We start from the raw sequence: 57,248 nt of genomic DNA, 5'->3' as shown, positions 1-57,248 counted from the left end.
GCCCATGTAGTAGACGGCATAGGCTTCGAAGCTGGCGAACTGGCGCTGTCCCGGCGCATGGTCCATCAGCGAGGCCAGCCGCACGCGCTCGTCGCCGCGGAACAGCTCGAAGCCGCTCTGGCAGTCGGGCGCCGAAACCTCGCAGCGCAGGTGGATGTAATGGTCGGCGCGCAGGCGGTCGTTGCGCACGCTGTCCTCGATGGCGTCGGCCAGCTTGCGCATGTCGACGGCCGTGATGTCCGAATCGATGTCCAGCCCCACGCGCAGCGCGTCGAGCACCGTGGTGATGCCAGCGGTGGCAACTTGTGCGTCATGCGCCAGCACCGAGGCGATCGGGTTCCAGCGCACTTTCGGGCGCGGCGCATAGTGGCCTTCAAGGTGGTCGGTGTGCAGCTCAACCAGGCCGGGGATGACGTAGTCGCCTTCCATATCGTCGCCCGTCCGGACGTTGCCGGCGGAGACATCGGCGATCTTGCCGTCGCGGATCAGCACCGAGCCGTCGACGATCTCGTCGGCAAGCACGATGCGGGCATTGGTCAATGTCGTTTCGGTCGTCATCTCAGGCGGTCTTTCTTTGGGTCTGGCGGCCGAGCGCATGGTGGGAGTGTACCATGAAGGGGGCACCGGGCTCGCGCTCGACAAATAGGGCTAGCCCGTTCACGGCGAAGGGGCGGTCGAGTTCTTCGGCGAACATCGCGTCGATGCTCGCGCGCAGTTTCGTGCTGTCCTCGCCATTCACGCGGCCGGTCAGCGTCATGTGGAAGCGGAAAGTGTCGAAGACGTAGGGGTAGCCCCACTGGCAGAGATTTTGGAACTCGGCCTGGGTGAGGGAATCGGGGTTGCGGCGCTCGATCTCCCTTTCGGTCAGCGGCGCGCGGAAGCGGTCGAAGGCCGAAACGACGTCGCCGGCGAACAGGTTGAGCGCGGGCGAGAATTCGCCCGGCACCAGCGCGAAGAAGCCGTCGATCTGGCCCACGACGAGGCGCGGCAGCACCACCGGCTCCACGGTTGCGGCATAGTCGGCCAGCGCCTGGTCGAGCGAGGCTTCGGTTTCGCCCTCGGCCAGCCGGAACGGTGCCTTCAGCGTGGCGTGGAAGCCGTAGCGGCGCGGCGCGGCAGTGTGGAAGGCAACTTCGTTTGCCGACAACTGTTCGGTCGCCGGCGCCTCGTGGATCACACCGGTAAAGGGGTCACGGCCAAGCCAGTTCGCTGCGATGCGGGTCAGCGCATCGTCGGGGCCGGGGGTGAAATAAATCGCATAACGCATGGTGTTTTCCTCGCCTGCGCCGATGCCATAGGCGATTTGCATGACGGATTGACGAATGTCTGAATAATTTGTCGGTATTATCAGACAAGTCATGGCAAGTCATCCGCCGCCGAGGGCAGGGCGCAATGCAGAACGTAGCGCCTTTGCCACATTTCTCACGCCGAAGTGAGCACGGGCGGGGACGTCGCGCATTGACCGGATTTCGCGCAAAATGCTCAATCTTGCGGGCAGGGGACGCCATTTCGAAGGGGGAATTCGATGAAACGACTGCTTCTGGCTGCGATATCCGTATGTGCGCTGACGCTTCAGGCGCTGGCCGGCAATCCCGATCCGGCGAAATGGGACGAGGTGTTGGCAGAGGCCAAGGGGGAGACCGTCTATTTCAACGCCTGGGGCGGGTCGGAAAACATCAACGCCTATCTCGAATGGGCGGGCGGCGAGCTGCAGAAACGCTATGGCGTCAAGCTCGTCCATGTGAAGCTCGACGACACCGCCAATGCGGTCGCCAAGGTGGTGGCCGAGAAGGCCGCCGGCCGCAACGAGAACGGCACCGTCGACCTCATCTGGATCAATGGCGAGAACTTTGCCGCCATGAAACAACAGGGCCTGTTGATGTCGCCCGGCTGGGCCGAAAAACTGCCCAACTGGAAATATGTCGACGTCGAGAACAAGCCGACCATTCGCACCGATTTCACCGTCCCGGTCGAGGGGCTGGAGAGCCCCTGGGGCATGGCCAAGCTGGTCTTCTTCTACGACACGGCGCGCACCGATCCCGCCAGTCTGCCGAAATCAGCCAAGGAATTGCTCGCCTGGGCGAAGGCGCATCAGGGGCGCTTCTCCTATCCGCAGCCGCCGGATTTCATGGGCCTGTCCTTCCTAAAGCAGGTGCTGTCCGAGCTGGTGGCCGACCGCTCGGTGCTGCAAAAGCCGGTCGATGAGGCGTCGTTCGATCAGGTCACGGCGCCGCTCTTTGCCTATCTCGACGAGCTGAAGCCTGTGCTCTGGCGCGCGGGCCGCGCCTATCCGCAAAACTACCCGGCGATGAAGCAGCTTCTGGCCGATGGCGAGCTCGACATCATCTTCGCCTTCAATCCGTCGGAGGCTTCGAGCGGTATCGCCAATGGCGAGCTGCCCGGCACTGTGCGCTCCTTCACCTTCCCGGCCGGCACGCTGGCCAACACCCATTTCCTCGCGGTTCCCTACAACGCCTCGGCCAAGGCCGGCGCGCTGGTGGCGGCCGATTTCCTGCTGTCGCCCGAGGCGCAGGCGCGCAAGCAGGACCCGAAAGTGTGGGGCGACCCGACCGTGCTTTCGATGGCCAAGCTCGACGCCGCCGACCGCGCCCGCTTCGACGCGCTCGATCTCGGCATTGCCACGCTGAAGCCGGACGAGCTCGGCCCGGCCATTGACGAGCCGCATCCGAGCTGGATGGTGCGCCTGGAGGCGGAATGGAAACGCCGCTACGGGGTGGGGGATTAGGGGCCGGCGAGGTGGTTGATCGGTTGGCGGGACTGCGATTTCTGTTGGCGGGACGGCGCCCCCCTCTGGCCTGCCGGCCATCTCCCCCACAAGGGGGGAGACTGGCAGCTTTGGCGACACCGCCCGTTCTCCACCACCGGAGATTGGCGAAAGCCGCGATGACAGCTGATCTCCCCCCTTGTGGGGGAGATGGCCGGCAGGCCAGATGGGGGCAACGTAGAGCGCCTCCATCTTCTGGCTCATCGCCATGCTAGCCCGGCTCGGCCCGCCGCTGGCGATCCTGCTCTTGGCCGGTCCGATCCTCGCCGGGCTTGCCGGCACGCTGCTGCCGGCGTTCGGCTACCTGCCGGCGCTGGGCGGCGAGGCTTTTACGCTCGCGCATGTCATGCAACTTCTCTCTCAGCCCGGCCTTACCGCCTCGGTTCTGCTCAGCCTCATCCCCGGTCTGATCACCGCCGCCATCTCGCTCGCCACGGTCGCGCTGTTCATCGCCGCCTTTGCCGGGTCCAAAACCTTCTCGCGCATCCAGCATCTGGTCTCGCCGCTCCTGTCGGTGCCGCATGCCGCGGCCGCATTCGGGCTGGCTTTCCTCATCGCACCGTCGGGGATGCTCGCACGACTGGTCTCGCCCGGCCTCACCGGCTGGCAACAGCCCCCCGACCTGCTGATCGTCAACGACCCGCTTGCGATCTCGATGATGGCGGGGCTGGTGATGAAGGAAATCCCCTTCCTGCTGCTTATCGCGCTCGCCGCGCTGCCGCAGGTCGATCTTTTCCGCACACGCCGCCTCGCTGCCTCGCTCGGCTATGGCCGCATCGCCGGTTTTGCCTACGGCATCTGGCCGCCGCTCTATCGCCAGATCAGGCTGGCGGTCTTTGCCGTCATCGCCTTCTCGAGCTCGGTCGTCGATGTCGCCATCATCCTCGGCCCCACCACGCCCGCGCCGCTCGCCGTGCGGCTGCTGCACTGGATGAACGATCCCGAACTGTCGATGCGCTTCTTCGCTTCCGCCGGCGCGTTGCTGCAGCTTGCCGTGACCGCCGCAGCCATCCTCCTCTGGATCGGGCTCGAGCGGCTTGGTGCATGGCTGCGCGACCACGCCTGCGCGCGTGGCCTGCGCTTTCGCAGCGATGCGTGGGCAGGGCGCGCCGCCTTTGCCGGCATGTTCCTGGCCGCGCTCTTCACCTTCGCGGGCCTGGCCACGCTGGCGCTGTGGTCGGTCGCCGGGCTGTGGCAATTCCCCAATGCGCTGCCCGACAGTTTTGTCCTCAAAAGCTGGATCGCCGCAGCACCCCGCATAGCCGGCCCGCTTGGCGTCACGCTGCTGGTCGCCACGCTCTCGACGCTGATTGCGGTGGCGCTGACCCTGCTTTGCCTCGTCAACGAAAACCGTACCGGCCGCATCGCCGGCCGCCGCGCGATGTGGCTCATATATCTGCCGCTGATCGTGCCGCAGGTCGCCTTCCTGTTCGGGCTACAGCTTCTCTTCGTCGTCACCGGCACGGTCGCCAGCCTGCCCGCGTTGGTGCTGGTGCATCTCGTCTTCGTCATGCCCTATGTGTTCCTGTCGCTCGCCGATCCCTGGCGCGCCTTCGACCCGCGCTTCGAGGCGGTCGCTGCAGGGCTCGGCAAATCGCGCTTGCAAACGCTCGTCTCCGTCCGGCTGCCGATGCTGCTGCGCGCGATACTGGTCGCGGCTGCTGTCGGCTTCGCGGTCTCCATCGGGCTCTATCTGCCCACCGTGCTTATCGGCGCCGGCCGGCTGGAGACGATCACCACTGAGGCGGTGGCGCTGGCCTCGGGCGGCAACCGCCGCATCATCGGTGTCTATGCCTTCGTGCAGATGGTGCTGCCGGCGATAGGCTTTGCGGTTGCAACGATCCTGCCCGCGCTGATATTCCGGCACCGCCGCGCCATGCGGGTGTGACAACCTCCGCCAGCGCGGCAGGCAGCAAAAAAAACCGGTTGGGGTGATGGCCGAAAACGGGCTCTTTCTGGACGATGTGACGATCGCGCTGAACGGGCACAGGCTCGTTTCGGTCACGCATAGCGTCGCGCCCGGCAAAGTGCTTACCGTCATGGGGCCGTCCGGCTCGGGAAAGTCCTCGCTGCTCGCCTATATCGGCGGGTTTTTGCCCCCGGCCTTCCAGGCGTCCGGCCGCGTCTTCTCCGGCGACATTGAGCTCACCGCCCTGCCGGCCGAGGATCGCCACGCCGGCATCCTGTTCCAGGATCCGCTGCTGTTTCCGCACATGTCGGTCGGCGGCAATCTCGTCTTCGCCATTCCTGAAACCGTGAAGGGCAAGGCCGCGCGCACAGCGCTCGCCGAGGCGGCGCTCGAAGGCGTCGGCCTCGGCGGCATGGCCGCGCGCGATCCCGACACGCTGTCGGGCGGGCAGAAGGCGCGCGTGGCGCTGGCGCGGGCGCTGCTGTCCTCGCCGCGCATGCTGCTGCTGGACGAACCCTTTTCCAAGCTGGACGCCAACCTGCGCGGCCAGATCCGCGAGCTGGTGTTTTCGAAGGCGCGGGCCGGTGGCCTGCCGGTTTTGCTGGTGACGCATGACGAGGCCGACGCCGAAGCTGCCGGCGGCGCCGTCATCCGGATCGGGACCGAGTAATGCCGAAAAACCTGCCCGAGCTTCCCGTCACCGTCGTCCTGCCGGCGCTTGCCGATGCGCTCGCCACCAAATCGAGCGCGGTGCTGGTAGCGCCGCCAGGTGCTGGCAAGACCACGCTGGTGCCACTGGCGCTGCTCGAAGCGCCCTGGCTGGGCGGTGGCAAGATCCTGCTCTTGGAGCCGCGCCGCCTGGCCGCCCGGGCCGCCGCGCGCCGCATGGCGCAGCTTTTGGGCGAGGAGCCCGGCGGCACGGTCGGCTATGCCATGCGCATGGAGAGCAAGCAGTCGGCGCGGACAAAAATCCTTGTCGTCACCGAAGGCATTTTGGCGCGCATGATCCTCGACGATCCCGAGCTCAAGGGCATCTCGGCGGTCATCTTCGACGAGTTCCACGAGCGCTCGCTGGACGGCGATTTCGGCCTTGCGCTGGCGCTCGATGTGCAGGGCGCATTGCGCCCCGAGCTGCGGCTGCTGGTCATGTCGGCGACGCTCGACGGCGCGCGCGTGGCGAGCCTGCTCGGCGAGGTGCCGGTCATCGAAAGCGAAGGCCGCAGTTTTCCCATTGATGTCCGTTATCAGGAGCGGCCGGCCGGCACGCCCGTCGAGGATGCCATGGCCAAGGCCGTGCGCGAGGCGCTGGCCGACGAACCCGGGAGCGTGCTTGCCTTCCTGCCCGGCCAGCGCGAGATCGAGCGCACGCGCGAGCGCCTGGAGGGCCGCATCGGTGCCGATACAGACATCGTGCCGCTCTACGGCATGCTGGATGCCAAGACGCAGGATGCCGCGATCAAGCCCGCACCGGCGGGCCGCCGCAAGGTGGTGCTGGCGACCGCGATCGCCGAAACCTCCATCACCATCGATGGCGTGCGGGTGGTCATCGATTCCGGCCTGTCGCGCCTGCCGCGCTACGAGCCGGCCAGCGGTCTCACCCGGCTGGAAACCGTGCGCGTCTCCCGCGCCTCGGCCGACCAGCGCGCCGGCCGCGCCGGCCGCACCGAGCCGGGCGTTGCCGTCCGCCTCTGGCGCGCCGAGCAGACCGCAGCGCTTCCCGCCTTCACGCCGCCGGAAATTCTGGAAGCCGACCTCTCGGGCCTGATGCTCGATTGCGCTGCCTTCGGCGTCGCCGATCCGGCAACTCTTTCCTTCCTCGACCCGCCGCCCGGGCCCGCGCTTTCAGAGGCGCGGACGCTGCTCACCGAGCTCGACGCCATCGATGCGAATGGGCGGCTGACGGACGCCGGCGCCGCGATGCGCAAGCTCGCTTTGCCGGTGCGGCTCGCGCACATGGTGGCCGAGGCGGCGCGGGAAGGGCAGGGGCTCCCAGCCGCGCGGCTCGCCGTGCTGCTCACCGAGCGCGGCCTTGGCGGCGACAGCGTCGATCTGGAGCGCCGCCTGTCGCGCTTCATGGGCGAGAAATCACCGCGCGCGGTGGCGGCGAAACAATTGGCGGAAAGGCTGGCGCGGGCAGCAAATGGCGGCGGCCAAGCCGCCGCACCAGAAACGGCCGGCGCGCTCCTTCTGCGCGCGTGGCCCGACCGCGTTGCCAAGGCGCGCGGCGAACGCGGCCGTTTTGTGCTCGCCAATGGCAGCGGCGCGATGCTGGAGGCCGCCGATCCGCTTGCCGGCGAGGCATATCTCGTCGTGGCCGACATGCAGGGCAAGGCGCAGAATGCGCGCATTGCCGCCGCAGCCGCCGTCTCCGAGGTCGAGATCCGCGCGGTGCTCGGCCACCACATCGAAAAGAAGCTGGAAAGCGCCTTCGATCCCGACAAGCGCGCCGTGCGCGTGCGCGAGACGGTGCGGCTCGGCGCAATCACCCTGTCCGAGCGCATGCTGCCGGCACCTTCCGGTCCGGACGCCGACCGCGCCATCATCGAGGCGCTGAAGACCCACGGCTTGTCGCTACTCAACTGGGGCAAGGAAGCCGAGATCCTGCGCCATCGCCTGCAATGGCTGCACACCGGCCTAGGCGCGCCCTGGCCCGACATGTCGGACGAGGCGCTCATCGCCACGCTCGACGACTGGCTGCTGCCCTTCCTCAACGGCGAGGCCAGCTTTGCCCGCATCGGCGCGGGCGTTCTGCACGATGCGCTCTCGTCGCTGGTGCCGCACGACCTGCAGCGGAAGCTGGGTGCGCTGGCGCCGACTCATTTCGACGCACCCTCGGGCAGCCGCGTGCCGATCGACTATGAGGGCGAATGGCCGGTGCTGGCCATCCGCGTGCAGGAACTCTTTGGCCTCGACAAGCATCCCTCGATCGCCGGCGGCACGGTGCCGCTGACGCTGGAGCTGCTGTCGCCCGCGCATCGGCCGATCCAGACCACGCGCGACCTGCCGGGTTTCTGGCGTGGCTCCTGGGCCGATGTGCGCTCCGACATGCGCGGCCGTTATCCGAAGCATGTCTGGCCCGACGATCCCTTGTCGGCGCAGGCGACGGCGCGCGCAAAACCCCGCGTCAAATAGCGCTTGGCGCGCGGCACCTGTCCGGCGCATAAACCCTTCCATGGTCAAGACACCGAAGATGCCCGACTTCCAGCAGAGCGCCCGCCTGCGTCTCAACACGCTGATCCGGTTGCGCTGGCTCGCCATCATCGGCCAGAGCATCGCCGTCATCGTCATCGCCTACTGGTTCCAGTTCCCGATGCCGGTCAGCCTGTGCTTTGCGCTGATCGCCAGCTCGGCCTGGCTCAACCTTCTCTTGACCTTCCGCTTTCCGGCCGCGCACCGGCTGCAGCCGCTGCCGGCCCTGGGCATCCTCACCTTCGATGCGCTGCAGCTTGCCGGCCTGCTCTACATGACGGGCGGGCTGACCAATCCCTTCTCGCTGCTGATGACGGTGCCGGTGGTGATTTCCGCCACCTCGCTGCCGCTCAGCCTGACCGCGATCCTTGGTGTGTTCGTCATGGCGCTCACCACGCTGCTCGCCTTCTTCCACCTGCCGCTGCCTTGGGTCGCCGGCAACGAGCTGGCCATGCCCTTCCTCTATGTCGCCGGCATGTGGATGGCGGTCCTGTCTAGCATCGCCTTTACGGCCATCTACGCCTGGCGCGTGGCCGAGGAAGCGCGGCTGCTCGCCAACGCGCTTTCAGCCACCGAACTGGTGCTGCAGCGCGAGCAGCATCTGTCGGCACTCGACGGGCTGGCGGCGGCTGCCGCGCATGAACTCGGCACGCCGCTCGCGACAATCGCGCTGGTGGCCAAGGAAATGGAGCGGGCGCTCGGCAACGACCCGAAATACCATGAGGACGTGACGCTGCTGCGCTCGCAGAGCGAACGCTGCCGCCAGATCCTGAAGCGGCTGACCAGCCTGTCCTCGGAAAGCGAGGTGCATCTGGCGCGCCTGCCGCTCACCTCGCTGGTGGAGGAGGTGATCGCCCCGCACCGCGATTTCGGGATTTCCATCAAGCTGGAGCCGGGCGAGCAGGTCGGCCCCGAGCCGGTCGGCCACCGCAATGCGGGCGTCATCTACGGCCTCGGCAATCTGGTCGAGAACGCGGTCGATTTCTCCGTCAGCACGGTCGTCATCCGCTGGAAGTGGAACGAGCGCACCGTGACGTTCGACATCGTCGACGACGGTCCCGGTTTCCCGCCGGAGATCATCGATCGCATCGGCGAACCTTACATGACGACGCGGCAGGGCGGCGGCGAGCAGGGCGGCGGGCTGGGGCTCGGCCTGTTCATCGCCAAGACGCTGCTCGAGCGCTCCGGCGCGACGCTCACTTTCTCCAATGCCAATGAGCGCGGCAAGGGCGCGGTGGTGCAGATCGAGTGGCCGCGCGAGGTGTTCCTGAACCCCAGGTCGGCCGCATCGTCCATGTTCGACACGGCCTGATTCCTTCGTGCCGGGGGCATGGGTAGAAAATTGCGCCTCCGGTACTTATATTGCTGAAAAACAATCAAGAAAAACAGATAGAACGGACCATACGATTATGAACGGCGAAGAAACAGTTGATGCCAACCTCACCGGTGGCGACACCTCGCTGCTGATAGTGGATGACGACAAGCCGTTTCTGACCCGCCTGGCACGCGCGATGGAGCAGCGTGGCTTCCTGGTTGAGACCGCCGAAAGCGTCGAGGAAGCGGTCGCCAAGGCGCGCGCCAATCCGCCGGCTTACGCGGTGGTCGACATGCGGCTCGGCGACGGCAACGGCCTCGACGTGGTCGCCGCGATCCGCGAAAAGCGCGCGGACGCGCGCACTATCATTCTCACCGGCTACGGCAACATCGCCACCGCCGTCACGGCGGTGAAGCTCGGCGCCGTCGACTACCTGTCCAAGCCTGCCGACGCCGACGACGTGTTCGCGGCGCTGACCCGCACCACCGGCGAGCGCGCCGCGCCGCCGGAAAACCCGATGTCGGCCGACCGCGTGCGCTGGGAGCACATCCAGCGCGTCTACGAGATGTGCGAGCGCAATGTTTCCGAAACCGCACGCCGGCTCAACATGCATCGCCGCACGCTGCAGCGCATCCTGGCCAAGCGCGCCCCGCGCTGAGCTTTTTACCCTCCTCGCAAGGGGAGGGTAAAAGTCACTACTCGCTTTCGCCATCCAGCGCCGGCACCGAAACGCCGGCCAGCTCAGCCGCCAGCAGGCGGGCGGCACCCGCACGCGCGATGCGCAGCATCAGCGCCTTGCGCGTTGCGGCGGCCATGCGGTGCTCCGGCGCCTCGCGTAGGATTTCCGCGCCGTAGCCATCGGAGAGGATAAAGCCGCACTCCTCCGGAAAGATTTCCGCAGGCACCTCGGGATGGGTGGCGAAGAAGAAGCGGTCCGAATGCAGCCGGTAGTCGGGCCATTTGCGGTCGACGCGAAAATCCTCGATCGACGATTTGATCTCGATGATCCAGATGTCGCCCTGGCGGGTGAGCGCAACGAGATCGGCGCGCCGGCCGGTCGCCAGCGAAAGTTCGGGCAGAACATGCGCCCCCATCTGCATGAGCAGGCGCTGCACGCCGCGCCGCACGACCATGGCGCGCTCGGACTGGCGCCCGTCGACAAGCGGATTGGCGGAGAGGGGGGATATGATCGGCATGGCCGCACCATGCCACGTTATGTTCTCGTTTTGAACCCGTCTCGACTCGGTAGCAATCATTTGCCGCGTCATGGAATGAGCGCGCCATGTGCGGCGTCCGCCGCCACGTCGATCATGCCCGCGCGGCGTTCCCGACTGCGGTTGCCGACCATCAGCGGACCCGAGCCCACGGGTCAGTTTCGCTCGTCCTTCGGTCAGTTTCGGCGATTTTCGCTTCAGCAACGCCTAAAATCTGTTGCCAAAATACCATAGCAAGCGATCTACCCTTACATTTGGCTCTGCTTGATCCGCCCAAGCACTTGGCAAGCAACAAAACGCTCTCATAGAAATAACGGCGAAAATACGGCCCGAATCGGGCTGTACATGGTCGGGATCGGAGCTGCGGATCTTCCAATGCACATCAAGCCAATTTTCGTCGCCGCCAGCCTGACGCTTGCGACGGCTCTTGCCGGCTGCACCAGCGACGGCTCTTTCCAGATGTTCACGTCGGACTATGGCTCGGTTTCGGACGCCGGCTACCAGCTGCCGGCCGTGCCGATCTACAAGGTGGAGAGCAAATACCGCCGCCAGATCGTGAGCTACGACACAGGAGAGAAGCCCGGCACCATCGTCGTCGATACGGCCAACAAGTTCCTCTATTTCGTCACGCCCGGGGGCAAGGCGGTGCGCTACGGCATCGGCGTCGGCCGCGAGGGCTTCGAATGGCACGGCACGGCGCGCATTGCAGCCAAGCGCGAATGGCCGACCTGGACACCGCCTTCGGCGATGATCGGCCGCCAGCCGCAACTGGCCAAGTGGCGCGGCGGTATGCCGCCCGGCCTGATGAACCCGCTGGGCGCCCGCGCCATGTACCTGTACAACGGCAGCGGCGATTCCGGCTATCGCCTGCACGGCACGCCCGAATGGTTTTCTATCGGCAAGGCCATGTCGTCGGGCTGCATCCGCCTGATGAACCAGGACATCATCGATCTCTACAACCGCGCCGATGTGGGCGCCAAGGTGGTCGTGCTCTAGCCGCCCCAGGCCTCCCCCATGGGGGAGGCTGGACAAAAAAAGTTTATGCGAGCCGTCTCGGCAACAAGGACGTCGCAAATGAAAAACCGGGCTTCAAGGCCCGGTTTTTTGTTGTCTTCAAATTGTCGAAAAGGCCGCTCAGGAGATCTGTTCGACGTGCTCGACCTCGGGCAGGAAATGGCGCAGCAGGTTCTGGATGCCGTGCTTCAGCGTGGCGGTCGAGGACGGGCAGCCGGAGCAGGCGCCCTTCATGTGCAGGAACACGGTACCGTTCTCATAGCCGCGGAAGGTGATGTCGCCGCCGTCCTGTGCCACGGCCGGGCGCACGCGGGTGTCGAGCAGCTCCTTGATGGTGGCGACGATCTCGGTGTCTTCCTCGTTGTAGAATTCGCCGCTCTCATCGTGATGGGTGGCCGCATGGTCGCCTGCCGCCATCACCGGCGCGCCCGACATGAAGTGCTCCATGATGGCGCCGAGGATCGCCGGCTTCAGGTGCTGCCAGTCGGGGCCGTCCTTGCTGACGGTAATGAAATCGTAGCCGAAGAACACGCCGGTCACGCCGGGAATGTCGAACAGCCGGCCGGCCAGCGGCGAGGCCTGGGCTGCTGCTTCGGCGTCGCGGAAATCGGCCGTGCCCTGCGTCAGCACTTCCTTGCCGGGCAGGAATTTCAGCGTGGCGGGGTTCGGGGTCGCCTCGGTCTGGATGAACATGGCCGCATCTCCGTGCGTGTCTGGGCAGTTTGGAACGGTCTAGATAGGACCTGCGCCAGGAGCATTCAAGCAAAACCGACGGGGCCCTGCCGGACAGATGATTTGTTCAGGCCAGACTTTCAAGGTCTTCGTCGGAGAGATTCTGCGGCACCACCGTCACGGGGATGGGGAAGGCCGCGCCCTTGCCGGCGATGGAGGCCACGAGCGGGCCCGGGCCTTCCTTGGCGGCGCCGGCAGCCAGCACCAGGATCGCGATGTCCTGGTCTTCCTCGATCAACTGGTGGATCTGGTCGGAAGGCTTGCCTTCGCGCACCACGAGTTCGGGCTCGATGCCGATGGTCTCGCGCACCTTCTGCGCGCTGGCGTCCAGCGCGGCATTGGCCGTGGCAGTCGCCTCCTCGCGTATGATCTTCTCGACGCCCAGCCAGTGCTGGAAGTCGCCCGGCTCGATGACATAGAGCAGCACCACCCCGCCGCCCGTATTCTTGGCGCGGTGAGAGGCATAGGCCACCGCGCGCTCGCATTCGGGCGTGTCGTCGATGATCGCCAGAAACTTTCGCCGGTGCCCGGCTTCGCGACTGAGACGCTTGGAGACCATTTGTTAACCCTGCTGGCTTTTCCGGCGCAATCTGCCACCGACGCCGGCCGTTCGCAAGCTGGCCGAACCACCAGCGCCCGTCGCCTCGCGATGGAAGCCGGCACGCGGCCATCCATAGGGACAAAAGCCTCGATGAGTTTCCCCATCGAGGCTTTGGCTGGATCTTAGTTGTCGAGCAGGCCGATGATGTTGCGCACCTTCTTCATCGTGCCCTCGGCGATCACGCGCGCACGGTCGCCGCCGTCGCGCAGCACGCTGTCGATATAGGCAGGATCGGCGATCAGGCGGCGCATCTCGTCGGCGATCGGCGCGAGCTTTTCGACCGCAAGATCGGCCAGGGCCGGCTTGAACACCGAGAACTGCTGGCCGCCGAACTCCTTCAGCACGTCCTGCTTGGACATGTCCGCGAGGCCGGCATAGATACCTACGAGGTTTTCGGCCTCGGGGCGGGCGGCAAGTCCGTTGAGCTCGCTCGGCAGCGCTTCCGGATCGGTCTTGGCCTTCTTGATCTTCTTCGAGATCGTGTCGGCGTCGTCGGTCAGGTTGATGCGCGAGAGGTCCGACGGATCCGACTTCGACATCTTCTTGGAGCCATCGCGCAGCGACATGATGCGCGCCGCCGGTCCGCCGATGATCGGCTCGGTGATCGGGAAGAAGCCGTTCACCTTCTCCTCGCCCATCATCATCTCGACGCCGAGGCCGAGTTCGGCGATGCGGGCGGAGAAGTCGTTGTTGAATTTTTGGGCGATGTCGCGGGTCAGCTCCAGGTGCTGCTTCTGGTCGTCGCCGACTGGCACGTGGGTGGCGCGATAGACCAGGATGTCGGCCGCCATCAGGCTCGGATAGGCGAGCAGGCCCAGCGAGGCGTTCTCGCGGTCCTTGCCGGCCTTGTCCTTGAACTGCGTCATGCGGTTCATCCAGCCGATGCGCGCCACGCAGTTGAAGATCCAGGCAAGCTCGGCATGCTGCAGGACGCGGGCCTGGTTGAAGACGATGTGCTTCTTCGGGTCGATGCCCGACGCCAGGAACGCCGCGGTGATCGAGCGCGTCTGGCCCTCGAGGTCGTCATGGACGAGCTGGGCGGTCAGCGAGTGCAGGTCGACGACGCAATAGATGCAGTCGTTGGTTTCCTGCAAGGCGACGAACTTGCGGATAGCGCCGAGATAGTTGCCGAGATGGAGATTGCCCGTGGGCTGGACGCCGGAAAAGACGAGCGGCTTGAAATCGTTCATTTTGTCCTCGTGGCTTGTGGAGGGCCGTTTCGCGCGCGGCGAAAATCGATACGCGCTTATGGCCGATGGCGCGGGCGAGAGCAAGATGCCAGCATTGCGCCAGATTGATCCGTATGACGTTATGCGTTATAAACTATGCGATGATCAGCAGCTTTGCCGACGCAGAGACCGAAAAGATCTGGAACGGCCTGCGGAGCCGGAAGCTGCCGTCCGACATCCAGGACAAGGCCCTGGTCAAACTCAGGCTTCTCAATCAGGCGCGCCAGCTCGACGATCTTCGGATACCGCCTGGCAATCGCCTGGAAGCGTTGAAAGGCGACCGCAAGGGGCAGTTCTCGATCAGGATAAACGACCAGTGGCGCATCTGCTTCCACTGGCGTGACGGAGTGCCGAGCAATGTCGAAATCGTCGACTACCATTGAAGACGAGCTTCACAATCCGCATGCGGGAGAGATTCTGCTGTCGGAGTTCCTCGAGCCTATGCGGCTCAGCCAGAATGCTCTGGCACGCGCCATCGGCGTTCCTCCGCGCCGGATCAACGAGATCGTGCTGGGCAAGCGCGCCGTCACCGCCGATACCGATCTCCGGCTGGCCCGCTATTTCGGCATTTCCGAGGGCTTCTTCCTCGGCTTGCAGCACGATTTCGAGCTGCTGGAGCAGAAGCGCCGGCTCGGCGACGAACTTCTGAAAATCCGGCCGCACGCAGCATAGGCGCGGCCGAGCTCAAGGCGCGCGCTGCTAGTGGTGGGGAATTATTCATCCAGCGCCGCGTTTGCCGCCGAGGCCTGTGGCTTTGCCGCGCCGCGCTTCATGTTGCGGCGGACCATGCCGAGGTCGGCGCCGCCGATACCGAAGGCCACGCCGAAATAGATGACTGTGGCCCCGGCGACGAGCGCAAGCAGCGTCGCGGCCTGGGTGTGGAGCGGTGCGGACGAGGCGAGATAAGGCGCAAGCCTGCCGATCGCCATATGGAGCGCGCCGGCCATCACGGCGGCGGCGATCACCAGGCGGGGGATGCGTGTCAGAAGCGGAATGTCGGCACCCCAGTGGCCGCGCTTCACCAGCACGGTGAGCAGCATCGCGGCATTGACCCAACCGGCGATGGCCGAGGCCGTGGCGATGCCGGGCGCGCCCATGACCGGAAACAGCGTCAGCGCCACTGAAATGTTCACGGCAACGGAGATGGCCGCAAAGATCATCGGCGTGCGCGTGTCCTCGCGGGCGAAATAGCCGGGCGTGAACGCCTTGATGAGCACGAAGGCCGGCAGGCCAAGCCCGAAGATGGCGAGGATCGCGGCCACCGTCGGCGTGCTGTTGCCGGCCGCGAACTGACCGCGCTCATAGAGCACGCGCACGATCGGCTCCGACATGACCAGCAGCGCCGCCGCTGCCGGCAGGGTGAGGAACAGCGTAAACTCGACCGAGCGGTTCTGCAGATTGGCGGCTTCCTTGAGGTTGCCGGACTTCAGAGCACGGGCGAGTTCGGGAAGCAGCACGATGGCGACCGCCACGCCCACCACGCCGAGCGGTAGCTGGTAGACGCGGTCGGCCAGCGCCAGCGAGGAGACGGCGCTGTTTTGTCCCGACGCGATTGCCGTGCCGATGAGCTGGTTGATCTGCGTGATGCCGCCGGTGATCGCCGCCGGCAAGGCGAGGATCAGGAGCCGCTTGACGTTGGGCGTCAGGTGCGGGCGGCGGAAGCCGATAGAAATGCCGGCATGGCGCACGGCAATCCAGACGATGGCAAGCTGCACGATACCCGCGGCCAGCACGCCCCAGGCCATCGCATAGCCGACGGTGAGGTTGTCATGGCCCCGGTACCAGGCATTGGCCAACACGGCGATCAGGATGATGTTGAGGAACACCGGCGCGATGGCGGCGGCAAAATAGCGGCGCAGCGAGTTCAGCATGCCGCTCATCATCGCAGCCAGCGACATGCAGATGAGATAGGGGAACATGATCGTGGCGAGAGCCACGGTGAGATCGTATTTCTGCGGCTCGTCCACGAAGCCCGGCGCGATCAGGAAACGCACCAGAAGCGGCATCGCCAGTTCCATGGCGATGGTGAGCACCAGAAGCGTGGTGAACAGCACGCCGAACACCTCTTCCGAAAAGCGCTTGGCGCCTTCGGTGCCGTTGGCCTCGATCTCCTTGGCAAAGAGCGGCACGAAGGCGGCGTTGAAGGCACCTTCGGCGAACAGCCGGCGGAAGGTGTTGGGAAACTGGAAGGCCGCATAGAAGGCGTCCGCCACCGGCCCGGTGCCGATCGCCGCCGCCATCAGCATCTCTCGCACGAAGCCGAAGGCGCGGCTCATCAGCGTGCCGGATGCGACGGTGGCGAATTTTTTAATCAGGCTCATGCGTGCCGTTCCGATTTATGCGGGCGAGAAATCACTACACCGTTGCCTTCACCTTGGCGCTGCGTTGGGCGGTCTCGCCCTGCAGCGTGGCCAGAAGCCTGTCGCGGATCGTCTGCTGCCGCGTCGGGTTGTCGATCTTCTGGTTGGTGAGGTCGGTGACGTAGAACGTGTCGATCACCTTCTCGCCGAAGGTGGTGATGTGGGCCGAGGCGATGTCGAGCGACAGGTCCGACAGCGCTCCGGTGATCTCCGACAAGAGGCCGGGCCGATCGAGCCCCGACACGTCGATGACGGTGAAGCGATTGGACAGCGTGTTGCGGATGTCGACGCGCGGCTCGCGGCGGAAGGCCTTGGCGCCGCGCTTCTGCTTGGTGCGCTTTTCGATCATCTCGGGCAGCCAGGCCTTGCCCGACAGCACGTCCTCGATGAGCTTGCCGACGCGCTCGCCGCGCCGCTGTTCGTCCTCGTCGCGGTCGAATTCGCGGTTGATGAGGATGGTGTCGAGCGCCCGGCCGTCGGAAGTGGTGAAGATCTGCGCGTCGACGATGTTGCCGCCGGCCGCAGCACAGGCGCCCGCGATGACCGACAGGAGGCGCGGATGGTCGGGCGCCAGCACCGTGATCTCGGTGACGCCCTCGAACTCATGGGTCTTGACCATGGTCGAAAGCTTGCGCTTGTCGGCATCCGCCGCACGGATGAACTCGGCGTGCCGGACCTGGTCCTTCAGGTCGACGGCCAGCAGGTAGTTCTCGTAGTGCAGGTCCGCCATGCGGTTGCGCTCGGCTTCCGGCCAGCCGGCAAGGGCCACGACGAGACCCGCGCGCGCTTCGGCGGCGCGCTGCGCGCGCGACACTTCGGAGAAGCCGCCGGTCAGCAGCAGTTCGGTTTCATAGTAGAGCGTGCGCAGCAGCTGGCCCTTCCAGCCGTTCCACACGCCGGGACCGACGCCGCGAATGTCGCAGACGGTGAGGATGAGCAGCAGCTTCATGCGCTCCACCGTTTGCACCACGTCGGCGAAATCCTCGATGGTCTTGCGGTCGTTGAGGTCGCGCGACTGCGCCACCATCGACATCACCAGATGGTTCTCCACCAGCCAGGCCACGGTCTCGGTCTCGGCCGCGGATAGGCCCATATGCGGGCAGATGCGCCGGGCGATCCTGGCGCCGGCCTCGGAGTGATCCTCCGGGCGGCCTTTGGCGATGTCGTGCAACAGAACGGCCACGTAAAGCGCCTCGCGCTTCTTCTTCAGCCCTGTCATCAGCGAATGCGACAGCGGATGGACCTTTTCGCCGTCGCCGCGCTCCAGTTCCGAAAGCACGCCGATGCAGCGCAGCAGATGCTCGTCCACCGTGTAGTGATGATACATGTTGAACTGCATCATGGCGACGATGCGGCCAAAATCGGGGATCAGCTTGCCGAGCAGGCCAGCTTCGTTCATGCGGCGCAGATTGAGCTCGGGATTACGATCCGAGGTGAGGATGTCGAGGAACAGCCGGTTGGCTTCCTTGTTGCGGCGCAGGGTCTTGTCTACCAGCGACAGCGAGCGGGTGAGCAGCTTCAGCGCGTCGGGATGGAACTCCAGCCCGTGCTTGTCGGCAAACCAGAAAAGGCGAAGCATGTTGACCGGGTCGCGCACGAAGACCTGGTCGTCGGCCACGTTGATGCGGTGGTTGTCCACGATGAAATCGCCGGTGCCGGCGAGCTTGCGCTGGCGGCGCGAGAAGGTGAGAAAGATGCGGTCGAAGCCGGGCACATACTTCGCCTGCTCCTCCTCCAGCCCGGCGCAGAAGATGCGCGTCAGGTCGCCCACGGTCTTGGCGATCAGGAAGTAGTGCTTCATGAAGCGCTCGACGGCCGACAGGCCAGGGTGGCTGGTGTAGCCGAGCCGCTCGGCGATATCGCGCTGGATGTCGAAATGCAGGCGTTCCTCACCCTTGCCGGTCAGGAAGTGCATGTGGCAGCGCACGGCCCAGAGGAAATCCTCGGCCTTCAGGAACTGGTTGTATTCGGCACGGGTGAAGACCTCCTTCTCCACCAGTTCCTCGCCGGTGCGCACCCGGTAAAAATATTTGGCGATCCAGAATAGCGTATGCAGGTCGCGCAAGCCGCCCTTGCCGTCCTTCACATTGGGCTCGACCAGATAGCGGCTCTCGCCGGCCTTGGCGTGGCGCTCGTCGCGCTCGGCGAGCTTTGCCTGCACGAATTCGGGGCCGGTGTGCTTCACCACGCTCTTGTCGAAGCGGACCAAAAGCTCGTCGAAGAGCTTTTCCTCACCCCACAGGAAGCGGGCGTCGAGGAGGGCGGTGCGGATGGTGATGTCTTCGCGCGACAGGCGCAGGCACTCGTCGATGTTGCGGGTGGCGTGGCCTACCTTTAGCCCCATGTCCCACAGCATGTAGAGCATGTATTCGACGATCTGCTCGCCCCAGGGCGTCTGTTTGTAGGGCAGCAGGAACAGAAGGTCGATGTCGGAGCCCGGCGCCAGCGTGCCGCGGCCATAGCCGCCCACGGCCACCACCGCCATGCGTTCGGCCGAGGAGGGATTTCGCGCGTGATAGACGTGCGTCGCGGCGAAGTCATAGAGCGCGCGTATGATCTCGTCCATCAGGTGCGAGATACGCGCGGCGCAAGCCGTGCCGCCGCCATCCTCGCGCAGCATCCGCTCGGCCACCGCGCGCCCTGCCGCCCGGCGCTCCTTCAGGAGCTGCAGCACGCGGCCGCGCACTTCCATGCTCGAGCCGTCGCCGCCGGTTTCTGCGGTCAGCGCGGTGAGATCGCGGCGCAGGGCCTCGCCGTCGATAAGTTCCTCGAGCTTCAGGGGTATCTTCGCCATGCCTGACTAAAAAGCCTCGCTTTCCGGGCGGCGTCTATAGCTCTTTTTTCGCCGGCTGGGTATGGGGCGCCACTTTGCGGCGCTTTTTGGTCGTTTGAGAAAAATCGCGGTTTCGCCTCGACATTGCCGCGCAGCTTGTGTAACCGCTCACCTCCCCCCGCGGCCGGGCCGTCATCTCACATAAAAGGATCTCCCATGAAACCGATCAGCGGTGGCATCGACTTTGGCACGTCCAACTCCACCGTCGGCTATATCGCTGGCGGCCGCCCCAAGCTGGTGCCGCTCGAAGGCGATCACGTCGCCATGCCCAGCGCCGTCTTCTACAATTTCGAGGACAACAACACCTATTTCGGCCGCCGGGCGATTGCCGACTACGCCGAGAACGCCGAAGGGCGCTTGCTGCGTGCGCTGAAGAGCGTGCTGGGTTCCTCGCTGATCCATGAGAAGACGCGCATCAAGGCGCGCTACCTCGCCTTCTCCGACATTATCGGTACCTTCGTCGCCTATCTGAAGGAGCGGCTGGACAACGAGTTGGGCGATGACATCGAGCAGGTCGTGCTCGGTCGCCCGGTGCATTTCGTCGACGAGGACGAGGCCGCCGACCGCGACGCGCAGAACCAGCTGGAAGCCGCCGCCCGCGCCCAAGGTTTTAAGCACATCGCGTTCCAGTTCGAGCCTATTGCCGCCGCGCTCGACTACGAGCAGAGCGTGACGCGCGAGGAACTGGCGCTGATCATCGACATCGGCGGCGGCACGTCCGACTTCTCCATCGTGCGCGTCTCGCCCGAGCGGGCGCGCGCGGCCGACCGCAAGGACGACATTCTTGCCAGCACCGGCGTGCATATCGGCGGCACCGATTTCGACCGGCTGCTGTCGGTCGCCCATCTGATGCCCGAACTCGGCTACAAGACGCAGACCAAGGACGGCAAGCGTAACCTGCCCGCCGGCTATTTCAACGACCTCGCCACCTGGCAGCGCATCAACATGCTCTATACGCCCAAGGCCATGACCGACCTGCGCCAGATCCGCTACGAGGCCGCAAAGCCCGAGCTGGTCGACCGCATGATCGACATCGTCGCCAACCGCCAGGGCCACGCGCTGGCCGGCACGGTGGAGCGCGCCAAGATCGACCTCACCGACCGCGACGACACCTCGATGAACGTCAAGCTGACCGAGGAGACGCTGTCGCTGCCGGTCACGCGCGCCGGGCTCGACGAGGCGATCGACATGGCGGTCGAGCGGGTCGCGAACACGGTGCAGAAGACCCTTGCCGACGCCGGCGTCGAGGCCCAGCGCATCACCACGCTGTTCCTCACCGGCGGCTCGACGGCCATTCCGCTGCTCAAGAACCGAGTGCTGTCGCTTTTTCCAGGTGCAACGGTCGTGCAGGGCGATATGTTCGGCTCGGTCGGGCTCGGGCTGTCGCTCGATGCGGCCCGCAAGTTCGGCACAGCCTGAGAGGGATATTAGAGCGAGATGGAACTTCCCGCAGCCCTTCGTCAGGCAGTCGACAAGGCGCTCGAAGGCGTGCCGCTGCCGGTGCTGAAGCAGGCGGCGGAGGTGCTGTCGCGCCGCTATCGCGCCGAAACGCGCGACGGGCGGCTGCACCTGTCCGACGATCTGGCGGCAAAGGCCTATCTGGCGACGCGCCTGCCCGCGACCTATGCGGCGGTGCGGGCCAGCCTGGAAAGCGTCGCCGAAGCGCGGGATAGTTTCGCGCCGCGCAGCCTCATCGATGTCGGTGCCGGCCCGGGCACGGTGTTTTGGGCGGCGCGCGACTGCTGGGACAGTCTTGAGGACGCTACGCTGCTCGAAACGAGCCCGGCAATCCGCGCCGTGGGCACGGACCTCGCCCGCCATGCCGAGCCCATCACCGCGCGCTACCTTGCCGCCGATGTGTTGGGAAAATTCCCGGAACTTGAGTCTGCCGACCTCGTCACGCTCGCCTATGTGCTGGACGAGTTGCCGCCCAATGAAATCGAGCCTCTGGTCGACCGGCTGTGGGCGCTGACGGGCGACACGCTGGTCATCGTCGAGCCCGGCACGCCGGCCGGCTGGCAACGCATTTTGCGTGCCCGCGCGCGGCTCATCGAAGCGGGCGCGCATCTCGTCGCGCCCTGTCCGCACCAGCAATCATGCCCGCTCACAGCACCCGACTGGTGCCATTTTTCACGCCGCGTCGCCCGTTCGCGCCTGCACCGGCTGGCCAAGGGCGGGGAGGTGCCGTGGGAAGACGAGAAGTTTATCTACGTCGCCGCCTCGCGGCATGCGGGCACGGCGTTTGAGGCGCGGGTGCTGGCACCACCGCAGGCAAGCTCTGGCATGGTGCGCCTAAAGCTGTGCGATGCCGAGGGCAACGCCGGCGAGCGCCTGCTCACCCGCCGCGACGGCGCCGCCTTCAAGGCCGCCCGCAAGCTCGATTGGGGCGATGCCGTGTGGAAAGAAGCCGACTAAAGGCTGCAAGCCTTTCAGAATTTGCGGCCTCTCTCAGCGGGGAGAGAGTGGCTTGCGGATGCAGGGCAATCGCATACGGCACAGCCCACCCCCACTCCGCCTCGCTGCGCTCGGCACCTCTCCCCCTCAAAAGGGGAGAGGAAGGGCGCCAGCCTTGCGGACGGCGTTTCCTCTCCCCCGTCGAACGGGGGAGAGGTGGTTTGCGAAGCAAACCGGAGTGGGGGTCGAATTTTATTGCGATTGCCCCGGGTGAGGGGGGTAAGTCGCACTCACCCCTTCGCCGCCAGCTCCTTCAGCCGATACAGTTCTTCCATCGCCTGGCGCGGGGTCATCTCGTCGAGATTGAGCACGGCAAGGGCCGCGCCCACCACATCGACCTTCGCCGGCGCGGGCGGCGTTTCCTTCTTCATCGCCGCCGAAAACAGCGGCAGGTCGTCGACCAGCCGGTCGGCCTTGCCGGAGGTTTCGCCGGCCTCGAGCTGATGCAGCACGTCCTTGGCCCGCTGCACCACGGCGTCCGGCAGGCCGGCCAATCGCGCCACCTGCACGCCGTAGGAACGGTCGGCCGCGCCCTTGCCGACCTCGTGCAGGAAGACCACGTCGCCTTCCCACTCCTTCACCCGCATGGTCACGTTGGAGAGGCGCTGCAGCTTCTCGGCCAGCGCGGTCATCTCGTGGAAATGGGTGGCAAAGATCGCGCGGCAGCGGTTCTTCTCGTGCAGATATTCCACCGCCGCCCAGGCAATCGACAGACCGTCGAAGGTCGCCGTGCCGCGGCCGATCTCGTCCAGAATGACCAGCGCGCGCTCGCCGGCCTGGTTGAGGATCGCCGCCGTCTCCACCATCTCGACCATGAAGGTCGAGCGCCCGCGCGCCAGATCGTCCGAGGCGCCGACGCGGGAGAACAGCCGGTCGACGACGCCGATATGGGCCGAGCTGGCCGGCACGTAGGAACCCATCTGGGCGAGGATGGCGATCAGCGCGTTCTGGCGCAGGAAGGTCGATTTACCGCCCATGTTCGGGCCGGTCAGCAGCCAGATGGCGCCCGCCTTTGCGCCGCCTTCCGGCGACAGGTCGCAGTCATTGGCGACGAAGGCGTTTTCGCCTGCCGCGCGCAGCGACTGCTCCACCACCGGGTGACGGCCGCCGACGATCTCGAAGGCAAGGCTGTCATCCACTTGCGGACGGCACCAGTTCTCGCTGGTCGCCAGCACCGCAAGCGCTGCCGAAACGTCGAGTGCTGCAAGTGCGGCCGCCCCTGCGCGGATCGTCTCGGCCTGGGCGACCGCTTCCGCCACCAGCGTGTCGAAGGCCGCAAGCTCGATCGCCAGCGCGCGATCGGCCGCATTGGCGATCTTGGTCTCCATCTCGGCGAGTTCGGTGGTGGTGAAACGCATGGCGTTGGCCATGGTCTGCCGGTGGATGAAGCGCGCCTTGGCCGGGTCCGTCCCGTTCATGATCGCTTGATGGTTCGCCGTCACCTCGATGTAATAGCCCAGCACATTGTTGTGCCGGATTTTTAGCGAGCGGATGCCGGTGTCCTCGATCAGGTCGCGCTCCATGCTGGCGATGACGCGCCGCGACTCGTCGCGCAGCGCGCGCATTTCGTCGAGTTCGGCATGGTAGCGGGCGCGGACAAAACCGCCGTCGCGCTTGAGCAACGGCAGGTCGTCGTCCAGCGCGCCGGTGAGATGGTCGGCAAAGGGGGCCGGCAGCGCCGAGATCGCTTCCAGCGCTTCGGAAAGCTCGACCGGCACCTCGATATCCGCGAACAGCGTCCGTATCGCGAGCGCCGCTTCAAAACCCGAGCGCAGCGCGCCGAGGTCGCGCGGGCCGCCGCGGTTCAGCGCCAGCCGGGTCAGCGCGCGCGGCATGTCGGACACGCCCTTCAGGTACGCGCGTAGGGCTTCGCCCACTCGCCGCTCGGCAAGAAAGAAGGCGACCGAATCCAGCCGCTGGGCGATGGCCTTCGGGTCGGTCAGCGGCGACATCAGCCGGTCGGCCAAGAGCCGAGCACCGGCGCCGGTCACCGTGCGGTCGATGGCCTTCGAGAGCGAGCCGTCGCGCGCGCCGCTCGTGGTGCGCAGGAGCTCCAGATTGGCGCGCGTCGCCGGATCGATGAACAGCGTCGAGCCCGACTGCTCGCGCTCGGGCCGCGACAGCGGCGGCCGCTCGGCTTTCTGGGTCTTCTCGACATAGGCGACGATGCCGGCAATTGCCGAAAGCTCGGCGCGTGAGAAAGTGCCAAAGCTGTCGGGGGTCGCGACCTCGAAGAAGCGCGCGATGCGGCTCGGCGCGGAGGCCGAATCGAACAGGCTCGACGGCTGCGGATTGGCCACCCGCCCCACCAGGTCGAACACCGGCTTCAGCTCTGCGTCGTAAAACACCGGCTCGGGAAGGATCATCTCGCGCGGGTCGATGCGGAAGATGTCGGCCAGCAGGTTGTCGGCGCTGGTCTCGGCGACGCGAAAGATGCCGGTGGAGAGCTCGATCCAGGCCAAGGCATAAGCGTTGTCCGAACCACCCTTCACCCGTCCCAGCGCCATCAGGAAATTCGATTCCGCCGGCGCCAGCAGCTTGTCTTCGGTGATGGTGCCGGGCGTCACCAGCCGCACCACGTCGCGCTTGACCACCGATTTCGAGCCGCGCTTCTTGGCCTCGGCCGGGTCCTCGATCTGCTCGCACACGGCGACCCGATGGCCGAGCCCGATCAGCTTCTGGAGATAGTCGTCCGCCGCATGGATCGGCACGCCGCACATCGGGATGTCGTGGCCCTGGTGTTTGCCGCGCTTGGTCAGCACGATGCCCAGCGCGCGGCTGGCGATCTCGGCGTCCTCGAAGAACAGCTCGTAGAAATCGCCCATGCGATAGAACAGCAGCGAATCCGGGTTCGCCGCCTTGATCTCGAGGAACTGTTCCATCATCGGCGTGGCGGCGCCGCTGCCCGGCATGGGCGTGCTTGCGTCGGTGCGGATCGGCGTTTCGTCGTTCACTGTCTCGTCCAAAAAAGAGCTTCGTCCTGATTGGCGGTTTACAGGGCTGAAGTGTAGCCTTAATCCCGAACACTCCACAAAAAACGGCTCGGGAAGGGACCGCGCGACACCATGGCATCCGGCAAGAAATCAGACAACGCAGGCCCCTCCGTCGGCGCACAGGAAGCGCTGGATTTCCACGCCATGGGCCGCCCCGGCAAGCTGGAGATCAGCCCCACCAAGCCCATGGCGACGCAGCGCGATCTTTCGCTCGCCTATTCGCCGGGCGTCGCGGTGCCGGTTCTCGCCATCGCCGAGGACCCCAGCCGCGCCTTCGACTACACCACGCGCGGCAACATGGTGGCGGTGATCTCCAACGGCACGGCGATCCTGGGCCTCGGCAATCTCGGCGCGCTGGCCTCCAAGCCGGTGATGGAAGGCAAGGCGGTGCTGTTCAAGCGCTTTGCCGATGTCGATTCCATCGACCTCGAGGTCGACACCACCGACGTCGACGAATTCATCAACTGCGTGCGCTATCTCGGCCCGTCCTTCGGCGGCATCAACCTCGAAGACATCAAGGCGCCCGACTGCTTCATCATCGAGCAGCGCCTGCGCGAGCTGATGGACATCCCGGTCTTCCATGACGACCAGCACGGCACGGCCATCATCGCCGCCGCCGGCCTCATCAACGCGCTGGAAGTCACCGGCCGCGACGTCAAGACCACGAAACTCGTCTGCAATGGCGCTGGCTCGGCCGGTATCGCCTGCATCGAGCTCATCAAGGCGATGGGCTTTGCGCCCGAAAACATCACCCTGTGCGACACCAAGGGCGTGGTCTACCAGGGCCGCACCGAGGGCATGAACCAGTGGAAGTCGGCGCATGCGGTGGAGACCGACGCGCGCAGCCTGGCCGACGCCATGGAAGGTGCGGACGTATTCTTCGGCCTCTCCGCCAAGGGCGCGCTGACCCCCACCATGGTCCAGTCCATGGCCAAAAACCCGATCATCTTCGCCATGGCCAATCCCGATCCTGAGATCACGCCCGAAGAAGTCGCCGAGATCCGCACCGACGCCATCATGGCCACAGGCCGTTCGGACTATCCGAACCAGGTCAACAACGTGCTGGGCTTCCCCTACATCTTCCGCGGGGCGCTGGACGTGCGCGCCACCACCATCAACGACGAGATGAAGATCGCCGCGGCGCGCGCGCTGGCCGATCTCGCCCGCAAGGACGTGCCCGACGACGTCGCCGCCGCCTACCAGGGCAACCGTCCGAAATTCGGCCCCAACTACGTCATCCCGGTGCCGTTCGACCCGCGCCTCATCTCGGCCATCCCCGTCGCCGTCGCCAAGGCGGCGATGGACACCGGCGTCGCCCGCCGGCCGATCCTCGACCTCGACAAATACGCCAACGAGCTGTCGGCCCGGCGCGACCCGATCGCCTCGACGCTGCAGCGCATCTATGACCGCGTCCGCCGCCAGCCCAAGCGCATCGTCTTCACCGAAGGCGAGGAAGAGCAGATGATGCGCGCGGCCGTGTCCTATGTGAACCAGCGCCTCGGCACCGCCATTCTGCTCGGCCGCGACGACGTCATCAAGGAAAACGCCCGCAACGCCGGCGTCGACCTCGACAAGCCCGGCATCGAGATCATCAATGCGCGCCTGTCGCGCCGCAACGCCATCTATGCCGACTTCCTCTACGAGCGCCTGCAGCGCCAGGGCTTTCTGTTCCGCGACTGCCAGCGCCTGATCAACAACGACCGCAACCATTTTGCCGCCGCCATGGTGGCGCTGGGCGATGCCGACGGCATGGTCACGGGCGTCACCCGCAACTACTCCACCGCGCTGGAAGACGTGCGCCGCGCCATCGACGCAAAGCCCGGCCACCGCGTCATCGGCGTGTCGATCGCGCTCTGCCGCGGCCGCACCGTGCTGGTGGCCGACACGGCCGTGCACGACATGCCCAATGCCGAGCAGATCGCCGACATCGCCGAGGAAGCCGCCGGCTTCGCGCGCCGCATGGGCTATGAGCCGCGCATTGCCATGCTCGCCTATTCCACCTTCGGCCACCCGGCCGGCGAGCGCTCCGAGCGCATCCAGGAGGCCGTAAAAATCCTCGACAAGCGCCGCGTCGATTTCGAATATGACGGCGAGATGGCCGCCGACGTCGCGCTCAACCCGCGCCTCATGCAGCAATATCCGTTCTGCCGCCTGTCGGGCCCGGCCAATGTGCTGATCATGCCGGCGTTCCACTCGGCCTCGATCTCGACCAAGATGCTGCAGGAACTCGGCGGCTGCACGGTCATCGGCCCGCTCCTGGTCGGCCTCAACAAGCCGGTCCAGATCGTGCCGCTCAACGCCAAGGATTCCGACATCGTCAACATGGCGGCGATCGCGGCGTTTACTGCGGGGGCTTGAAGCAGCGGTCGGCCCCGAGCTTCGCGAGGGGCCGATCAATCGACAACGATTTGTCGATTGAAGCGCTTCAAGGCCCGGAGCCATAGCGGAGGGCATGGCGCCGCCCTCCTTGCTTCCTTCGCGATGTGGCGACGGCTCAGTTCGCCCTGTCTTGCTTGCGATGGAAAATATTGATGTCGCCGAACAGGTCCTCAATGGACCCGTTCATCTCATCCGACTCCCGGTAGGCCGCCAGCTTGGCGGCCACGACATCGAGATCGAGCTTGCCGTGTAGCCTGACCACATGGCCAAGGCCGGTTATGCTCGCCTGCTTAACCCACCGGCTTGGATGATCAAGCTGGCTCAGGCAGATACTCTGGGCCCATGCCCAGTCATCATCGTGTAGCGCGGCACTTAGCACGGCACGGATTACATCGTCTTCGCTGCCGCTCGTCAGCCGCTCCTGAATATACTCGCGATCAAGCTCGGGGATTGGTTGATATTTCATAGGGATGTAGCCCGCCCGCGAGGATGCAAGTATTCGTGGTTACCACAATTCCTGATGCGATCAGTATGCGCCGCGTAAAATGGGCCGCCAATAGGCCCTTAAGAAGTCAGCGCATGTCATATCTGCTAATTCGAGGGATTTGACCACTTCATGCGACGGTCCCATGGTATTGATGATATCTCGCTCAATCACTTGTTTGTTTGGTCCTGAAACGCCATAGCTTGTCCCGAAGACCACTCTATCCTCAGCTTCGTGTATCGACAGAAGTTGCATATTCATGTCGCCATATGAGAAGCCAAGGTAAACAATTACTTCGGCTTCCGTAAGGAGACGGCGCATGCGTATCAGCATGTCGCTATCATCAACTCGCTCGGTGAACGTGCGAATTTGCTCCGCTATCTCAGGGAGTTCTTGAGGATAAGCATCTTTCCCGAACGCGATGGTACCGCTAGGAAGTTGCCAGGGAAGCCTGCCAACTTGGCCATAAGGATGCTCGATCTTCAGCGTCCGGACCAATTCTTCCGCTTCGCTCTCTGATTTTCTCCCCCACCTTTCCGCCTCCCGCATACTCCGTGGCATCGGCCTCACCGGGAACACGGGTCATGAACCGGATGAGCGTGGAGGGCGACGATGTCCGGGCTGGTGGCGCTAACGGTGGCGCTGCTGGGTGATGAACCCCCAAGTCCGGGCCTTTGCGGCGGCTGGCCACGCGAATGTGGAGGCGACTGAGCGGGGCAAGAGCATCGAACGGGCGGTCGAAGGGCCGCAAGATTTACCTAAACGAGCGCGTCCGACGACCGCCCGTCTTCCCAGGTTCTTTGACAATGGCCAGACGGTGAAGACCGGGCGTGGCGATGAATAGGTGCGTCCTTCGAGGCGCGCCCTACGGGCTCGCACCTCAGGATGAGGAATGTTGGCGCGGCACCTCAGGATGAGGGGGCGCGGTGGCCTCCTCTGGAGAGAGGGGCAGGCGCCGACGGAAAGCGCGAATCTGCACCAGTCCCTCGCCCTACGATGAGGGAGGTGGGCGCCAACGGTAGCCCTCATGGTGAAGGTGAGGAATGGTCCGCGAAGCGGGCGAAAAGCCAAATCGTTGGCTTTTCGTGGCCTGCGGCCACCACTCCTCACCCCCTCAAGGGGGAGGGAGGGCACCGAGCTACAGCAACCCCGCCTGTTCGGCCTGCTCGCGCAGATTTTGCCGTGGGCGCGGGCCGATCTGCTGGATGACCAGGCCGGCGGCCAGCGAGCCGAGCTTGCCGCACTCTTCCAGGCTGCGCCCCGTGGTGTAGCCAAACAGGAAGCCGGCGGCGTAGAGGTCGCCGGCACCGGTGGTGTCGACCAGTTCGGCGATCTCGATGGCGTCGACGGCAACCGTCTCGTCGCCGCGCACGATGACCGAGCCGAGCTCCGAGCGGGTGACGGCGGCGAGCTTGCAGTCGCGGCGGATCAGCTCCAGCGCCTGGTCGAAGGATTCGGTCTGGTAGAGCGACTTTGCCTCGCTCTCATTGGCGAACACGATGTCCACCGTGCCCGACCGCATCAGGTCTAAAAACTCGTCGCGGTAGCGGTCGACGCAGAACGGGTCCGACAGCGTCATCGACACTTCGCGGCCGGCGGCATGTGCGTGGGAGGCCGTAAGCCGAATGGCTTCCTTGGCGCGCGGCGGGTCCCACAGATAGCCCTCGAAATAGGTGACCTTTGCGCCGCTCGCCTTGTCGGCCTCGACATCCTCAGGCCCCAGCTCCACGCAGGCGCCGAGATAGGTGTTCATCGAGCGCTCGCCGTCGGGCGTGACGAAAATCATCGAGCGGGCGGTGGGCGGCGTGCCGGTGAGCGGGTTGGTGTCGAAGGCCACGCCCTGCGCCTTGATGTCGTGGGTGAAGATGCCGCCGAGATGGTCCTGGCTGACCTTGCCGAAATAGGCCGAGCGCCCGCCAAAGCTCGCCACGCCCGCCGCCGTGTTGCCCGCGCTGCCGCCGGAGGCCTCGATGGCCGGGCCCATGCGGCTGTAGAGCAGCTCGGCGCGCTCGGCGTCGATCAGGTTCATGGCGCCCTTGATGATGCGGTTCGCCACGAGGAAATCGTCGTCGCACTGGGCAATGATGTCGACAATCGCATTGCCGATGCAAAGCACGTCGTATTGGCTCATGAAGGTCTCCGCAAAAGCCGGGCAGATACTTTGTGGCACGCAGGCCGCCGGCGGGTCTAGCGGTTTGCCCGAATTTTGCAAAGCCTGCAAAACGCGCTTTCTTGCGGGGACGTCGCCGCCTGCCTATCTCAGGGCGACAACGGCCCCGACGTGAAAGGAACCGCCGCCGATGATATTCGACGCCGCCCGTGCCGCCGCCGGCAGGCTGTTCTCGCCAGAATTCCGCGCGGTTTTTCTCAAGACGCTCGGCATCACCCTGCTGGCGCTGGTGGCGTCCTGGTTCGGGCTCTACAAGCTGTTCGACGTGCTCGCCTTGCCGTGGATCGACGCGCTGCTGCCCGGCTTTCCGGCCTGGGCCGGCTGGCTCGGGCTGATCGCGGCGATCTTCGCCGGCGTGGGGCTGGCGCTCGGTCTTGCGCTGCTGATCGCGCCGGTGACGGCGCTGGTGGCCGGCCTGTTTTTGGACGACATCGCCGAGGTGGTCGAGCGCACCGACTATCCGGCCGACCCGCCCGGCCGCGCCTTGCCCATCGTGCCGGCCGTAGTCATGACGCTGAAATTTCTAGGCGTGGTCATCGTCGCAAACATCTTGGCGCTGCTTCTGCTTTTGGTGCCGGGCGTAAACATCGGCGCCTTCTTCGTGGTCAACGGCTATCTGCTCGGCCGCGAATTCTTCGAGTTCGCCGCCATGCGCTTCCGCCCCGAGGCCGAGGCCAAGGCGCTGCGGCGCAAATACGCCGGCACCGTCTTCATGGCCGGGCTGGTGATCGCGGCGTTCCTCGCGGTGCCGTTGCTTAACCTTCTGACGCCGCTCTTCGCCGCCGCCATGATGGTGCATCTGCACAAGGCGGTCTCCGCGCGCGAGCTTTCGCTGGCGCCTTCGACGCGACTGGCCGCGCGGGCAGGGTAGGGGTTACCTGCGAGAAAACATGTCCTGCAGCGTGCCGAAGGGAATGCCGTCGCGCGAAAATTCGAATGTGCCTTGCTCCAGCATCTCGCGCGAAGCCTTCTGCAACATGCCGAAAGCGTAGGTCGTCAGTTTGGAGCCGACCGAGACGCGCTTTGCGCCGGCTTCGGCCAGGGTAGCGACGCTGAAGCCCGGGACCGCCAGCACATTGACCGGCTTCGACACGGCAGAGCAGATCTTGCGCACCGTTTCGACATCGGTGATGCCCGGCGCGTAGAGCACGTCGGCGCCGGCCTTTTCGAAAGCCTGCAGGCGTTTGATGGTGTCGTCGAGATCCGGGCGGCCGTGCAAAAAGTTCTCGGCGCGCGCGGTGAAGACGAACCCGCGCCTCAGCGCATGGGTGGCTTCCGCCGCTGCCGCCACGCGCTCTACCGCTGCGGAAAAGTCGTAGATCGGCTTGTCGGGGTCGCCGGAAAAATCCTCGATCGAGCAGCCGGCGAGCCCGGCGGCGCTGGCGGCGAAAATGGTTTCGGCCGCGCTTTCGGGAGTGTCGCCCTTGCCCTTTTCAAGGTCGGCGGAAACCGGCAACTCCGTGGCGGCGGCCAGTTCCCTGCAATGGGTGATCATGACGTCGAAGGGCACGCCGCCGTCGGGCAGGCCGCGCGAAAAGGCAAAGCCGGCGCTGGTGGTGGCCAGCGCCTTGAAGCCGGCGGCGGCGAGAAGCTTCGCCGTGCCGACGTCCCAGGGATTAGGGATGACGAAGGCGCCAGGCGCCTCATGGAGCTTGCGAAAGACCGCGCCCTTATCCATTGCATCGACCTCGAAACAGGAAGGAACGGCGCGATCTTAGCGATGACGATGTCGCGCCGCAAACCCGTTTCAGCCGAGCGGAATCAATCCTGCCAATTCGCGCATATCGTCGAACAATATGCCTCCGGCGGCTGCGAGGCCGTCGCGATTGGTGTTCGGGTCGCCATGGTAGGAGAAGACGCGCATGCCGGCGGAAATGCCGGCCTGCGTGCCGGGCACGCTGTCCTCGATGACGATGCAATCCGATGGGTCAAAGCCCATGGTGGCTGCGGCATGAAGGAAGAGATCCGGAAACGGCTTGGCGCGGCCGACCATGCTGGCGCTGAACAGCACGTCCTCGAAATAGTGCAGGAGCCCGGTGGTGCCGAGCGTCACATGCATCTTGGAGACCCGCGCCGAGGAGGCGACGCAATAGGGGATCTCTTGCGCGCGTACCGCCTCGATGAAGTCGCGCACATGCGGAATGGCTTCCACGCCATGGGTGGCGAACAGCTCCGGCAGGCCGGAGTTCCAGCGCTCGACGAAATCCTCGCCGAGCCTGTAACCCTGCGCCTCGACCTCCTTCTGCACCGAAATCATGCTGCGGCCGGAGAAGGTCTTGCGGCAATACTGGTAGTCGACGTCCATGCCGGCCTTGCGCAGCCAGCCGGACAGCTCCTTGTTGACGGTGTTTTCGGTGTCGACCAGCACGCCGTCGCAGTCGAAGATGACGAGCTTGGGCTGCGTCATGCGTGGCCCGTCGACCCGAAGCCGCCGGCGCCGCGCCCTGTCGACCCGGCAAGGCTCTGCTCCTCGAGCTTCACCTGCGTGACCGGGGCGAAGATGATCTGCGCGATGCGCATGCCGCGCTCGACGTAGAATTCCTCGTCGCCATGGTTGATCAGCAGCACCTTTACCTCGCCGCGATAGTCGCTGTCGATCGTGCCGGGCGTGTTGAGGCAGGTGATGCCGTGCTTGAAGGCAAGGCCGGAACGCGGCCGCACCTGGCCCTCGTAGCCTTCGGGAATTTCCAGGATCAGGCCGGTCGGCACCAGCGCGCGCCGGCCAGGCAGGATGAGAAGCGGGCGGTCGTCGGGCACCGCCGCGCGCAGGTCCATGCCGGCAGCACCGGCGGTCTCATAGGCGGGCAGGTCGAGACCCTTGGCTTCGGGGAGCCGGACGACGCCGACGATGGGGGAGTTTTGGGAGGGCGTGTTCATGGCCGCGATCTATTCCCGGTTCTCGGCTTTCGTCAATTCGCAAGCGCAGCATGCGACGGTTTTTGGCAGGCGTGGGGACGGGACAGCTTGTCCTACCCGCGCCGTGCCGACACCAGCAAGAACATCGGCCGCTCGCGTTCCTCGGCCAGCATTGGGCTTGCAGCGACTTGCGCGTCGGTCGGCCCCCACTCCTCGACATGGGTGATGGCGAAGCCGCTGCGGATCAAAAGGTTGAGTGTGGTGCCAATGGTGCGGTGCTGCTTCACCACCCCTTCGGCCAGCCAGTTGGTCACGCGCGGACCTTCCATTTGATAGCTGTCCACGGGCCAGGTCTTGCGGCCCTGTCCATCCATGGTCCAGCCGGGGTGCATCGGAGCCATCAGGATGGGATGCTCCATTGAGAAGGTGAATTGGCCGCCCGGCACCAGCGCGCGATGAACCGTAGCCAACAGGCGTGGCAGGTCGGTGATGTAGTGCAGCACAAGTGAGCTGTAGGCGAGATCGAAGGACGCGTCCGGCAATTCCAGATGCTCGAGATCCGCCCGCTCGTAGCTGACGGCCTCGTCGGCGGTGACAGCCCGAGCGCGGGCCAGCATGTTTTCCGACACGTCGAGGCCGAGCACCTGTGCGGCCCCATTTTCGCGTGCCCAGCGGCAGAACCAGCCGAAACCGCAGCCGAGGTCTACGACCCGCTTGCCGGTGAGGTCGGGCAGCAGCGCCCGCAGCGACGGCCATTCGGGCGCGCCTTCCAGCCCGTGCACGGAACGGCCAAGCCGGCTGTAGCCCTCGAAGAATTCGGGATCGTCATAGATGTTCTGGGTCATGTCCCGGTTCCTCGCTTGGCACTGCTGCTCATGAAAGATCTGCGCAATATCGCCTATATATGGCGGACCTATATGACGAGGCTCGGGCAACAAGGGCCAGATCGTCCCATTTTCTCGACAGCGGCCCGACCTCCTGCTAGAAGCCGGCCCATCAAACAGGATCATCACGACATGGCTGAAGACATAGCCAAGGCGGTCTCGCGCCGCCGCACCTTCGCGATCATCGCGCACCCGGACGCCGGCAAGACCACGCTGACCGAAAAGCTCTTGCTGTTCGGCGGCGCCATCCAGCTCGCCGGCGAGGTGAAGGCCAAGAAGGACCGCATCCAGACCCGTTCGGACTGGATGAAGATCGAGCGCGAGCGCGGCATCTCGGTCGTCACCTCGGTGATGACCTTCGAATATGGCGACAACGTCTTCAACCTGCTCGACACGCCGGGCCACGAAGACTTTGCCGACGATACCTATCGCACGCTTTCTGCGGTGGACTCGGCGGTCATGGTCATCGACGCCGCCAAGGGTATCGAGCCGCGCACGCTAAAGCTGTTCGAGGTGTGCCGCCTTCGCGACATCCCGATCATCACCTTCGTCAACAAGATGGACCGCGAGGCCCGCGACACCTACGAGATCCTCGACGAGATCGAGCAGAAGCTGGCGCTCGACACCGCGCCCATCACCTGGCCCATTGGCCAGGGCAAGACCTTTGCCGGCACCTACCATCTGGCCGAGAACGCTGTGCGCCGCAGCGACGCGGAAGAAGAACGCACGCCGGTGCACGGCCCAGACTCCAATTGGGCTGCGGGCCTGCTGCCCGACAACGACCGCCCGGCCTTCATCGAGGAGCTTGAGCTGGCGCGCGAGGCCTGTCGGCCCTTCGATCTCGATGCCTTCCGCCAGGGCCACCTGACGCCGGTGTATTTCGGCTCGGCGTTGCGCAATTTTGGCGTGCGCGACCTGATTGAGGCGCTGGGCGCCTTTGGCCCTGCGCCGCGCGCGCAGGAGGCCGACGTGCGCAAGGTCGAGGCGACGGAGGAGAAGATGACCTCCTTCGTCTTCAAGATCCAGGCCAACATGGACCCCAACCACCGCGACCGCATCGCATTCGTGCGCGTCTGCTCGGGCACGCTTCAGCGCGGCATGAAGGCCAAGCTGGTGCGCACCGGCAAGCCGATGTCGCTGTCGGCGCCGCAGTTCTTCTTCGCGCGTTCGCGTATCACGGCCGACGAGGCCTATGCGGGCGACGTGGTGGGCATTCCCAACCACGGCACGCTGCGCATTGGCGACACGCTGACCGAGGGCGAGGACATCCTGTTCCGCGGCGTGCCGAACTTCGCGCCGGAAATCCTGCGCCGCGTGCGCCTGGGTGACGCCATGAAGGCCAAGAAGCTCAAGGAAGCGCTGCAGCAGATGGCCGAGGAAGGCGTCGTGCAGCTCTTCCAGCCCGAAGACGGCTCGCCGGCCATCGTCGGCGTGGTCGGCGCGCTGCAGATCGACGTGCTGAAAGAGCGCCTCAACGTCGAATATACCCTGCCGGTCGATTTCGAGATGTCGCGCTTCTCGATCTGCCGCTGGATCGATGCCGACGACAAGGCCGACCTGCAGCGCTTCGTTGAAGCCCATCGCGGCGACATCGCCCGCGATCTCGATGACGATCCGGTGTTCCTCGCCCAGCACGAGTTCTCGCTGAACTACGAGGCCGAGCGCTGGAAGGCGATCCGCTTTACGGCGGTGAAGGATTATCAGGTCCGCGACAAGGCGGCGTGACAAGCCGGAGCAAGAAACAAAAAAGGCCGGGTTGATCCCGGCCTTTCTTTTTGGCTATCGGGCTAATGTCAGCGCTCGGCCGAGCGAGCCCAAAGGTTGATGTCGGCCTCGCGGGCGTACTGGTCGATCTCGGCCAGTTCCGCATCGCTGAAGTCGAGGTTTTTCAGCGCGCCGACGCAGTCGGTCACCTGTTCGGGACGGCTGGCGCCGATCAGCGCCGAGGTGACGCGGCCCTTGCGCAGCACCCAGGCGATGGCCATCTGGGCCAGCGTCTGGCCGCGGCGCGCGGCGATTTCGTTCAGGGCGCGGATATTGGCCAGCGTCCGCTCGTTGAGGAAGTTCTGCTTGAGCGACTTGCCCTGTGCCGCGCGGCTGTCCTCGGGCACGCCCTTCAGATATTTGGTCGTCAGCATGCCCTGCGCCAGCGGCGAGAACACGATCGAGCCGACGCCGAGCCCGTCCAGCGTGTCGAGCAGGCCGTCATCCTCGACCCAGCGATTGAGCATGGAGTAGCTCGGCTGGTGGATGAGGCAGGGCGTGCCGAGCTCGCGCAGGATGTGCGCGGCCTCGCGGGTGCGCTGCGAATTGTAGGACGAGATGCCGACATAGAGCGCCTTGCCCGAACGCACGGCATGATCCAGCGCCATCATGGTCTCTTCCAACGGCGTTTCGGGGTCGAAACGGTGCGAGTAGAAGATGTCGACATAGTCGACGCCCATGCGCTTCAGGCTCTGGTCGAGGCTGGCGAGCACATATTTGCGGCTGCCCCATTCGCCGTAAGGACCGGGCCACATATCGTAGCCGGCCTTGCTGGAGATGATCAGCTCATCGCGATGGCCGGCAAAGTCGGTGCGCAGTATCTCGCCGAAGGCAGTCTCGGCCGAGCCGGGGGGCGGGCCGTAATTGTTGGCGAGGTCGAAATGCGTGATGCCGTGGTCGAAGGCCGTGCGGCAGATGGCGCGCTTGGTCTCGTGCGGCGTGTCGCCGCCGAAATTGTGCCACAGGCCCAGCGAGACCGCCGGCAGCTTCAGGCCGGAACGTCCGCAGCGGTTGTAGAGCATGTTTTCATAACGGTTTTCAGCCGGAACATAGGTCATGGAAACTCCTTGAAGATTACCCTCTCACCCGGCCTTCCGCTTCGTTCGGCCACCAGGGAGAAGGTGGCCGTGAAGTGCTGGATGAGGGAGCGCAATCGATGCGCGACGATGGCCCAAGCAGGCCTGGTTGTCGACGTCAATTCTTCGTCGCCAACAGCGCCTTCGCTTCCGGCGCGCGATCCGAGGTTTCAGAAATTGGTCGCCGCCTCGATCGAGCGACGTGCGAAGCGTTCGTAATCGGACGGATTGTCGTGCTCAAGCACGTAGTAGCGGGCCCGCGTGCGGTTGCGCAGCCCCTTGATGATCATCGGCCAGTTGATGGTGCCGTAGCCGACATCGGTCCAGCCATCTTCCGAACGCGCGTGCCCGGCGGCGGCCATGTCCTTAACGTGGACGGCCATGATGCGGGCGCCGTGACGCTCGATCCAGTCCATCACATCGGCGCCGGCGCGCACGGTCCAGGCGACGTCGATTTCCCAGCCGATGTTCGGCGCAGCGTCGAGAATATGGGCCAGCGGTACCGAGCCGTCCGAAAGCGGCATGAATTCGAAATCGTGATTGTGCCAGGCCAGATGGAAGCCGGCCCCGGTTGCCCTGTTGCCGATGCTGGCAAGGCGCCTGCTGAACTCGCGCCAGCTGGCCGCATCATAGGGCCGGTCGCGTGGCTCGAGATAGGGGCAGACGAGGAGGTCGATGCCAAGCGTCCTGGCAATGCGCTCAACATTGGAAAAGTCGCGGTCGAGCATGTCGATGGGAAAGTGGCCGCTCGGCATAGCCAGGCCATTGCGGTCGAGCTCAGCGCGCATGCCGGCGGGATCGTCATAGATCCCGCCATAGCCTTCGACCTGCCGGTAGCCGAGCCGGGCGAGCGTTTGCAGCACGTTCGGCCAGGGCTGGAAGTTGCGGGCGCTGTAGAGCTGGAAAGACCAATCCATGAAATCCTCCACCTTGGCGCCCGCTTTGTGGTTTATCCCTCAGCCGCTGTCGCCCCACGGGCCGTGGAAGGCTCCCTTGGCATCGATGCGCTCGAAGCCATGCGCGCCGAAGAAATCGCGCTGTGCCTGGATCAGGTTGGATGTCCCGCGGCCCTGGCGATAGCTGTCGAAATAGGCCAGCGCCGAAGACAGTGCCGGCACAGGCAACCCGGCCTCGGCCGCGCGCGCCAGGATGCGCCGCAGCGAGGGATGCGCTTCCTTCATCATGTCGATGAAAGCCGGCGCCATCAAAAGGTTCGGAAGCGTCCCGCTCTGCTGGAAGGCCTCGGCCAACGTGCCGAGGAACTGCGAGCGGATGATGCAGCCGGCCCGCCAGATCTTGGCGATGGTGGGCATGGGCAGCCGCCAGTCGAACTGCTTGGAAGCTGCGTCCATCACCGCAAAGCCCTGCGCATAGGCGGCAATCTTGCCGGCGAACAATGCCAGCTCCAGGTCGTGCAAAATGGCCTGACGGTCGCCCGAGAATTTCGGCAGGTCGGAGATGGCATAAGCCTTCTCGGCCGCCAGCCGCTCATCCTTGAGCGAGGACAGGATGCGCGCCGAAACCGCCGCTTCGATCGCCGTTGCCGAGACGCCGAGCGTCTGGGCTTCGATCGCCGACCATTTGCCGGTGCCCTTCTGGCCGGCGCGGTCGAGGATCATGTCGACCATCGGCTGGCCGGTCTGCGGATCGTCGGCGACGAGCACCTTGGCGGTGATCTCGATGAGGTACGAGTTCAGCCGACCCTTGTTCCACTCGGCGAAGACCGCACCGATCTCCTTGGGCTGCATGCCCAGCCCATCACGCAGCACGCCATAGATTTCGGCGATCATCTGCATGTCGGCATATTCGATGCCGTTGTGGATGGTTTTGACGAAATGACCGGCACCGTCCGGTCCGAGCCAGGCGGCGCAGGGCTCGCCCTCATATTTCGCGGAAATGTCGATCAGCACCTTCTCGACGCGCGCATAGGAATCGCGCGTGCCGCCGACCATGATCGAGGGACCATGGCGCGCGCCTTCCTCGCCGCCCGAAACACCCATGCCGATGAAGGTGAGGCCCGAATCCTTCAGCTCCGTGAAGCGGCGGATCGTGTCGCGGAAATTGGCGTTGCCGGCATCGATGACGATGTCGCCGTCCGAAAGCACGCTGCGAAGTGCCGCGATCTGTTCGTCGACGGCCTGGCCGGCGGCCACCATGATGATGATCGGGCGCGGCGGCCGGATCGATGCCGCCAGGTCCTGCAGTGTCGTGCAAGGCACGATCATCTCGCGCAGATTGCCTGCCGCCTCGAAGAATTCTCCGGTGCGCGAGGTGGTCCGGTTGAAGACGGCGACCGGATGGCCCTTCTCGGCTATGTTCAGCGCCAGGTTTGAGCCCATTACGCCAAGGCCGATCAGGCCGATTTCGGCTTTTTCCATTACAATGTCCCGCTGAGTTGCGACTAAAATGCATCTCCCCCTAGTGAAGGATGATTGCCCCGCACCGCGGCCGCGTCAACCTGTCTGATCGGACATGGCGAGTGCCAGGGCAGGGGTATCGACGGAGATTGTTCGCGTGCCGCTCAGCTGGCCTTGCGCTTGCGGCCGTAGAGTTCGAGCCGGTGATGCACGATGTCGTAGCCCAGCGCCTCGGCGATCTCGTTCTGCAGATGCTCGATGCGGTCGGACTTGAACTCGATCACGTCGCCCGTGTCGAGGTCGATCAAATGGTCGTGATGTTCGCCGCCGGCCTGCTCGAAACGCGACGGCCCGCCTTCAAACGCGTGGCGGTGGATGGCGCCCAGACCCTCCAGCACCTTCATGGTCCGATAGACCGTCGAGAGCGAAATGCTCGAATCGACTTCGGCGGCGCGCTTGAAGATCTCCAAGGCGTCGGGATGGTCTTCGCAGCTCGTAAGAATCTCCACGATGACACGACGCGGCCGCGTGATGCGGACGCCTGCCACGCGCAGCATTTTCTCGTAGTCGGGCTTGTGATTCTTCTGCGTTGCCATGGCGCGAACTATGCGCCAGATGACACTCAGTTGCAAAAGATTGTCGAAGGCAAACCCCAACTTTGGGGTGCCGCTCGGTGAGCTTTTTCGTGCCTAGGAGAGTAGGGGATAGAGGCGCTGCGAGCCCAGTCGCAGCGCCATTGGGGATGAGCCGGTAAGATCAGCCGACGAAGGCGCGCTCGACCACGAAGCTATTCGGATGGCTGAGCGAGCCTTCCTCGAAGCCAAGGCTTTCCGCCAACTCCTTGACGTCCTTCAGCATATGCATCGAGCCGCAGATCATGATGCGGTCGGTCTCGGGATTGAGCTTCTCGATGCCGAGGTCGGTGTAGAACTTGCCCGAGCCGATCAGCGCGGTGATGCGGCCCATATAGGGCGACTCTTCGCGCGTGGTGGTGGAATAGAGCGTCACGCGGCCATGGGTCAGCTCGCCGATCAGCGGGTCTTCTGCGAGCGCGGCCACCAGCTCCTTGCCATAGGCCAGTTCGGCCACGTCGCGGCAGGTGTGGGTGAGATAGACCTGCTCGAACTTCTCATAGGTGTCGGGGTCGCGCAGCAGGCTGGCGAAGGGCGCGATGCCGGTGCCGGTCGAGATCATGAACACGCGCTTGGCCGGCGTCAGCGCGTCGAGCACGAGCGTGCCGGTGGCCTTGGGGCGCAACAGGATCGTGTCGCCCGGCTGGATCTTCTGCAGATGCTGAGTCAGCGGACCGTCCGGCACCTTGATCGAGAAGAATTCGAGTTCCTCGTCCCAGGCCGGGCTGGCCACGGAATAGGCGCGGAAGACAGGCTTCTCGGCATTGGGCAGGCCAATCATGACGAATTCGCCCGAGCGGAAGCGCAGCGACTGCGGCCGGGTAACGCGGAACGAGAACAGGCGGTCGGTGTAGTGCTTCACCGAAACCACGGTCTCGGCATGGACATTGGCCGGAATGGGGAAAGCAAGCGGCTTGGCCTCGGCAGTGTTGAGGGCTGCTGTGGTATTCATGAAAATCCGGCCTTTCACCAGAAGCGGCGCAAAAAACTTCACCCCTGGCGAAGCCGGACGATAGGGTCCTAGCGTGCTGCCGCAAATTCCGAAACGGTAGACTGTCGTGCGGCGGATTTATTAGTATGCGAAGGAGATCGGGGTCAAGGCGCCGGCATGGAACAGCCTTCCAAAGTGCCTGCGATCCTTGGTCCCTCTTTCCGGTTTTCGGGCGACGTCAGCAAAGTTCCGGCACAACGGCCAAATGGGTGTCATCCGGACCGCCGGGACATCGGATTTTGATGTCCGCTTTCAGCGGCAAAGCCAGTTGACGCGCGGCCCCTTCTGGCCGAGTTTCGGCGCTCCGGTTCGGGGAAATGGAATGAGCGAAGAAGCACTGATCGTCATCGACGTACAAAACGACTTTTGCCCGGGCGGAAACCTGGCAGTGGCCGAAGGCGACAAGATCGTGCCTTTGATCAACGAGATGATCGGCCGCTTCGACCACGTGATCCTGACGCAGGACTGGCACCCCGCCAATCATTCCAGCTTTGCTTCGAAGCACCCCGGCAAGGAGCCCTTCGAGACCGTCGAGATGCCCTATGGCACGCAGACGCTGTGGCCCGACCACTGCATCCAGGGATCGGGTGGGGCTGCCTTCCATCCGGCACTGAAATGGACCAAGGCCGAGCTCGTCGTGCGCAAGGGATTTCGCGCCGGCATCGACAGCTACTCGGCCTTCTACGAGAACGATCGCACCACGCCCACCGGCCTTGCCGGCTTTCTGAAGGAGCGCGGCATCGGCAAGATCACGCTGGTCGGCCTCGCCACCGATTTCTGCGTCGCCTATTCGGCGCTGGATGCGGTGAAGCTCGGCTTCGAAACCACCGTGCGGCTCGATGCCTGCCGCGCCATCGATCTCGGCGGCTCGCTTGAAATGATGCTGGGCCAGATGCGGGAAGCCGGCGTCAAGCTTGCCTGAGGACGGGCTCGCCGCTGCAGCCCTTGCGTGCAACCAGCCGGTCGTTATTCTCGCCGGCATGATGCGTTGCGCGACATGGCCGCAAGGCCGAACAGCCCGGAAGAAGGCCCGCTGATGGGGGGCTATGTCTGTGCCGTCGATGTCGGCACCGGCAGTGCCCGCGCCGCCATTTTGGACGCATCAGGAACCCTGCTCGGTCGCGCGGATCACCGCATCGCCATGCACCAGCCCAGGCCCGGCCATGCCGAGCATGATTCGGAAGATGTTTGGCACGCGGTCTGTGTCGCAGTACGGGCTGCTCGCGAAAAGGCCGGCGTGGCGGCCGAGGATATTGCGGGCATCGCCTTCGACGCCACCTGTTCGCTGGTGATGCGCGATGTCGAGGGCAAGCAGCTATCGGTTTCGACCAGCCGCGAAGATCGGTGGGACACGGTGGTCTGGCTCGACCACCGCGCTATCACTGAGGCTGCCGAATGCACGGCGACCGAGCATCGCGTGCTCGACCATGTCGGCGGCGTGATGTCGCCCGAAATGCAGATCCCCAAGCTGATGTGGCTGAAGCGCCATCTGCCGGGGCAATGGTCGAAGGCCGGATATTTCTTCGACCTGGCCGATTTCCTTGCTTGGAAGGCGTCGGGTTCGCTTGCCCGCTCGCAATGCACGCTTACCTGCAAATGGACCTATCTGGCGCACGAAAATCCGGGTTGGCGGACGGACTTCCTCGACACGGTTGGGCTTGGCGATCTCCTGGAACGCGGGAACCTGCCGCGGCGCGCAAGCCCGGTCGGGATCGATCTCGGGCCGCTTCTGCCCGAGGCTGCCGCCGCACTCGGCCTCACCACCGCCTGCCGTGTCGGGACGGGACTGATCGATGCCTATGCCGGCGCGCTCGGCGTGCTGGGCGGCTTCGTTGGCGACCTCTCCGGGATAGACCGGCATCTGGCGCTGATTGCCGGAACCTCCAGCTGCGTGATGGCGATGTCACCGGAGCCGCGCCACTTCGTCGGCGGCTGGGGACCCTATTTCGGCGCCACCCTTGCCGATTGCTGGATGAGCGAGGGCGGTCAATCGGCGACGGGCGCCTTGCTTGACCATATCATCCGCTGGCATGGCGCCGGCGGCGAGCCGGATGCGGCCGCGCACCGGCGCATCGCCGAACGCGTGATGGAGATGCGCGAGACGGAGAGCGAGGCTTTTGCATCGCGGCTGCATGTGCTGCCCGATTTCCATGGCAACCGTTCGCCGCTGGCCGATCCGCATGCGGTCGGCGTCATTTCGGGGCTGACGCTGGATGCCACCTTCGACAGCCTGTGCCGGCTCTACTGGCGCACGGCCGTTGGCATCGCGCTCGGCATGCGCCACATACTCGAGACGCTCAATGACAGCGGCCATGTCATCGACACGCTGCATGTCACCGGCGGACACACCAAAAACCCGCTTCTGATGGAGCTCTACGCCGACGCGACCGGCTGCACCGTTGTAGAGCCCGTCGTCGACGATGCGGTGCTGCTCGGCACCGGCATGGTGGCCGCGTTTGCAGCCGGCCTTTACCCCTCGCTGGCGGCGGCCTGCACAGCCATGCGGCAGACCGGGCGAGAGCGCAGGCCCAACCCGGCAATGCGTGCACGCTTCGAACGCGACTATCGCGTTTTTCGCAAAATGCAGCGCCAGCGGCAGCTGCTCGAAACGCTGTAGAACTTTGAGAGAATGCCGACAGTATCTGTCGGCAATGGCGTCTCTGGCTCAACCATTGACCAAGGTGAAGGCTTGTTTCACGCGGTGCTTTGGTTCAAAAAGCGCAAAAGAGTCGGAAAGACCATTCCGTTTTTCCGCCAAGAACGAGGCCGGCGGTGCGCATTCGTCGCCGCCCGCTCCTGAAAGTTAGAAACATGTCTGCGAATGAAACCGGCGTCCGCGCGCCGGTAAATCCTTGGCGCCTCGAATTTCGGGCGATGCTGGCTTTGGCCTGGCCGATGGTGCTGACCAATCTCGGCCAGACAGCCATGACCGCGACCGACGTGATGATGATGGGGCGGCTCGGCCCCGACACGCTCGCTGCCGGCGCACTGGGCTCGAGCCTCTATTTCGCGCCGCTGATCTTCGGGCTCGGCCTGATCCTGGCCACGTCGCCGATGATCGCGACCGAGCTTGGCCGCAAGCGTCATTCGGTGCGCGACATTCGCCGCACGGTGCGCCAGGGGCTGTGGCTGGCGGTTCTGGTCTGCATCCCGATCTGGGCGCTGCTCTGGCAGGCCGAAAGGCTGTTGCTCGCCATGGGGCAGGAGCCCGAGCTTGCCAGGCTGGCGGGCCACTATGTGCACTGGCTGCAATGGGCCTTGCTGCCCTTCTACGGCTATATCGTGCTGCGCTCCTTCATCTCGGCGCTGGAGCGGCCGGGCTGGGCGCTGGCCATCGTGTTCATGGCGGTCGGCTTCAACGTTTTGGCCAACTGGTGCTTCATGTTCGGCAATCTCGGCTTTTCACCGATGGGCATTTCCGGTTCCGGGCTGGCAACCAGCCTGTCGAGCCTGCTGATGTTCGTCGGTCTGGCGATCGTGGTGACGGTCCAGCCGAAATTCCGCCGCTACAGGCTGTTCGGACGCTTCTGGCGCTCCGACTGGCCGCGCTTCTTCGGGCTGCTCAAGCTCGGCATGCCGATTGCCGGTATCATGGCCTTCGAGGTCACCATCTTCAACGCGGCGGCGATGTTCATGGGCATGATCGGCGCCGCCTCGCTGGCCGCGCACGCAATTGCCATGCAGATCGCCTCGATCAGCTTCATGATCCCACTGGGTCTCAGCCAGGCGGTGACCGTGCGCGTCGGCCTCTCCTATGGCGCGCGCGACGAGGAAGGCATCAGTCGCGCGGGGTGGACGGCTTTCGTGATGGGCGTCAGCTTCATGGCGCTTGCGGCGCTGCTGATGATCTGCTGGCCGCGGATGCTGATCGGTGCTTTCATCGATCTCGCCGATCCGATCAATACCACCGTGATCGGTCTCGCGGTCTCGTTCCTGATCTTTGCCGGGCTGTTCCAGATCGTGGACGGCGCCCAGGCGGTGGCCGCCGGCATGTTGCGCGGGCTGCACGATACCAAGATCCCGATGATCTATGCGGCCATCGGCTATTGGGGCATCGGCCTGCCGATGGGCCTGCTCCTGGCATTCCCGTTCGGCATGAACGGCGTCGGCATCTGGATCGGCCTGTCCACGGGTCTCGCGGTGGTCGCGGTGCTGCTCCTCTCGCGCTGGCTGCGCCGCGAGAGGCTGGATCTGGCAAGGGCGGGCGTTGCCTGACCCTGGCGTCCCGTGCTTTGCCGGCTGTCGCGGACGCAACCGTGCTTGCCGCAGCGGGATTTTTGTCGGTCCAGCGGCGCATTGATGAGGCAAGTTAGCCGTTTCGATGTTAAGAGGCTGTCGGATAAGCGAAAAGCAGCTCAAAAAGGCTCTCGTGAATGACCAAGACAGATATTGCGCGACGCGTCTACAACCATACCTGGAAGCTGGACCCGATCGTTCGCAGCCTGCTTGATACCGACTTCTACAAGCTGCTGATGCTGCAGATGATCTGGGGCATGTATCCCGATGTCGACGTCACTTTTTCGCTGATCAACCGCACTACCTCCGTCAGGCTGGCCGACGAGATCGACGAGCAGGAACTGCGCGAGCAGCTGGACTATGCGCGCACGCTGCGCTTCACGAAGAAGGAAATGATCTGGCTGGGCGGCAACACCTTCTATGGTCGCAAGCAGATCTTCGAGCCCGAATTCCTCGCCTGGCTGGAGAATTTCCAGCTTCCCGAATACGAGCTGTCCAAGCGCGACGGGCAATACGAGCTCGAGTTCCATGGGCCGTGGATGTACACCACGCTGTGGGAAATCCCTGCGCTCGCCATCATCAACGAATTGCGCTCGCGCTCGGCCATGCGCCCCTTCGGCCCCTTCGCGCTCGACGTGCTTTATGCGCGCGCCAAGGCCAAGCTCTGGGCCAAGACGGAACGGCTGCGCCAGCTGCCCGGCCTCAAGGTTTCCGATTTCGGTACGCGCCGCCGCCACTCCTTCATGTGGCAGCGCTGGTGCGTGGAGGCGCTGAAGGAAGGCATCGGCGAAGCCTTCACCGGCACCTCCAATGTGCTCCTGGCCATGGACACCGACCTCGAAGCGCTCGGCACCAACGCGCATGAGTTGCCCACGGTGCAGGCGGCCCTGGCCAACAACGACCACGACCTGCGCCAGGCGCCCTACAAGGTTCTGCAGGACTGGCAGCGTTACTATGGCGGCAATCTGTTGATCGTCCTGCCGGACACCTTCGGCACCAGCGCGTTCCTGAACAAGGCGCCCGACTGGGTCGCCAACTGGACCGGCTTCAGGCCCGACAGCGCCCCGGCGATCGAGGCCGGCGAGAAGATCATGGCCTGGTGGCGCGAAAAGGGCGTCGACCCGCGCAACAAGCTTCTGATCTTCTCCGACGGCATGGAGGTCGACACGATCGAAGAGGCGTACCACCACTTCCGCGGCAAGGTGCGCGTGTCCTTCGGCTGGGGCACGAACCTGACCAATGACTTCGAGGGCTGCGCGCCGATGGAGACGCAGGGCCTCAACGCGATCTCGCTGGTCTGCAAGGTCACCCAGGTGAACGGGCGCGAGGCGGTAAAGCTCTCGGACAATCCCGCCAAGGCGACGGGCGATGCCGAGGAGATGAAGCGCTATCTACGGATCTTCGGCGAAAAGGGCCGCGTCGAGCACCTCGTCAAGGTGTGAGGCCTCTTCGGGCGGATAGCCCATCGCCCCGCACCTGGGGCGCCAAACGGTCCGCTTCCGTTTACACAGGCGGCGCCGTTGCAAACGAAAGCGGAATACCAGTCGGGTTTCAGGCCGCTACAGCGGCGTCCGCGCTATTGCGGGCGAAGGAACTGCCGCTTTCGTCGAAGATGTGCAAATTGTCGGCATCGGCCGCCAGACGCAGGACGGTGCCACGCTTGACCACGGCATTGCCGGGCAGTTTTGCCACCAGCGGCTGGCTGGTGTGACCGAGCTCCAGATAGACCAGCTGAACTTCCCCGAGCTGCTCGACATAGTCGACCACGCCTTCGAACAGGAAGTCGCCGCCATTGGCGATATAGAGGTCTTCCGGGCGCACGCCGAAGCTGATCTTCGCGCCCGCCGTGCCGGCCGGCGAGGCAATCGGCACTTCGACCTTGCGATCACCGACATGCGAAACCGTTGTCCTCGGTCCTGCCTGCTCGATCTTCGCCGGCAAAATGTTCATTGCCGGGGAGCCTATGAACTGCGCCACGAACAGGTTTCCGGGGTTGCGGTAGAGCTCCATGGGAGTGCCTACCTGTTCGACGCGCCCGTCCTTGAGAACGACGATCCGGTCCGCCAACGTCATCGCCTCGACCTGGTCGTGGGTGACGTAGACCATCGTTGTATTGGGCATGCTTTCCTTGAGCTTGGCGATCTCGATGCGGGTGGCAACGCGCAACGCAGCGTCGAGATTGGACAGAGGCTCGTCGAACAGGAAGACTTTTGGGTTGCGCACGATGGCGCGACCGATGGCGACACGCTGGCGCTGGCCGCCCGACAGCGCCTTGGGCAGGCGCTCGAGATATTTCGTCAGCTGCAGGATTTCGGCTGCCTGGCGCACGCGGCGGTCGATCTCGGCCTTGCTTTCGCGCGCGATCTTCATGCCGAAGGCCATGTTGTCGTAGACCGTCATGTGCGGATAGAGCGCATAGGACTGGAACACCATGGCGATGCCGCGCTTGGAGGGCGGCACGTCGTTCACGGTCTCGCCAGCGATCTGCAAGGTGCCGCCGGTGATGTCTTCAAGCCCCGCAATGGTGCGCAGCAGCGTCGACTTTCCGCAGCCCGATGGTCCGACGAAGACAATGAACTCGCCCGATTTTATATCGAGGTCGATGCCGTGCAGGATGTTGAGGTTGCCATATGCCTTCTTGACGTTCCTCAGCGTGAGATCGGCCACGATTCTTTCTCCCCTCTGCTGTCTTCGTGATCAGGCGCGCCGCCCGAACCAGGCACCATAGGCGCCAAGCCTGATTGTGCCTGCTTCGGCCTTGCCTGAAAAGCCATGACCGGAGAGAGGCTGCAGCCCCGCCGATCCGCCGAGCTCGACCACGGCCGGTTGCGAGCCGAGATTGAAGGCGCAGACGATCTCTTCATTACCTTCCCGGCGCGTAAAGGCAACCGTGTCGCCTTCGCTCGGCAGGAAGACGATGTCGCCTTTGGCAAGTGCGGGGTGCCCCCGGCGGAAGGCGAGGAAGCGCCGGTAGTGTTCCAGCAGCGAGTTCTGGTCGCCTGCTTGCCTATCCGCCGCCAGCACCTTGTGCTCGGCCGGCACGGGAAGCCACGGCTTGGCGGTCGAGAAGCCGGCATTCTGTGCCTTGCTCTCCCACACCATGGGCGTGCGGCAGCCGTCGCGTCCCTTGAACTCGGGCCAGAAACGGATGCCGTAGGGGTCCTGTAAATCCTCGAAGGCGAGTTCGGCCTCGCCGAGGCCGAGTTCCTCGCCCTGATAGATGCAGACCGAACCGCGCAGCGACATCAGGAGCGCAGACAGCACCTTGAGATAGGCCGTGCGGTCGGCCTCGCCTTCGCCCCAGCGCGAGGCGTGGCGCACCACATCATGATTGGAGAAGGCCCAGCACGACCAGCCGTCGCTCGCCTCGCGGCCGAAGGTTTCCAGCACGTTGCGCACCTTGGGCGCGCTGATCTTCTCAGGCCCCAGGAAGTCGAAGGCGTAGCACATCTGCACCCGATGGTCGCCGGCGGTGTAGGCGGCGACGATGTCGAGCCCGCGTTGCGCATCACCCACTTCGCCAACAGCCGCGGCGGCCGGATATTCGTCCAGCAGCGCGCGGAACCGCTCCAGGAAGCCGAGATTGTCCGGCTGGCTCTTGTCGTAGAGATGGTCCTGGTAGTTATAGGGATTGACCGAGGGCGCGATGGAATCGTTGCGCTGCTCTTTCGGCAGGGCCGGGTTATCCTCGAGCCCGGCCGAGTGGAAGTAGAAATTGATCGTGTCGAGCCTAAAACCGTCGACGCCGCGCTCCAGCCAGAAGCGCGTGGCATCCAGCACAGCATTCTGAACAGCCGGATTGTGGAAGTTGAGGTCGGGCTGCTCGGCAAGGAAATTGTGTAGGTAATATTGCTGTCGGCGCGTGTCCCACTGCCAAGCCGAGCCGCCGAAGATCGACAGCCAGTTGTTGGGCGGCGTGCCATCGGGCTTGGCGTCGGCCCACACGAACCAGTCCGCCTTGGGATTGTTGCGCGAGGCCCGGCTTTCCTTGAACCAGGGGTGCTCGTCGGAAGTGTGGGAGATGACCTGGTCGATCATCACCTTCAGCCCCAGCCGGTGCGCCTCCGCCACCAGCGCGTCAAAATCCGCAAGCGTGCCGAACATCGGATCGACGTCGCAATAGTCCGACACGTCGTAGCCGAAATCCTTCATCGGCGACTTGAAGAAGGGCGAGATCCAGATCGCGTCGGCGCCGAGGGAGGCGATATGCGGCAGGCGGCGGATGATGCCCCGGAGGTCGCCGATGCCGTCGCCGTTCGAATCCTGATAGCTGCGCGGATAGATCTGGTAGATCACCGCGCCGCGCCACCAGTCGCGGTCCACCGCCGGTTCGGGTCGTTCGATCTTGCGTGCGGCTTGCATGGCGGTCAGCCTCCTTTGACGGAGCCCGCGAGCAGGCCGCGGACGAAATAGCGTTGCAGTGAGAAGAATACGGCAAGCGGCACCAATATGGTGACGAAGGCCGAGGTTGTCAGGATTTCCCAGTTGCCGCCGCGCGAGCCGAGCAGGTTGTTGAGCCTGGCGGTCAGCACCATCTGGTCGGCGTCGGTGCGCAGGAACACCATCGCCACAAGCAGATCGTTCCACACCCAGAGGAACTGGAAAATGGCGAAGGAAGCCAGCACCGGGAAGGACAGCGGCAGCACGATTTTTACGAAGATCTCGAAATCGCTGGCGCCGTCGATGCGCGCCGACTCCATGATCTCGCGCGGCAGGCCGGCGATGTAGCTCCTGAGCAGGTAGATGGCGAAGGGCAGCCCGAAGCCGGTATGCGCCAGCCAGATGCCGAGATAGGTCTTGGCCGGCACGCCGAAGAAGGCGCCGACTCCGTTGTACATCTTGAGCAGCGGGATCAGTGACATCTGCAGCGGCACGACCAGCAGGCCGATGACGGTGGCGATCAGCAGCGCGCGGCCGGGAAAGCGCATCCAGGCCAGCGCATAGGCGGCGAAGGCCGCAATCAGGATCGGGATGATGGTGGCGGGCACCGTCACCGTCAGCGAGTTGATGAAGGAGCGGCCTATGCCCTCGGAAAGCAGCACCGTCTTGTAGTTCTCGGCGGTGAAGTTCGGCGGGATCGACGCCGCATAGTAGACGCGCCGGGCGCGATCGCCCTCGAAGGCCACCGGCGAGGACATGACATAGGAGCCGTCGTTGTTGACCTGCAGCGTCACGCCGTCGCCGAGGTCTGCGACCGAGCCGGCCGGGAATTCAGCCGGCGCCTGCGCCTTGATGCCGAAGGCGGTCAGCGTGCGGCTGTCGCCGGCGCCGAACAAATTGCCCATGATGAGGAACTTGCCGTCCTTCTCGACCTGGTCAGCCGCGCCGCCGAGCCGGCCGGCGTCGGTGTGGCTTGCCGTGGTCAGCGCCGTCCACCAGCCCGAGGCGACGATCTGGTCCTTGTAGCGCAGCGACGAGACCAGGATGCCGAGCGTCGGGATCGTCCAGAGGATGACGAAGGCGGCGACGGCGATATGGACGCCGAAGCGGCCGAGGAAGGATTTTCCGGGCGCGCGGGCCATGTCAGTGTCCTCCGCCTTCGCGGGTTGCCTGGCGGATGTTCCAGATCATGATCGGCACGACGGCCAGCATGATGACGATGGCGATTGTTGCGCCCCGGCCGTAGTCGGTGCCGCGGAACATCCAGTCGAACATCAAGTTCGCCAGCGTGTTTGTGTTCCACTGGCCGTTGGTCATGGTCAGGATGATGTCGAACACCTTTAGCACCAGAATGGTGATGGTGGTCCACACGACCGCGATGGTGCCCCAGATCTGCGGGATCATGATCTTCCAGAAGATCTGGAAGGGGCTTGCGCCATCGATCGTCGCCGCCTCGATGGTCTCTTCCGGAATGCCGCGCAGCGCCGAGGACAGGATGACCATGGCAAAGCCGGTCTGGATCCAGATCAGGATGACCATGAGGAAAAAGTTGTTCCAGAATGGCGTCGACACCCACACCTGCGGATCGCCGCCCAAATACTGCACCAGCGCGTTGAGGATGCCGATCTGGGTCTGGCCGTCGCCGCGAAACTCATAGACGAATTTCCAGATGACGCTGGCGCCGACGAAGGAGATGGCGAGCGGCATGAAGATCAGGCTCTTGGCGATGGTGCCCCACCAGATGCGGTCGGTCAGCACGGCAATCACCAGCCCCAGAAAGGTGCAGGCGGCCGGCACGACCATCAGCCAGAGCAGATTGTTGAAGATGGCCTGGCGGAATTCGCGGTCGCCCAGCGCCCAGGAATAGTTGGAGAGGCCGACGAAACTCTGGCCGCTGCGATCGTGCAGCGAATAGTAGAATGTCGCGATGGCCGGGTAGATCAGGTAGACGCTGAGGATGAGCAGCGCCGGACCGACGAACAGCCAGGGCCGGACGTAGCCCTGCCTGCGCAGATTGTCGATCGCGGTGGTGCCGGAGACGCCGCGCGCGGGAAACACGAGATCGAGCAGGCGGTTGGCGCTCCAGAAATAGATCACGCAGCCGCCCACGCCGATGAGCACCGTGATGATCGCCGAAAGAATCTGTGCCGTCATGGGATGGTTCCCTGTTCAACGGACTGGTTGGTTACATCACCGAAAAATATGCCCCCTCATCCCGCCCCGGGGCCTGTCCTCGGGCTTGCCAAAAGCAAGACCCGGGAGCGGCCACCTTCTCCCTCGCGGGGGAAGAGGGAGGCGCCGCGCTGGCAACCCCGTCTCCCCGGCTGGGGAGAGGGGGCCTGAGCGTAGCGGAGGACGGGTGAGGGGGCATTGCTGGAGGATGCACCCGCTACTTGATTGCGTCCCAGCTCTTCTGGATGTCGGCCGCCACGTCGGCCGCCGGCTTGCCGCCGACCAGATCGATCATGCCCGTCCAGAAGGAGCCGGCGCCGATCTTGCCCGGCATCAGGTCCGAGCCGTCGAAGCGGAAGGTCGAGGCGGTGGCAAGGATTTCGCCCTGCTTCTTCAGCGCAGCACTCGCATAGGCATCCGTGTTGACCGACTTGAAGGGCGTGACGAAGCTGCCCTGCGCCATCCAGAGCTCATGCGCCAGCGGCATCTTCAGGAATTCGATGAAGGCACGCGCCGCCTTCGAATCCTTGGTGATCATCGCCAGCGTGCCGGCGCCCTCGACGGGCGTGCCTAGCTCCGGCTTCGACGCATAGGCCGGGAAGTAGAAGAAATCCGCGTCCTGGCCGAGCTTGGTGCCTTCGGGGAAGAAGGAGGGAATGAACGAAGCCTGGTGGTGCATGTAGCACTTCGGCGGCACTGCAAAGAGGCCCTTGGGGCTGTCGCGGAAGTCGGTTGCGGCCACGGCCGCAGCACCCCCGTCGACCATCTTGTCGTCGGTCGCGATCTTGCCGAAGATCTCGAGCGCATTGACGACGCGGGGGTCGGTGAAGGGGATCTCGTTGGTGGTCCACTTGTCGTAGACATCCGCCTGCTGGGTGCGCAGCATGATGTCCTCGACCCAGTCGGTGGCCGGCCAGCCGGTGGCGCCGCCCGAGCCCAGGCCGATGCACCACGGCTTGTGGCCGTCGGCGACGATCTTCTTCTCCAGCTCGGCGAGCTCTTCCTGCGTCTTGGGAACCTTGTAGCCGGCTTCCTCGAAATTGTCGGGCGAGTACCACACCAGGCCCTTCACGTCGGCCTTGTAGGGGAAGGCGAAGAAGCCGGGCTTGCCGTCCTTGTCCTTGTAGGTGCCGAGATCGGCCCAGGACTGGCCGGCGGCATAGTTCTCCTTGATCCAGGCGGCGGTGTCGTCGCCCAGAGGCGTCAGGAAGCCCTTGGAGGCGAGGTCCTGGATCAGGCCCGGCTGCGGCAGGATGGCGATGTTGGGGGGGCTGCCGGCCTGGGTATCGATAACGATCTGCTGCTCGTAGTTTTCGGACGACGAGTATTTCAGGTCGACGCCGGTGGCCTCGACGAAATATTCGAGCACGCTGCGCACCAGCGCCTCGTCCTCGCCGCGCCAGGGCCCGAAGATCGTCAGCGTCTCGCCCTTCAGGTCGATCTTCTTGAGGTCGTCAAGGTTCGCCCAGTGAAAGCGGGCGTCTTCGCCCGGCTTGAACTTCAGTTCCGCGTGCGCAGGTGCACCGGCGAGCGCGAGTGCGGTCAGCGCTGCGCCCAGCAAAAGGCCGTTCTTCATCGATTGTCCTCCCGTTCGGTCATTTCCCCGGACGAACCTCCATTCGTCCCGCCGACACTGCCCCGGGCATTCCGCCTCAAGCGGAACCGCGACTTTCGAAAGAACTTTCTTCCGAAAGTTTCCAAAGCGCTTTGGCTGGCAGTATCATCGGCTCGAAACGAGAAATGTGTCAAGCGGCATGTTTTGTGAATCGATTTAAATCGCTGTTTCGACTGCATTGCAGCAACTTTTTCGCGCTGCACTAGCAATTTCCGCTTCTGAAATGCCTCCGTCCGGCCTATTGTGTTCAGCATTAACGGGAAAGCAACTTTCAGAATTTTGAAAGCGCTTTGGGAATGCGAGGCCAACGGTGAATCTCAAACAGCTCGCGCTGATGCTCGACCTGTCGCAGACCACGGTCAGCCGGGCGCTCAACGGTTATCCGGAAGTCAGCGAGGAAACGCGCCGGCGCGTCGCGGACGCCGCCAAGCGGCATGGCTACAGGCCCAATCCGAGCGCGCGGCGGCTGGCGACCGGCAAGGCCGGGATGATCGGCTACATCATGCCGACCGGCGGCAGCGTCGACATCGATCCGCATTTCGTCGAATTCCTGTCGGGGCTTGGTGATTATGCGCGGGCGCATGAGCTGGACCTCGTGCTCTCGCCGGCGGAGGCCGGCGACGAGGAGACGACCTATCGCCGGGTGGTCGCCAACAAGCAGGTCGACGCACTCTATATATCCGCGCCGTGCCATGCCGACGGGCGCATTGTGCTCGCCCAGCAACTTGGCATCCCCTACATCGTCCACGGCCGCAGCGAAGGGCTCGACTTCGAGTATCCCTACCTCGACATCGACAATGAGGCCGCCTTCCAGTCGGCAACGCGGCTCTTGCTGCAGCTCGGCCACAAGCGCATCGGGCTGCTGAACGGCGACGAAACCCAGACCTTCGCCATCTTCCGCGAGCGCGGCGTGCAGCGCGCGCTGGCCGCGCGCGATCTCGTCCTGCCGCCGTCTCTGGTGCGCTCGGTGGCGATGACCGAGGAGAATGGCTACCGCGCGACCCGCAGCCTGCTGGAGCAAGGCGAAGCGCCGACGGCAATCATCTGCTCGAGCCTGATCATGGCGCTGGGTGTCGTGCGGGCGGTGCGCGATCTCGGCCTGACCATCCCCGGCGATCTGTCGCTGGTTGCCCATGATGACGTGTTCCCATGGCTGAAGCCGGAGAGTTTCCCCGTGCCGCTGACCACCACGCGCTCCTCGATCCGCGCCGCCGGCCAGCGGATAGGCGAGCGGCTGGCCGCGCGCATTTCGGGGCTCGAAACGGCAGCGCGCGGCGAGGTATGGCCGGTCGATCTCGTGGTGCGCGGCTCGATCGGCGGCGCGCGGGCTCAGGCTTAGCGCCCCGCCCCGCGCGGATTTGACTATCGACATTCGCGGTCTGGGGCATTAGGGCGGCGGGACGAAACAGTCTCGACCCTGAAAGGCCCGGAAATGAGCGCAAAAACCCTGATCGCCCCTTCGGTCCTGTCGGCCGATTTCTCCCGCCTCGGCGAAGAGGTCGAGGCCGTGGCAGCCGCCGGCGCCGATTGGATCCATCTCGACGTCATGGACGGCCATTTCGTGCCCAACATCACCTTCGGCCCGCAGGTCATCAAGGCGATCCGCAATCGCACCGACAAGGTGTTCGACTGTCACCTGATGATCGCGCCGACCGATCCCTATCTCGCGGCCTTCGCCGATGCCGGTTGCGACATCATCACCGTGCATGCCGAAGCCGGCCCGCATCTCGACCGCTCGCTGCAGGCGATCAAGAACCTCGGCAAGAAGGCCGGCGTCTCGCTCAACCCGTCGACGCCCGAAAGCGCCATCGAATATGTGCTCGACCGGCTCGACCTCGTGCTGTTGATGACGGTCAACCCCGGCTTCGGCGGCCAGGCCTTCATTCCGGCGGTGGTGGAGAAGGTGAAGCGCGTCAAGGCGCTGATCGGCAACCGGCCGATCGACATCGAGATCGACGGCGGCGTCACGCCCGAAACCGCGCCGCTGGTCACGGCCGCCGGCGCCAATGTGCTGGTCGCCGGCTCGGCGGTGTTCAAGGGCGGCAGCGCGGACGCCTATGCCAAGAACATCGCCGCCATCCGGGCCGCTGGCGACGGCGTGCTCTGATATTACTGGCGGGGGGTAGCCCCAGCCGTTAGCTCCTAGAGTGGCGGTCATCCTTACGGATGCGCTTGCGCCGCTCTATCTCATTGTTTTAGCTGAATTTATACGACGCCAAGCGATTCCGCCTGGCTGCAAAATGCTCTAGTTCGAAAACACCTTTGCGCCCTCGATCCAGACCCCTTTCACCGAAAGGTCGTCTGAGAGGTGGACGATGTTCGCCGCCGAGCCGATCATCAGGCGGCCGAGCCGGCCATCCTGGCCGACCGCTTCGGCCGGATAGAGCGAGGCCATGCGCAACGCCTCTTCGAGCTCGATCCCGATCGTCTTGTGCATGAAGCGCACCGCCGAGATCATGTCGAGATCGGCGCCGGCGAGCGTGCCGTCCTCAAGCCTCAGGCTGCCGTTTTCGCGCTTGATGAGGCGGCCGTTCAAGGTGAACGACTTCATGTCGGTGCCGATGGTCGCCATGGCGTCGGTGACGAGGAAGATCTTGCCATAGCCCTTCTTGGCCTTCAGCGCGATCTGCATCGCCGTCGGGTGGACATGGATGCCATCGGCGATCAGGCCTGCGTAAAAGCTTTGACCGTCGATCGCGGCGCCGACCACGCCCGGCTCGCGATTGCCGATCTGGCTCATCGCGTTGAAGAGATGGGTCACCATCGTCGCACCGGCCTCGGCAAAGGCCTGCGCGGTCTTGTAGCCGCTGTCGGTGTGGCCGAGGCTGACAACCACATCCGCCTGAGCCAGACGTGAAACGCGGCCCGGCTCGACGGATTCGGGCGCGATGGTCGTCAGAAGCACCGGCATCTTTTCGCGGGCCGCGATCAGTGCCCCCTCATCCGCGTCGGTCATCGGCCGGATCAGCTTGGGATCGTGGGCGCCCTTGCGCGCGAGCGAAAGATGCGGGCCTTCGAGATGCAGGCCGAGGAAGCCAGGCACCTTCTCCTGCGTCGCCTCGGCGCCTGCGGCCACCGCTTCCGCCGTCAGTTCCGGCGTGTCGGTGATGAGCGTCGGCAAAAGTGCGGTGGTGCCGAAGGGCGCGTGGGCCTCGCAGATGGTGCGGATCGCCGCCACCGACGGCGCGTCGTTGAGCATCACGCCGCCGCCGCCATTGACCTGAAGGTCGACGAAGCCGGGGGCGATCATGCCGCCGTTGAGCTCGATGACATGCAGCCCAGCCGGCACCTGGGTGCCCGCTTCGATACGCTCGACCACACCCTGGCGAACGATCAGGGCCGAGCGATTGTGCCAGGCCTGGCCGTCGAAAATGCGCGCGCCGACGATGGCGAAATTATCGGTCATATCGTCTCGGTCACCTTGTTGAGGAAGGGCGGCACGTCGGGGTTGAGCCCGCGATGCCGCGCAAAGGCCTCGACGAAACCGTAGAAGGAAACGATCAGGGCCAGAGGATCGGTCAGCGGATGGCCGGTCGCCGCAAAGGGCAGGCGCACGGCCTTGCCGGCCTTGTCCGAAGTCATGAACACCGAGGCGCCCTTGTCGGCCAGCTGGTCGCCGACCTGGACGACGGACGCTTCCGAGGCGTCGCGCGCGGCCAGCGCCAGCACCGGGAAGCCGGGGCGGACCAGCGCCATCGGCCCATGGATAACTTCGGCGGCGCTGTAGGATTCCGCATGCATGGAGCAGGTTTCCTTGAACTTCAGCGCCGCCTCATTGGCGATCGCGAAGGAAGGCCCGCGGCCGAGGATGAACAGGGAGTTGGCGTCTTCGAGTGCGCCGGCAAGCCCCATCCAGTCGCAGTCCACCGCCTTGCGGAAGTGTTCGGGCAGTTCGGCCAGCGCCGCAAGTAGCGCCTGGTCGTTGGTGCAATGCGCCATCAGCGCCACCGCGGCCACCGCCGAGTTCACGAAGGTCTTGGTCGCCGCCACGCTCTTTTCGACGCCTGCAAGAATGTCGATCGTGTGCTCGCAGGCCTTGCCGAGCGGCGAGCCCGGCGTGTTGGTGAGCGCAATCGTCAGCGAGCCGGCCTTGCGGGCGGCCTCGGCCATGGAGACGATGTCCGGGCTCTTGCCAGACTGGGAGATCGCCACGCAGGCCGAGCCGTTCAGCTTCAGCGGTGCGCGATAGATCGAGGCTACCGAGGGGCCGACGGAGGCCACAGCCAGCCCGGCGGTGAGCTCGACCGCGTATTTCAGGAACGAGGCCGCATGGTCGGAGGAGCCGCGCGCGACGGTGACGACGAAGCGCGGATCGCGCTTGGCGATGTCGTGGCCCGCCTCGGTCAGCGCAGCCTTGGAGCCATCGAGAAGACGCGCCACCGCCTCGGGGATTTCCTCGATTTCGCGGCGCATATGGGTCATTTCAGTCAAGTAGTGCCTCCAAGTTCTTCGCCTGGACCTGCCAGCCTTAGTTCGGCGACGAAGTCATATGCGTCGCCGCGATAGATGGAACGGGTGAATTCTATCACCTTGCCGCTGGCAAGGTAGGAAATACGCTCGATGTGCAGGCAGGCCGAGCCTTCCGGCACCTCGAGCAGCCGCGCATCGGCGCCGACCAGATTGA

Annotated in this window: 49 protein-coding genes (2 of these 49 cut by a window edge); 20 read left to right on the top strand and 29 right to left on the bottom strand. The window is 64.8% G+C overall.

Annotation, left to right across the window (positions count from 1 at the left end):
- Both M2281_RS09150 and M2281_RS09145 read right to left on the bottom strand, forming a co-directional pair.
- Positions 1–558 carry the beginning of an alpha-D-ribose 1-methylphosphonate 5-triphosphate diphosphatase gene (locus M2281_RS09150; protein WP_280820745.1) on the bottom strand. It extends 582 nt beyond the left edge of the window, so 558 of the gene's 1,140 nt are visible here — the first part of the coding sequence; it begins with the start codon at positions 556–558; the stop codon falls past the left edge of the window.
- A gap of 1 nt (position 559) precedes the next feature.
- Positions 560–1,267 (bottom strand): DUF1045 domain-containing protein, encoded by a 708-nt coding sequence (locus tag M2281_RS09145; RefSeq protein ID WP_280820744.1) that lies wholly within the window; start codon positions 1,265–1,267, stop codon positions 560–562.
- 258 nt (positions 1,268–1,525) lie between these two features.
- On the opposite strand from M2281_RS09145, the gene M2281_RS09140 reads away from it, so the two are divergent.
- From M2281_RS09140 to M2281_RS09115, 6 genes are all read left to right on the top strand, one after another.
- On the top strand, positions 1,526–2,746 hold the full coding sequence (locus M2281_RS09140; RefSeq protein ID WP_280820743.1) for an ABC transporter substrate-binding protein: 1,221 nt from the start codon (positions 1,526–1,528) through the stop codon (positions 2,744–2,746).
- Positions 2,747–2,993: 247 nt separating this feature from the next.
- Entirely contained in the window at positions 2,994–4,673 is a 1,680-nt protein-coding gene (locus M2281_RS09135; RefSeq protein WP_280820742.1) for an ABC transporter permease, read from the top strand.
- Between the two features lie 46 nt (positions 4,674–4,719).
- On the top strand, positions 4,720–5,364 hold the full coding sequence (locus M2281_RS09130) for an ATP-binding cassette domain-containing protein (RefSeq protein WP_280820741.1): 645 nt from the start codon (positions 4,720–4,722) through the stop codon (positions 5,362–5,364).
- Positions 5,364–7,826 carry an ATP-dependent helicase HrpB gene (hrpB, locus tag M2281_RS09125; protein ID WP_280820740.1) on the top strand — a complete coding sequence of 821 codons (2,463 nt, stop codon included), beginning with the start codon at positions 5,364–5,366 and terminating at the stop codon, positions 7,824–7,826. Before M2281_RS09130 ends, hrpB begins: the two co-directional genes overlap by 1 nt.
- Positions 7,827–7,866: 40 nt before the next feature.
- The gene (locus M2281_RS09120; RefSeq protein ID WP_280820739.1) at positions 7,867–9,195 is read left to right on the top strand and encodes an ActS/PrrB/RegB family redox-sensitive histidine kinase; all 1,329 of its coding nucleotides are present in this window, start codon (positions 7,867–7,869) and stop codon (positions 9,193–9,195) included.
- A gap of 97 nt (positions 9,196–9,292) precedes the next feature.
- Positions 9,293–9,856, top strand: a complete 564-nt coding sequence (locus M2281_RS09115; RefSeq protein WP_280820738.1) for an ActR/PrrA/RegA family redox response regulator transcription factor — start codon at positions 9,293–9,295, stop codon at positions 9,854–9,856.
- Between the two features lie 37 nt (positions 9,857–9,893).
- Here M2281_RS09115 and M2281_RS09110 read toward each other — a convergent pair whose 3' ends face one another.
- A complete protein-coding gene (locus M2281_RS09110; RefSeq protein ID WP_280820737.1) occupies positions 9,894–10,394 on the bottom strand; it encodes an MmcB family DNA repair protein in 501 nt (166 codons plus the stop codon).
- A gap of 363 nt (positions 10,395–10,757) precedes the next feature.
- Here M2281_RS09110 and M2281_RS09105 point away from each other — a divergent pair, with 363 nt between their 5' ends.
- A complete protein-coding gene (locus tag M2281_RS09105) occupies positions 10,758–11,408 on the top strand; it encodes a L,D-transpeptidase (protein ID WP_425537687.1) in 651 nt (216 codons plus the stop codon).
- Between the two features lie 138 nt (positions 11,409–11,546).
- On the opposite strand, the gene M2281_RS09100 is transcribed toward M2281_RS09105, so the two are convergent.
- From M2281_RS09100 to trpS, 3 genes are all read right to left on the bottom strand, one after another.
- Positions 11,547–12,119 carry a NifU family protein gene (locus tag M2281_RS09100; protein WP_280820735.1) on the bottom strand — a complete coding sequence of 191 codons (573 nt, stop codon included), beginning with the start codon at positions 12,117–12,119 and terminating at the stop codon, positions 11,547–11,549.
- A gap of 106 nt (positions 12,120–12,225) precedes the next feature.
- Complete coding sequence (locus tag M2281_RS09095; protein ID WP_280820734.1) at positions 12,226–12,717, bottom strand: universal stress protein; 492 nt, start codon at positions 12,715–12,717, stop codon at positions 12,226–12,228.
- 164 nt (positions 12,718–12,881) lie between these two features.
- A complete protein-coding gene (gene trpS, locus M2281_RS09090; protein ID WP_280820733.1) occupies positions 12,882–13,949 on the bottom strand; it encodes a tryptophan--tRNA ligase in 1,068 nt (355 codons plus the stop codon).
- A 140-nt stretch (positions 13,950–14,089) separates the two neighbouring features.
- Here trpS and M2281_RS09085 point away from each other — a divergent pair, with 140 nt between their 5' ends.
- Both M2281_RS09085 and M2281_RS09080 read left to right on the top strand, forming a co-directional pair.
- The gene (locus tag M2281_RS09085; RefSeq protein WP_280820732.1) at positions 14,090–14,371 is read left to right on the top strand and encodes a type II toxin-antitoxin system RelE/ParE family toxin; all 282 of its coding nucleotides are present in this window, start codon (positions 14,090–14,092) and stop codon (positions 14,369–14,371) included.
- Complete coding sequence (locus M2281_RS09080) at positions 14,346–14,660, top strand: HigA family addiction module antitoxin (protein WP_280820731.1); 315 nt, start codon at positions 14,346–14,348, stop codon at positions 14,658–14,660. Before M2281_RS09085 ends, M2281_RS09080 begins: the two co-directional genes overlap by 26 nt.
- A gap of 41 nt (positions 14,661–14,701) precedes the next feature.
- On the opposite strand, the gene murJ is transcribed toward M2281_RS09080, so the two are convergent.
- Both murJ and M2281_RS09070 read right to left on the bottom strand, forming a co-directional pair.
- Positions 14,702–16,309: a murein biosynthesis integral membrane protein MurJ gene (gene murJ, locus M2281_RS09075; protein WP_280820730.1), complete on the bottom strand. Its 1,608-nt coding sequence runs from the start codon at positions 16,307–16,309 to the stop codon at positions 14,702–14,704.
- A 34-nt stretch (positions 16,310–16,343) separates the two neighbouring features.
- Positions 16,344–19,142, bottom strand: a complete 2,799-nt coding sequence (locus M2281_RS09070) for a [protein-PII] uridylyltransferase (RefSeq protein ID WP_280820729.1) — start codon at positions 19,140–19,142, stop codon at positions 16,344–16,346.
- 195 nt (positions 19,143–19,337) lie between these two features.
- Between M2281_RS09070 and M2281_RS09065 the strand changes: the two genes are divergently transcribed.
- Together M2281_RS09065 and M2281_RS09060 are read left to right on the top strand one after the other, a co-directional pair.
- Entirely contained in the window at positions 19,338–20,600 is a 1,263-nt protein-coding gene (locus M2281_RS09065) for an Hsp70 family protein (RefSeq protein WP_280820728.1), read from the top strand.
- A gap of 18 nt (positions 20,601–20,618) precedes the next feature.
- Positions 20,619–21,596: a small ribosomal subunit Rsm22 family protein gene (locus M2281_RS09060; protein ID WP_280820727.1), complete on the top strand. Its 978-nt coding sequence runs from the start codon at positions 20,619–20,621 to the stop codon at positions 21,594–21,596.
- Between the two features lie 269 nt (positions 21,597–21,865).
- Here M2281_RS09060 and mutS read toward each other — a convergent pair whose 3' ends face one another.
- Positions 21,866–24,547, bottom strand: a complete 2,682-nt coding sequence (mutS, locus tag M2281_RS09055; protein ID WP_280821162.1) for a DNA mismatch repair protein MutS — start codon at positions 24,545–24,547, stop codon at positions 21,866–21,868.
- 153 nt (positions 24,548–24,700) lie between these two features.
- On the opposite strand from mutS, the gene M2281_RS09050 reads away from it, so the two are divergent.
- A complete protein-coding gene (locus tag M2281_RS09050) occupies positions 24,701–26,986 on the top strand; it encodes an NADP-dependent malic enzyme (protein ID WP_280820726.1) in 2,286 nt (761 codons plus the stop codon).
- A gap of 136 nt (positions 26,987–27,122) precedes the next feature.
- Here the strand turns inward: M2281_RS09050 and M2281_RS09045 are convergent, their stop codons facing one another.
- The 3 genes from M2281_RS09045 to M2281_RS09035 form a co-directional block, all read right to left on the bottom strand.
- Positions 27,123–27,473, bottom strand: coding sequence for a hypothetical protein (locus tag M2281_RS09045; protein ID WP_280820725.1), 351 nt, complete (start codon positions 27,471–27,473; stop codon positions 27,123–27,125).
- 60 nt (positions 27,474–27,533) lie between these two features.
- Positions 27,534–28,040: a hypothetical protein gene (locus M2281_RS09040; protein ID WP_280820724.1), complete on the bottom strand. Its 507-nt coding sequence runs from the start codon at positions 28,038–28,040 to the stop codon at positions 27,534–27,536.
- Positions 28,041–28,629: 589 nt separating this feature from the next.
- Positions 28,630–29,622: an adenosine kinase gene (locus M2281_RS09035; protein WP_280820723.1), complete on the bottom strand. Its 993-nt coding sequence runs from the start codon at positions 29,620–29,622 to the stop codon at positions 28,630–28,632.
- Between the two features lie 169 nt (positions 29,623–29,791).
- Here M2281_RS09035 and M2281_RS09030 point away from each other — a divergent pair, with 169 nt between their 5' ends.
- Positions 29,792–30,532, top strand: coding sequence for a sulfate transporter family protein (locus M2281_RS09030; RefSeq protein WP_280820722.1), 741 nt, complete (start codon positions 29,792–29,794; stop codon positions 30,530–30,532).
- Positions 30,533–30,535: 3 nt separating this feature from the next.
- On the opposite strand, the gene M2281_RS09025 is transcribed toward M2281_RS09030, so the two are convergent.
- The 4 genes from M2281_RS09025 to M2281_RS09010 all read right to left on the bottom strand — a co-directional run bounded on the left by M2281_RS09025 (position 30,536) and on the right by M2281_RS09010 (position 33,362).
- Entirely contained in the window at positions 30,536–31,339 is an 804-nt protein-coding gene (locus M2281_RS09025; RefSeq protein ID WP_280820721.1) for an isocitrate lyase/PEP mutase family protein, read from the bottom strand.
- Between the two features lie 69 nt (positions 31,340–31,408).
- Entirely contained in the window at positions 31,409–32,068 is a 660-nt protein-coding gene (locus tag M2281_RS09020) for an HAD family hydrolase (RefSeq protein WP_280820720.1), read from the bottom strand.
- The gene (gene dut, locus M2281_RS09015; protein WP_280820719.1) at positions 32,065–32,538 is read right to left on the bottom strand and encodes a dUTP diphosphatase; all 474 of its coding nucleotides are present in this window, start codon (positions 32,536–32,538) and stop codon (positions 32,065–32,067) included. Before dut ends, M2281_RS09020 begins: the two co-directional genes overlap by 4 nt.
- Before the next feature lie 92 nt (positions 32,539–32,630).
- Positions 32,631–33,362 (bottom strand): class I SAM-dependent methyltransferase, encoded by a 732-nt coding sequence (locus M2281_RS09010; RefSeq protein ID WP_280820718.1) that lies wholly within the window; start codon positions 33,360–33,362, stop codon positions 32,631–32,633.
- 171 nt (positions 33,363–33,533) lie between these two features.
- Between M2281_RS09010 and M2281_RS09005 the strand changes: the two genes are divergently transcribed.
- On the top strand, positions 33,534–35,126 hold the full coding sequence (locus M2281_RS09005; RefSeq protein ID WP_280820717.1) for a peptide chain release factor 3: 1,593 nt from the start codon (positions 33,534–33,536) through the stop codon (positions 35,124–35,126).
- Positions 35,127–35,194: 68 nt separating this feature from the next.
- Here the strand turns inward: M2281_RS09005 and mgrA are convergent, their stop codons facing one another.
- The 5 genes from mgrA to M2281_RS08980 form a co-directional block, all read right to left on the bottom strand.
- Positions 35,195–36,223 carry an L-glyceraldehyde 3-phosphate reductase gene (mgrA, locus tag M2281_RS09000; protein WP_280820716.1) on the bottom strand — a complete coding sequence of 343 codons (1,029 nt, stop codon included), beginning with the start codon at positions 36,221–36,223 and terminating at the stop codon, positions 35,195–35,197.
- Positions 36,224–36,411: 188 nt separating this feature from the next.
- Positions 36,412–37,158: a sugar phosphate isomerase/epimerase family protein gene (locus M2281_RS08995; protein ID WP_280820715.1), complete on the bottom strand. Its 747-nt coding sequence runs from the start codon at positions 37,156–37,158 to the stop codon at positions 36,412–36,414.
- Positions 37,159–37,197: 39 nt separating this feature from the next.
- Positions 37,198–38,619, bottom strand: coding sequence for an NADP-dependent phosphogluconate dehydrogenase (gene gndA / locus M2281_RS08990; protein ID WP_280820714.1), 1,422 nt, complete (start codon positions 38,617–38,619; stop codon positions 37,198–37,200).
- Between the two features lie 143 nt (positions 38,620–38,762).
- Entirely contained in the window at positions 38,763–39,194 is a 432-nt protein-coding gene (locus M2281_RS08985; protein WP_280820713.1) for a Fur family transcriptional regulator, read from the bottom strand.
- 160 nt (positions 39,195–39,354) lie between these two features.
- Positions 39,355–40,182, bottom strand: coding sequence for a ferredoxin--NADP reductase (locus tag M2281_RS08980; RefSeq protein WP_280820712.1), 828 nt, complete (start codon positions 40,180–40,182; stop codon positions 39,355–39,357).
- Between the two features lie 361 nt (positions 40,183–40,543).
- On the opposite strand from M2281_RS08980, the gene pncA reads away from it, so the two are divergent.
- From pncA to pncB, 4 genes are all read left to right on the top strand, one after another.
- Entirely contained in the window at positions 40,544–41,143 is a 600-nt protein-coding gene (pncA, locus tag M2281_RS08975) for a bifunctional nicotinamidase/pyrazinamidase (protein ID WP_280820711.1), read from the top strand.
- A gap of 114 nt (positions 41,144–41,257) precedes the next feature.
- Positions 41,258–42,838 (top strand): FGGY-family carbohydrate kinase, encoded by a 1,581-nt coding sequence (locus M2281_RS08970; RefSeq protein ID WP_280821161.1) that lies wholly within the window; start codon positions 41,258–41,260, stop codon positions 42,836–42,838.
- Between the two features lie 194 nt (positions 42,839–43,032).
- Entirely contained in the window at positions 43,033–44,436 is a 1,404-nt protein-coding gene (locus M2281_RS08965; protein ID WP_280820710.1) for an MATE family efflux transporter, read from the top strand.
- Positions 44,437–44,594: 158 nt separating this feature from the next.
- Positions 44,595–45,899 carry a nicotinate phosphoribosyltransferase gene (pncB, locus tag M2281_RS08960; protein WP_280820709.1) on the top strand — a complete coding sequence of 435 codons (1,305 nt, stop codon included), beginning with the start codon at positions 44,595–44,597 and terminating at the stop codon, positions 45,897–45,899.
- A 109-nt stretch (positions 45,900–46,008) separates the two neighbouring features.
- Here the strand turns inward: pncB and M2281_RS08955 are convergent, their stop codons facing one another.
- The 5 genes from M2281_RS08955 to M2281_RS08935 form a co-directional block, all read right to left on the bottom strand.
- Positions 46,009–47,124: an ABC transporter ATP-binding protein gene (locus tag M2281_RS08955; RefSeq protein ID WP_280820708.1), complete on the bottom strand. Its 1,116-nt coding sequence runs from the start codon at positions 47,122–47,124 to the stop codon at positions 46,009–46,011.
- 30 nt (positions 47,125–47,154) lie between these two features.
- Entirely contained in the window at positions 47,155–48,819 is a 1,665-nt protein-coding gene (locus M2281_RS08950; RefSeq protein ID WP_280820707.1) for an alpha-glucosidase family protein, read from the bottom strand.
- 5 nt (positions 48,820–48,824) lie between these two features.
- Complete coding sequence (locus tag M2281_RS08945; RefSeq protein WP_280820706.1) at positions 48,825–49,979, bottom strand: carbohydrate ABC transporter permease; 1,155 nt, start codon at positions 49,977–49,979, stop codon at positions 48,825–48,827.
- A 1-nt stretch (position 49,980) separates the two neighbouring features.
- A complete protein-coding gene (locus tag M2281_RS08940) occupies positions 49,981–50,991 on the bottom strand; it encodes a carbohydrate ABC transporter permease (RefSeq protein WP_280820705.1) in 1,011 nt (336 codons plus the stop codon).
- 235 nt (positions 50,992–51,226) lie between these two features.
- Complete coding sequence (locus M2281_RS08935) at positions 51,227–52,585, bottom strand: ABC transporter substrate-binding protein (RefSeq protein WP_280820704.1); 1,359 nt, start codon at positions 52,583–52,585, stop codon at positions 51,227–51,229.
- Between the two features lie 349 nt (positions 52,586–52,934).
- On the opposite strand from M2281_RS08935, the gene M2281_RS08930 reads away from it, so the two are divergent.
- A complete protein-coding gene (locus M2281_RS08930) occupies positions 52,935–53,963 on the top strand; it encodes a substrate-binding domain-containing protein (RefSeq protein ID WP_280820703.1) in 1,029 nt (342 codons plus the stop codon).
- A 93-nt stretch (positions 53,964–54,056) separates the two neighbouring features.
- On the top strand, positions 54,057–54,731 hold the full coding sequence (rpe, locus tag M2281_RS08925; protein ID WP_280820702.1) for a ribulose-phosphate 3-epimerase: 675 nt from the start codon (positions 54,057–54,059) through the stop codon (positions 54,729–54,731).
- A 138-nt stretch (positions 54,732–54,869) separates the two neighbouring features.
- On the opposite strand, the gene nagA is transcribed toward rpe, so the two are convergent.
- The 3 genes in view from nagA to M2281_RS08910 are tightly spaced (at most 14 nt apart) and all read right to left on the bottom strand, a layout consistent with a single transcriptional unit that may run on beyond the window.
- On the bottom strand, positions 54,870–56,030 hold the full coding sequence (nagA, locus tag M2281_RS08920) for an N-acetylglucosamine-6-phosphate deacetylase (RefSeq protein ID WP_280820701.1): 1,161 nt from the start codon (positions 56,028–56,030) through the stop codon (positions 54,870–54,872).
- Positions 56,027–57,037, bottom strand: coding sequence for an SIS domain-containing protein (locus tag M2281_RS08915; protein WP_280821160.1), 1,011 nt, complete (start codon positions 57,035–57,037; stop codon positions 56,027–56,029). Before M2281_RS08915 ends, nagA begins: the two co-directional genes overlap by 4 nt.
- A gap of 14 nt (positions 57,038–57,051) precedes the next feature.
- Positions 57,052–57,248 carry the 3' portion of a GntR family transcriptional regulator gene (locus M2281_RS08910; RefSeq protein WP_280820700.1) on the bottom strand. The gene runs 589 nt beyond the window's last position, so only the last 197 of its 786 coding nucleotides appear in the window; its start codon lies off the right edge, out of view; it ends in the stop codon at positions 57,052–57,054.

It is taken from the genome of Pseudaminobacter soli (ex Li et al. 2025) (assembly GCF_029892515.1).
Lineage (GTDB): Bacteria > Pseudomonadota > Alphaproteobacteria > Rhizobiales > Rhizobiaceae > Pseudaminobacter > Pseudaminobacter soli_A.
The sequence above is the reverse complement of the archived record's forward strand: the minus strand, read 5'-3'. Positions and strand labels throughout refer to the sequence as shown.

Coding starts and splice junctions, on each gene's coding strand:
- M2281_RS09145 (WP_280820744.1), bottom strand. CDS start 1,267: ATGCGTTATGCGATTTATTTCACCCCCGGCCCCGACGATGCGCTGACC.
- M2281_RS09140 (WP_280820743.1), top strand. CDS start 1,526: ATGAAACGACTGCTTCTGGCTGCGATATCCGTATGTGCGCTGACGCTT.
- M2281_RS09135 (WP_280820742.1), top strand. CDS start 2,994: ATGCTAGCCCGGCTCGGCCCGCCGCTGGCGATCCTGCTCTTGGCCGGT.
- M2281_RS09130 (WP_280820741.1), top strand. CDS start 4,720: ATGGCCGAAAACGGGCTCTTTCTGGACGATGTGACGATCGCGCTGAAC.
- hrpB (WP_280820740.1), top strand. CDS start 5,364: ATGCCGAAAAACCTGCCCGAGCTTCCCGTCACCGTCGTCCTGCCGGCG.
- M2281_RS09120 (WP_280820739.1), top strand. CDS start 7,867: ATGGTCAAGACACCGAAGATGCCCGACTTCCAGCAGAGCGCCCGCCTG.
- M2281_RS09115 (WP_280820738.1), top strand. CDS start 9,293: ATGAACGGCGAAGAAACAGTTGATGCCAACCTCACCGGTGGCGACACC.
- M2281_RS09110 (WP_280820737.1), bottom strand. CDS start 10,394: ATGCCGATCATATCCCCCCTCTCCGCCAATCCGCTTGTCGACGGGCGC.
- M2281_RS09105 (WP_425537687.1), top strand. CDS start 10,758: ATGGTCGGGATCGGAGCTGCGGATCTTCCAATGCACATCAAGCCAATT.
- M2281_RS09100 (WP_280820735.1), bottom strand. CDS start 12,119: ATGTTCATCCAGACCGAGGCGACCCCGAACCCCGCCACGCTGAAATTC.
- M2281_RS09095 (WP_280820734.1), bottom strand. CDS start 12,717: ATGGTCTCCAAGCGTCTCAGTCGCGAAGCCGGGCACCGGCGAAAGTTT.
- trpS (WP_280820733.1), bottom strand. CDS start 13,949: ATGAACGATTTCAAGCCGCTCGTCTTTTCCGGCGTCCAGCCCACGGGC.
- M2281_RS09085 (WP_280820732.1), top strand. CDS start 14,090: ATGATCAGCAGCTTTGCCGACGCAGAGACCGAAAAGATCTGGAACGGC.
- M2281_RS09080 (WP_280820731.1), top strand. CDS start 14,346: ATGTCGAAATCGTCGACTACCATTGAAGACGAGCTTCACAATCCGCAT.
- murJ (WP_280820730.1), bottom strand. CDS start 16,309: ATGAGCCTGATTAAAAAATTCGCCACCGTCGCATCCGGCACGCTGATG.
- M2281_RS09070 (WP_280820729.1), bottom strand. CDS start 19,142: ATGGCGAAGATACCCCTGAAGCTCGAGGAACTTATCGACGGCGAGGCC.
- M2281_RS09065 (WP_280820728.1), top strand. CDS start 19,338: ATGAAACCGATCAGCGGTGGCATCGACTTTGGCACGTCCAACTCCACC.
- M2281_RS09060 (WP_280820727.1), top strand. CDS start 20,619: ATGGAACTTCCCGCAGCCCTTCGTCAGGCAGTCGACAAGGCGCTCGAA.
- mutS (WP_280821162.1), bottom strand. CDS start 24,547: ATGCCGGGCAGCGGCGCCGCCACGCCGATGATGGAACAGTTCCTCGAG.
- M2281_RS09050 (WP_280820726.1), top strand. CDS start 24,701: ATGGCATCCGGCAAGAAATCAGACAACGCAGGCCCCTCCGTCGGCGCA.
- M2281_RS09045 (WP_280820725.1), bottom strand. CDS start 27,473: ATGAAATATCAACCAATCCCCGAGCTTGATCGCGAGTATATTCAGGAG.
- M2281_RS09040 (WP_280820724.1), bottom strand. CDS start 28,040: ATGCGGGAGGCGGAAAGGTGGGGGAGAAAATCAGAGAGCGAAGCGGAA.
- M2281_RS09035 (WP_280820723.1), bottom strand. CDS start 29,622: ATGAGCCAATACGACGTGCTTTGCATCGGCAATGCGATTGTCGACATC.
- M2281_RS09030 (WP_280820722.1), top strand. CDS start 29,792: ATGATATTCGACGCCGCCCGTGCCGCCGCCGGCAGGCTGTTCTCGCCA.
- M2281_RS09025 (WP_280820721.1), bottom strand. CDS start 31,339: ATGGATAAGGGCGCGGTCTTTCGCAAGCTCCATGAGGCGCCTGGCGCC.
- M2281_RS09020 (WP_280820720.1), bottom strand. CDS start 32,068: ATGACGCAGCCCAAGCTCGTCATCTTCGACTGCGACGGCGTGCTGGTC.
- dut (WP_280820719.1), bottom strand. CDS start 32,538: ATGAACACGCCCTCCCAAAACTCCCCCATCGTCGGCGTCGTCCGGCTC.
- M2281_RS09010 (WP_280820718.1), bottom strand. CDS start 33,362: ATGACCCAGAACATCTATGACGATCCCGAATTCTTCGAGGGCTACAGC.
- M2281_RS09005 (WP_280820717.1), top strand. CDS start 33,534: ATGGCTGAAGACATAGCCAAGGCGGTCTCGCGCCGCCGCACCTTCGCG.
- mgrA (WP_280820716.1), bottom strand. CDS start 36,223: ATGACCTATGTTCCGGCTGAAAACCGTTATGAAAACATGCTCTACAAC.
- M2281_RS08995 (WP_280820715.1), bottom strand. CDS start 37,158: ATGGATTGGTCTTTCCAGCTCTACAGCGCCCGCAACTTCCAGCCCTGG.
- gndA (WP_280820714.1), bottom strand. CDS start 38,619: ATGGAAAAAGCCGAAATCGGCCTGATCGGCCTTGGCGTAATGGGCTCA.
- M2281_RS08985 (WP_280820713.1), bottom strand. CDS start 39,194: ATGGCAACGCAGAAGAATCACAAGCCCGACTACGAGAAAATGCTGCGC.
- M2281_RS08980 (WP_280820712.1), bottom strand. CDS start 40,182: ATGAATACCACAGCAGCCCTCAACACTGCCGAGGCCAAGCCGCTTGCT.
- pncA (WP_280820711.1), top strand. CDS start 40,544: ATGAGCGAAGAAGCACTGATCGTCATCGACGTACAAAACGACTTTTGC.
- M2281_RS08970 (WP_280821161.1), top strand. CDS start 41,258: ATGGGGGGCTATGTCTGTGCCGTCGATGTCGGCACCGGCAGTGCCCGC.
- M2281_RS08965 (WP_280820710.1), top strand. CDS start 43,033: ATGTCTGCGAATGAAACCGGCGTCCGCGCGCCGGTAAATCCTTGGCGC.
- pncB (WP_280820709.1), top strand. CDS start 44,595: ATGACCAAGACAGATATTGCGCGACGCGTCTACAACCATACCTGGAAG.
- M2281_RS08950 (WP_280820707.1), bottom strand. CDS start 48,819: ATGCAAGCCGCACGCAAGATCGAACGACCCGAACCGGCGGTGGACCGC.
- M2281_RS08945 (WP_280820706.1), bottom strand. CDS start 49,979: ATGGCCCGCGCGCCCGGAAAATCCTTCCTCGGCCGCTTCGGCGTCCAT.
- M2281_RS08940 (WP_280820705.1), bottom strand. CDS start 50,991: ATGACGGCACAGATTCTTTCGGCGATCATCACGGTGCTCATCGGCGTG.
- M2281_RS08935 (WP_280820704.1), bottom strand. CDS start 52,585: ATGAAGAACGGCCTTTTGCTGGGCGCAGCGCTGACCGCACTCGCGCTC.
- rpe (WP_280820702.1), top strand. CDS start 54,057: ATGAGCGCAAAAACCCTGATCGCCCCTTCGGTCCTGTCGGCCGATTTC.
- nagA (WP_280820701.1), bottom strand. CDS start 56,030: ATGACCGATAATTTCGCCATCGTCGGCGCGCGCATTTTCGACGGCCAG.
- M2281_RS08915 (WP_280821160.1), bottom strand. CDS start 57,037: ATGCGCCGCGAAATCGAGGAAATCCCCGAGGCGGTGGCGCGTCTTCTC.